Consider the following 55514-nt stretch of genomic DNA (forward strand, 5'->3'; position numbering starts at 1 on the left):
AATCAAAACTATCTACAAATGCTTAATAACACTAGCGGCCGTCATTGCATAATTTGCAATTTGGGTATGTGATATTTTTATTCCATGTATTTCCGCTAACGCGTGAGCGGTTTGCCTAGCTTACGTTCTTTTTTCTCAGCAAGAATGCTATTACAGTAAGGACACCTAATAACTAAAGGCTTTGAAGCGTAGTTATATTCCTTGAAAGTCAAGCCACAAACCTTGCATTTATATTGTCCACGACTACCATTGTTATCGTAGATATATTGATGTGGTGCACCGCATTTAGGGCAAGTAGTCTTTATAGGAATACTCTTACCGGAACGCCTTTGGACGGGTTTAATAAGCTTGTTATATTTATATTTGTAGTACTCAGTAATTAAATAAGTTATAATTGAATCCATAACAATGACAACCTTTCGTAGTTATTTTGTGTTGTGGTGATTCAATTTTAACACGAAATTAGGGGGCATTGTTTTTTTATACAAAAAAACTCTCGAACCCTTGATATATAAATATTTTAAAAAGAAAATGGTGTAAAAAACTTTACACTAACTATAAAAATAAAGGAGGCTAAAGATGAAAATTAGATTAAACAAGAAAAATAGAAAATTTCAAAAGAATACAAAAACTAAAGATATAGTTCATAAAAATACTGCAAAGATTAAAACTACTATGGGTAAAAAAATATTTAAAATAACTGTTGGTGTAACAGTTATTTCTATGTTAATTTTTATAGTCACTAATATCTTTATGTTTAGAAATATTCTAAATTCAATTGAAGTAAATTCTATGACAAAAGGAAAGCATATTAAAGGAAGCATAAGCAGCGGTGATGTTCTTAATATTATTAATAATAGAACGCCTGGAAGTTATGAATATAAAAAGCTTAAGAATGATTTAATTAATGCAAAGGGACATGAAGATATTTCAAGTTCAAAAATACTTGTTAAGTCTGATAATATGGCAGAAATATTAGTGGATACCCAAAGTAATTTACTATCCTATGGCACAAAATTTGAAATTGATAGTGTATTAGATAAGGCCTTTAATGGAGAAGTAGTAGTTAATCAATTAAAAGAAGATAAACTTACATTTATAAAAATATATTATCCTATAATTGATACTTCTAATAATGTTATAGCTGTATTGGAAGTTTCTGATGATATTAGTAGCATAGTTGATGCGAGAGAAAAGATTATTTATCAAACAAGCATTTTAGCTGTTATATTAATAGTTGTATATGGAATTATGTCATTTTTATTATCTAAAGCTATAAATAGGAATGTTAAAAAAATAATAGAAGGCTTATTAGTGATGTCAAAAGGTGATTTAACTGAAGAAATTCATGTAGATGGAAAAGATGAAATTTATTTAATTGCTTCTTGTATAAATGAATTAAGATTAAAAATATCTGGAATGATAAATAAAATACAAGATATGTCCAATGATGAAATTAAAATTGTAGAGGAATTAGCAACTTCAAGTAATAATATGGCTGAAGCTTCTTCTGAAGTATCTGCTAATATACAGGAAATAGATTCGAATTTATATATTCAAAATAATGATATGAAGCAAATTGGTAATTTACTTAATGGCTTTGAAAATTCAATTCAAGATGTTAGTTTGGTTGTAAATGAAGCAGATACCCTGTTAGTGGATATTAATGATAAATTAAAAAATAGTAGTGATGATTTAATTAATCTTCAAGATTCAAAGAAGGAAATAGAGAATTCCTTATATTATTTTAATAATAAACTAGATAATCTATATAATTCTCTTGAAAAAATTAAAAATATAGCAGTTTTAATAGATGGTATTGCAGATCAAACTAATTTACTAGCTTTAAATGCATCAATAGAGGCGGCAAGAGTAGGTGAAGCTGGAAAAGGATTTGCAGTAGTGGCTAATGAGATAAGAGATTTGGCAGAAGAAGTAAAAAAGTCTTCTTTAGATATTGATAAACTTCTTATGACTTTAATTAGTGAGAAAAATGATGTTGCAGAAACATCAAAAGTTATGGAGATAAAGTTTGCAAATCAATTTGAAGTTATTGATAGATCTACCTATTCTTTTAAAGATATAATAAGTAGAATTATTGAAGTTATGCCAAAGATGAAAACAGTAAATAAAAAAATGGATTTAGTAATTGAAGAAAAGAATAATATTACTAGTTCCATAGAAAAATCAAAAAACTTACTTGAACAAATAGCTAATTCTGTTGATGGGATAAGTGCATTTACTGAAGAATTAAATCAAATAGCTAATGAAGTTGCACAAGTTGGAAATAAATTAAACTCAAATGCTAAAGAAATAGGTATGGAAATTAATAAATTTAAAATAAATTAAGAACATTTACGCTTTTTAATAAAATAGGTAAATTATTAAAATAGTATTATTAATAAAATTTTAATAACATTTAAATATATTAAAAAAGCATTTTCATAGTGTTACAATTAGAATTAAGAATTCTAATTAAGGAGTGATATTATGAATATGGAAGGAAAGATACTGAGATTTTCTGCTTATGGAGCATTGTTTTTTGCAGTATTAGGTATTGCTTGGGGATGAGCTATAGATTCTAAAATGATTACTTTTGATGGATTTTATTCTTTTATAAGTTTATTGTTATCTCTATTAGCAATTGAAGCTACTAAATATATTAACAAAAAAGATGCAGAAAATTTTCCATTTGGAAAAGCTGTATTGGAGCCTTTATTAGTAATTTTTAAATCATTAGTATTATTATTTATGTGTACAAGTAGTTTAATATCATCTATAAAGCAAATTTTAAGTGGAGGAAACGAAGTAGAAACTAGTTCTGCTCTTGTTTATTCTTTAATATCCTCTATTGGATGTATTATTGTATATTTATATATGAGAAAATCATCTAAAAATTTAAATTCAGAAATAGTTAAGTCTGAAAGTAATCAATGGTTTATGGATGCCCTTGTAAGTTTAGGTGTACTTATTGGATTTATAATTTCTTTAATTTTAATTAATATTGGCTTAGGAAATTTATCAAAATATATTGATCCAGGAATGGTTATTTTATCATCAATTATATTTTTACCTATTCCAATAAATTCTATAGTAGAATCCTTTAAAGAATTAATTAGTTTTAATGCTGATGAAAGCATTTATGAAGAAATTAATTCACTTGTTAAAGAAATTGAAAAAGATTATAGTATTAGAGACTCAATTGCAAGAGTAGCCAAAATAGGGAGAGAGTTAAAAATAGAAATTGACTTTATTTTATCTAAAAATTCAAAAATAAAATCCGTAGATGATATGGATAAGGTAAGGGAAATAATTGATAACAATACAAATCATTTTAAAATGGAAAAGAGGATGAATATATCATTTACTAATAAAAGGAAATGGTCTGTGTAGTATATTTAACAAAATTTATAACGAGCTGTAAATTAAGAGGGAATTATTACGCTTCTTAATTTACAGCTTTCCTTTTATGGATAAATAATACAAATATTTTTAGAAAATATTAACTTTTATTTATATATAAGGAAGTATATTTTGCTATTAAACATTTACATAATTAAATAATTAACATTATAATCAAAAAGATAACAAAAAATATAGTAAATTAATAAAAGTAATGATAAAATGTTATTAAAAAATGCGTAAAATGCTAAAAATGTTGAAAAATTTTTAATAAATAATGTATAAATAAAATGAATTATTAAGTGGTTTTGGACAAACCTTTAACAAATAATATTGAAATTATTTCTAACTTAAAATAAAATCAGATTGTAAAGATAAAATTTATAAAATTTATTTAGGGGGAAATAAAATGATATCAAAAAAAATATTAGCTGTATGCTTAATAACAACATCTTTATTAGTTGGTTGTGGTGCTAAAGAAGCATCTAACACTAACGAAAGTCCAAATACTTCTGCAGGAGAAACAACTGATAAATTTACAGGTAAAAAGACATATGAAACTCTTTATGATCCAACAGGAGCAAAAGGTGATGTAATTGTTGTTGATCTTGATTTTGAAAATGGAGAACCTGTAAAAGTTGCTATTGATGTTCGTCAAGAAGATGGATCTATGAAGAAACAAGCAGCTGCAGAAGGTAAGTATGTTATGAAAGAAGGAGAAGAACATCACTGGGGAGAACAAATCGAGATGTTAGAAAATTTCTTAAATGAAAATAAAGTTGATGTATCAAAGGTTACATTAACTAATGATGCAGGTAACACTGATGCGGTTTCAGGTGTAACTATTAAAGTTGGTGCTTACCTTGATGCTATTCAAGAAGTTATAGATGCAGTTAAAGAAGGAAAAGAATTAGAAGAAGGTTTTACAGGAGTTAAAACTGGAGAATTAGATTATGATCCAACTGGTAAAAAGAAAGATGTAATTTTAACAAAAGTTGTATTTAACCATGGAAAACCTGTAGCAGTTAAAATCGATGTTAAACAAGAAGACGGTTCAATGAAGAAACAAGCAGCTGCAGAAGGTAAGTATGTTATGAAAGAAGGAGAAGAACACCACTGGGGTGAACAAATTGAATTATTAGAAAAATTCATAGCAGAAAATAACTTTGATTTATCAAAAGTTACATTAACAAACGACGAAGGTAATACTGATGCAGTATCAGGAGTTACAATAAAAGTAGGTCGTTATTTAGAAGCTGTACAAGCTGTATTAGATCAAGTTAAATAATTAATAAGTATTAAAAGCTATAGATTTTATAAAAAATCTATAGCTTTTTGTTTTAAAAAAGTAAAAAAATATAAACTATAATCTTTTTAATCTATTTAATTGCTGAAATAAAGATTAAATAAATAATAAAAATATAATTGGAGAGATTATTAATGATGAAGTTTGGAGGAGGAATGAAAATGAAAAATAAATCATTAATAATTCTTTTACCAATAATAGCAACTTTTACTTTTGCTGGCTGTGAAAGAGTAGAAGAAGATTTAAATAATAAGGAGAATGTGATTGAGGAAAACATGATAGAACAAAATGATGGAACTGATGTAAACGATCTAAATGGAGTGAATAATGGATCGGAAGCAGGAAGATATAATAATGATGATAAAAGTAATAATGAAAATAAAAGGAGTAATGGGATAGAAGAAGATGCCCCTGATACTGGAGCTGGTGTAAATAATGGAGCAGGCAGCGAGGAAATAGGTCCTGAAACAAGTGAATAAGTTTTTGATCTTAAAAGTTTAGAGAAGATATAATTCTTTTAAAATATATCTTCTCTTTTTATATTAATTAATATTTAAAATTAATTACTAATTAAAAGGAGGGGAATAATGTTTGATAGGGATTTGAGAACAGCCTTATTATTAAATCTTCATAGATATGGAAGTAAAGCAATAAATATTATATAATAAATTACAGTGTTGTTTACTTAAATTTTTATTAACATATTAGGGGTTTATATTTGTTTTGAATAAATAATATAATGTATAATAAAAGAAAATTATTTTGGAGGAATTGCCTTGGAAACAAATGCTAATGCAATAGAAAAAACAATAATAAAAAATAAGCTTCCTAAAAATTATAAAGTTATTATGTTTAATGATGATTTTACTACAATGGAATTTGTTGTAGCAATTCTTGAAGATATATTTAATAAAAATTCTACCGAAGCCTATAGGATCATGATGGAAATTCATAAAAATGGAAGTGGAGTAGCGGGGATTTATCCTTATGATATAGCAATTTCAAAAGTAAGGAAGGTAAGGGAGCTCGCTAAACAAGAAGGATTTCCTTTTAAATTGACTGTAGAGGAGGAGTAAAATGGATATAAGCAGAATAGTTAGAGAAGTATTAATTAGAGCTTATAAAATTGCCAATGATAATAATAATGAATATATAACTCCTGAGCATTTAGTTTTAAGTGCTTTAGAGGAAGAGGTTTTTAAAGATGCAATTACTAAGTTAAATGGTAATGTTAAAGAGTTAAAAGAGGATTTAATTAATTATATAGATAATAATATTGATAAAGTTGAAAATAAAGAGCCTGAAGAGAGTTATGGTATAAAGAATGTTCTAATATTTGCAACACAACAAGCAGCCTTTAGTGAAAGAAATATGGTTGCTTTAGAACATATAATGGCTGCAATATATACTTTGAAGGATAGTTATGCAGTTTATTTTCTTCAAAGGCAAGGAATTGAAAAACAGGATTTATTGTATGAGCTATCTCATAATCAAGTTGAAAAGGAAAATATATCGAAAGATGCTATAAAAATAATAAAAATAAATCCACTTGAATACAAAAATATGAATACTAATATAAATACTGATACTAATAAGACTTTAAGTAAATATTGTACAGAGTTAACAAATTCTTTAGATATTGATGAGTATTCATTGATTGGCAGAGAGGATATAATTAATAGAACAATTCAAATATTGTCTCGTAAAACAAAAAATAATCCTGTGCATGTTGGGGAACCAGGAGTGGGTAAAACTGCAATAACAATGGGATTGGTTAAATTAATTAAAGAAGGAAAAGTACCAAATAAATTAAAGAATGCTAAAGTTTTTTCTTTAGATATTGGTTCAATTCTTGCGGGAACAAAATATAGAGGTGATTTTGAGGAGAGAATAAAGCTAATATTAGATGAAATATCTAAATCTGAAAATTCTATAGTCTATATTGATGAAATTCATAATATTGTAGGGGCAGGGGCTTTGAATGGTAGTTCCTTAGATGGAGGAAATCTAATAAAGGGATATTTGTTAGAAGGAAAGATAAAGTTTATAGGGGCAACTACATATGATGATTACAAAAAGTACTTTGAGAAAGATAAAGCCTTAATAAGGAGATTTCAAGTTATAGAAGTAAAAGAAACTTCTATAGATGAAACTATTGAGATACTTAAAGGGATTAAAGAAAGTTTTGAAAAGTACCATAATGTTAAATATAATAATGATGCTTTAGAAGAAGCAGTTAAATTAAGTGCTAGATATATCAATGATAAATTTTTACCAGATAAGGCAATAGACATTATGGATGAAGCTGGTGCTTATGTAGATATCAACAGAGATAGATATAAAGAAGCTGTAGTTAATAAAGAAATTATTGAAGAAATAATTTCTAAAACATGCAATATTCCAAAACAAACAATTGAAAATACAGAGGCAGAAGCTTTAAAATCTTTAGAAGAGGAACTGAAAAAGAAAATTTTCGGACAAGATTCTGCTATAGAGGAAGTGACAAGAGCTATTAAATTATCAAGAGCAGGTCTTACATCTAAAGAAAAGCCTGTTGCTTCATTGCTGTTTGTAGGACCAACAGGAGTAGGTAAAACAGAAATAGCCAAAGTTTTATCTCAGACTTTGGGAGTAGAACTAGTAAGATTTGATATGAGTGAATATGGTGAAAAACATTCTGCATCAAAACTTATAGGTTCTCCTCCAGGATATGTTGGCTATGAAGAAGGAGGTTTATTAACTGATACTATAAGGAAAAAACCAAATTCGGTTTTATTGTTAGATGAAATTGAAAAAGCTCATCCAGATATTTTAAATGTCCTTCTTCAAGTAATGGATTATGGAATCTTGACTGATAACAAAGGCAGAAAAGCAGATTTTAGAAATGTAATAATAATTATGACATCAAATGTTGGTGCGAGAAACTTAAGTAAAAATTCGGTAGGATTTTTAAAAGATGAATCTAAGAAAGATGATATAAAAAATGATGTGTTTAAAGCTTTTTCTCCTGAATTTAGAAACAGATTAGATAAGATAGTAATATTTAATCAAATAAATGAAGAAATGGCGGTGAATATTACTAATAATGAATTAAATAAGTTCAAAGAAACATTGATTTCAAAAAATGTTATTGTTAAATTTACTGATAAATGTATTAAATTTATTAGTGAAAAAGGTTTATCTAAGGAATATGGAGCAAGGGAAATTATTAGGGTAATAAATGCAGATATAAAACCTTTATTGGTAGATGAATTATTGTTTGGTGATTTATCTAATGGGGGAGAATGTGAGATTGATGTTGAGAGGGGTAAATTTATTGTCAATATCCAAAATTAGAAAAATTAAATGAGAGGTGATACCTCTCATTTTTAATGGGAGTGTGTAATTGATGAAAGATATTAATAAACTACAAGAAGAAATAGTAATTAAAGATGCTAAAAAGGCTGATAAAATATGGAAAGAACTTGAGAAAGATAAAAACTTAGAATATTATTTAACTATGATGACTAAAGAGGAATTACTTAAGATTGGATATATAAATAAGGTCAAAGGTTTAAGTTCATTAAAAAAGCAAGATTTAGTAGTTAGGATTAAAGATATTATACTTGAAAAAATAAATCATATGTTAAGTAACTTAGATTTAGAAAGATTAGAATATTTACAGGAAGTTCTAAGGCATAATGGCAAGAAAGAATATAATCCAAAAGAAATAATTAATGCAACTTATTTTAGAAATAGAGGAATTTTATTTACTGCAGTTAACAACAGAAAATTATTTGCGGTTATGCCATTAGAAATATTTAATCTGATCAAAGAAAAATTAGATGATAATTACAAGAAAAAATCAAAATTTAATTCGGAAGTTATAAATCTAATTTCTGGTTTGCTTTACTATTATGGTGTTATTGAATGTTCTACTTTAAAAAAATTATTAGAAGATAATTATGAAATTAAAATTACTGAAGAAGAGTTAATAGATTATATTTTAATGGGTGAAGAAGTAGGATATGATTTTCAAATTGAAGAAAATATAATATATCATTTAGATGTAGATAATCCGAAAGAATTACTAAATAAAATCAATGAATGTAGCTTAGACTATGCTAAATTTGATAGAAAAGCCCTATTAAAAGCTGGAAAACCAGATTATATCGAAGAAAATAAGCAAGTAATTAAATTAGAAAGATATTTAAAAGAATTATTTATAATTGATAAAGAAATATTAAAAGAAGAAATTGAAGGATTTATTATTGCAATAAAAAATGAAGTTTCAATTGAAGAAGCTTGTGATATATTTCTAAAATCTTATGAAATTGAAACTGAAGAAGAAAGAATAATCTTAAAAGGAGAATTAGAGAAAATAGCTTGGAATGTTAGAAAATGGACCTTAAAAGGAAGAAAAATGAATGAGATAGAAGGTAATCGTAAGACAGTTGTTAGCAGCCAAAATATAGGTAGAAATGATAAATGTCCTTGCGGAAGTAATAAAAAGTATAAAAAATGTTGTGGAAGGTAAGATGATAAATTATGTATTTTAATTATGTTTTATTGTTTTCGGGTGCAACAGATTTAGTATTAGGTCTAATAAATTATTTTAGGAAAGCTGAGACTGCTAAAAAATATTTGATCTATAGTTATAAAATTTCCAATGAATATTTAGAAAGTAAATCTTTAGCACAGATAGAAAATCTTTCGAAGACTTTAGGGCAATATACCTGCTTAGAGGGATCTTTATATATTTTTCTTGCATCAACTGCAATATATTCAAATATGAATATAATTTTAGTTATTTTATTAATTATTATTATTGAAATGAGTATCTTTAGTATTAAAAACAATATTATCAGAAAGTTTGTTAAATAACATAAGGGTTTATTTATTTTTAGCCCTTATGTTATTGTATTTTAATGTTGTTTAGGAATAAAAATGTGCATTGATTTTATATAATTGCCATTAAATATTGTTAAAAATAAGGATATATGCTAATATTACTATGGTGGTTTAATTGTACGTATTATATGGTATTGATTACCGTTAATTTTTTAACAGGAGGGATAAATATTGTTATTTAATTTTTTTGGTAACAAAAGGAGTTCTCATAAGCTTTTTGAGATTAAAGAAGATAATATTAAAAAGCTTATCGTGGAAACAGGCTCAGATAAAAATGAATCTAATAAATTCATTGAAAAACTAAATACTTATTACGAAGTAAATAAGAAGAATAAAATTATAGTAAAAGCCTTCAGTTATCAACCTAATATAAATGCTTATGGAATTATATTAAAGTCTAGAAAAGATGATTTTATAAAAGGATTAGAAAAAATAAAAACTATAGGAGAAATTAAATTTGTAGTAGATGGAAAGGATAAGTCCCTTGAAAAGGATTTAAGTGAATTTGGTGAAATTATTAAATTATCAACAAAAATAGATTTATATCAGGATAAAATAGCTTCAAAGGTTTATTCAGATGAAAAAAATATATTAACCTTAGATTTAATAGAAGTAATTCAAATTGGACAAGCGATTGAGAATAAAGAAATAGAAATCATCTTTACTGTTTATGGAAGTTCTATAGATGGAGGAAAAATAATCGCTGTAAATGAAAACACCACTTATAGACAAGTTTTTGAAAATTTAAATGGTAATTTTTCTGAATTAAAGAAAGTTGTTAATGGTGGAAATTTTAATGGAACTGCCATATATAATTTAGATGAAAAAATATCACTAGATACAAAGGGAATATTATTTTTAGGCGAAAAAGATATTATTAAAGAGGATGCTAGCCCATGTATTAGATGTGGAGAATGCTTGAAAGTATGTCCTGAGAATTTAAATCCTGCAAAATTATTAGAATTATATAAGATTAAAGAAGAGGATGAACTAATAAAATTTGGGCTTGAAAAATGTATAGAATGTGGATTATGCAGCTATGTATGTCCGTCAAATATAGAAATAGCTCAAACTATGAAAACTGCAAAATTTTTAATAAACAAAAAATCTAAATAGGAGTGATAGGTTTGGAAAATTTAAAACTTATGGTATCCCCTGCACCCCATGTTAGAAAAGGTTCAGGGCTTAATAAGATAATGATAGATTTTATTATAGCTTTAATTCCTGCAGTTATAGCGGGAGTATACTTTTATAAAATGGATTCCGTTAAAATACTATTAACTACTGTAATATCAAGTATAATTGCTGAAGGAGTTTGGAATAAGTTCGTAAAGAAAACAACTTTTATTACAGACTTAAGTCCAATTGTTCAAGGAATTATATTAGGATTAATTATGCCTACATATGTACCAATATGGATACCAATAATAGGTTCAATATTTAGTATCATTGTTGTAAAGCAATTCTTTGGTGGATTTGGTCAAAACTTTATGAATCCAGCTGCTGCTACTAAAGCCTTTTTAATTGCATCTTGGGCTGGAGTTATGGCTAAACCTGTATCGGATGCAACTAGTGCTGCTTCTGGTGCGGAAGTTGTATCTTCAGCTTCTGGAGCAGCAGTAGAAGCAACAGTATCTCTTTTTGAAAGGATATTAGGTCAAGCTACTGGAAGTATTGGAGAAACTTCAATATTTGCTTTATGTCTAGGAGGACTATATTTAATATTAAGAGGTAGAATTAATTTTAGAGGACCAATAGCGTTTATATTATCTGCTATGCTTATAAATAGTTATTTTGATAAGGAATTATTGCTTTCTGGAGCTTACTTCCTAGTTGCTATTTATATGACCACTGATTATGGTACTACACCTATGACTAAAATTGGACAGTATATTTTTGGAGTTATAGCAGGTGTTATGGCATCAATTATTGTTATTATAGGATATAATACTGAAGGTCCTTATTATGGAATAATATTGGCAAATTTATTTGCTCCGTTACTTGATTATTTTTGTACAAAAAAAATAAAAATGGAAAAGGAGGCTCTATAATAATGAAAGAAAATTTTAAATTAGGAGGAATCCTATTAATAATTTGTGTAATAGCAGCCTCAGTTCTTGGTATTGTAAATAATTTAACCAAGGAAGCAATTTTAGAAAATTCTAAAATTAGTCAATCTGATTTAAATTATTTATTGGCAGAAGCTGATAGTATTAAGGATGCAGCAGTTGAATTAAATGAAGGAAGTAATATAAAGGAAATTTATGAAGCTGTTAAAGGAAATGAAGTTATTGGGCATGTTATTAAATTTACAAGCAAGGGCTTTCATGGGGATATAGATTTTGCTATAGCAATATCTGAAGATGAAATTACTGGATTAAAGGTAATGGCTCATAATGAAACTCCTGGACTTGGTGCAAAAATAACTGAAGTAGAATTTACTGAAAGATTTAGAAATAAACCTATAAAGGAATATTTAAAGCTTGTTAAAGTTGAACCAAGTTCTGATAATGAAGTACAAGCTGTAACTGGAGCAACTGTTTCTAGTACTGCAACTATCAATGGTATTAATGAAGTTATAGAATTTTATTTGAAAGAAATTAAGGGAGAAGAAGTAGCAGCTCCGGATGTTGAGACAAGTGCCAGCACTAATGTAGAAGAAGATACCAATGGAGATAGCGGAGCAAGTTCAGATGCGGAAACAAGTGCTAGTACAGAAGAAACTTCAAATTAATTTGAATTTGGGAGGTAAATATGAATAGAATAGTTGAAAGATTAAAAAATGGACTGCTTACAGAAAACCCAATTTTTGTTCAAGTTTTGGCTATGTGTCCTACTTTGGCAGTTACAACAAGTGTTGAAAATGCGTTAGGCATGGGGATAGCTGCAACTGTAGTATTAATATTTTCTAATGCTATGATTTCTGCATTAAGAAAATTTATACCTGATAAAATTAGAATTCCTGCCTATATTGTGGTAATTGCTTCCTTTGTTACAATGATAGATATGTTGATTCAAGGTTATTTACCGAGTTTATATGCATCTCTTGGTATTTTTATACCACTTATAGTTGTTAACTGTGTTATATTAGGAAGAGCTGAAGCTTATGCATCTAAGAATCCAATAATACCATCTATTTTTGATGGTCTTGGAATGGGACTTGGTTTTACTTTAGGGTTATTTTTAATTGCTTCCTTTAGAGAAATATTAGGTGCAGGAAAATTCTTAGGTATAAGAGTTTTACCAGAGGCATTTAAGCCTGCTTCTATTATGATATTAGCACCTGGAGCTTTCTTCACTTTAGGATCTTTAGTAATAATCTTAAATTATGTTAAAATTAAAAAATCTTCAAAAACTGGAGAAGAATTTAAACCTCTAGAGCATAATTGTGAAAGTTGTTCAGGCTGTGGTACTGGAGCTTGTGAAATTGAAGATAAGCTCCAATTAAAAAAAGAGGACATATAGGGGGAGATATAAATGGAATTACTAATGATTTTTATAAGTGCAATGTTTGTAAATAACTTTGTTTTATCAAAATTCCTAGGTATATGTTCGTTCCTTGGAGTTTCTAAAAAAAAGAGTTCAGCATTAGGAATGGGACTAGCAGTTACTTTTGTTATAACTCTTGCATCAGTTATGTCATGGCTGGTATATAAGTTGTTAAAAAAATTCGAACTTGAATATTTAAGTACCATTGCTTTTGTACTTGTTATTGCTGCTTTAGTTCAATTTGTTGAAATGGCCATAAAAAAATACTCTCCTTCTTTATATAAAGCTTTAGGTATTTATTTACCATTAATCACAACGAATTGTGCAGTTTTAGGTGTGGCAACATTGAATGTTCAAGAAGAATATAATTTCATTCAAGCAGTGGTTAATGGTTTAGGAGCCTCATTAGGATATTTTTTAGCTATAGTTTTATTATCATTTATTAGAGAAAGAATTGATAATAATGAGAATATTCCAGTTGTTTTAAGAGGGCTTCCAACAACCTTATTTACAGCAGCATTAATGTCGATTGCATTCTTGGGATTCCAGGGATTAATACACTAAAAGGAGGAAATCTATATGAACGTTATATATGCAGCCCTTATATTAGGAATACTGGGATTAATTTTTGGAGTTTTACTTGGCTTTGCTTCTAAAAAATTTGAGATTAAAGTTGATCCTAGAATACCAAAATTAAGAGAGTGTCTGCCTGGAGCAAACTGTGGAGGTTGTGGTTATGCAGGTTGTGACGCCTATGCTGAGGCAATGGTTATGTCTGGAGCGAAATTAAATCTATGTACAGTAGGTGGAGCAAAAACTGCAGAAGAAATAGGTAAGGTTTTTGGAGTTGCAGTTGATAATGTTAAAAAGATGACAGCTTATGTAAAATGTAATGGAAATTGTGATGCGGCAAAAAATAGATATGAATTGAAAGGTGTTCATGACTGTATTACAGCTAGTCTAATGGAAGCAGGAGGAAATAAAGCTTGCTCCTATGGATGTTTAGGTTTAGAAAGTTGTGTTAGAGTATGTGAATTTGATGCTATTAAAGTAATAAATGGGGTAGCAAAAGTAGATAAAGAAAAATGTACAAATTGTGGGGCATGTGTAAATATCTGTCCTAAGGGGTTAATAGAATCTGTACCATATGAAAGTAAGGTAAGGGTAGAATGTAATAATACTGAAATAGGCAAACATGTAAGAGAAAACTGTTCTAATGCATGCATAGGATGTAAATTATGCGAAAGAAACTGCCCTCATGATGCAGTTCATGTATTAAATAATCTGGCTTTAGTGGACTATAATAAGTGTGTGAACTGTGAAATTTGTACTAAGAAATGTCCAACTAAATCTATAAAAAATGTTTTTGTAAGTTAAATAAAAGGGGCTGTCGCATTAGCGATTTTTAACCGCTAATGCGACAGCCCCATTTCACTATAAAGAAGAATTAATTGATAATTGGAATGATGTTATAGTAAGGTGTTTTATCATTTGTAACTTTTTTTAGTGTGGTAATGACTTCTAAAGCTAAATCCTTATTACATATAAATTCAAGTTTAACAGAATTATCTTCTTTCTGATTTTTCTCATTCTTTACACGGAGTTTAGTTTCGTATATATGAAAATCCTTATCAAATTCTATTAATAAGGGATACAAGGAATTTTTTAAAATATTTAGCTTATCGTAAGAAGTATATACTTCAAATTTTATTTTAGAATAGTTCATTTATGTAGCCTCCATGAAAAATATTATATATTAATATTTATTAATAAAAAGTGTAATAAATGTATGAATAATAAAAAATAATGGATTTATCAAAACTAGAGAAAGATGTTGAAAAAAATGATTATTTTGTATAAAACTACAAATAATGAATTTATATTAAACTGAAGGAAAAACTGAATAAACTGATATAAAAATGAAACTAAACTTGCAAAAGTATGAAAAATTACAAGAAATATATCTTTTATCTAATTTTATCATATAATATAAGTATAAAGGATAAATAAAAATCTAATTAAACAGGGGGATTTTATATGGGATTATTATTAATTTTTCTTGGCGTATTGCTCACTATATCTACATTAATTAAACTAATGAATAATATTTTAATTAATAAAAATTATATTATTAAAAGAGCAAAAGTTGTTGGTTTTGAAAGTTTTGTTTCAATTGATAGAGATTCAGAAGCAAATATATTATATAATCCTGCATTATACCCAATATTAGAAGTAGAAGATAAAGATGAAAAAATAAAATTGGTTATGCCGATTTATGAAAATAATATAGAATATAAAGAGGGCAAAGAAGTAGAAATAATGTATCCAAAGGGCAGAATAGAAAAATCAAGAATATATGACTATCATGATGAATTGAAATTTTATTATGTAATATTAGCAATAGGACTTATAATTGTAGCTTTATCCTTTAGTATTATTTAAAAATGCAGGAGCCTTAGGGCTCCTTTTTTAAAAACAAAAAAATTTTATGATAAAAGGCTGATTATTAAAGGATTTAATTGAAATTATTATTAGATTGGCTTATTATAATATAAAGGAATTGATGAAAATGATTAACTAATGAAAATATTTAAGAAGGATGGGGATAATATAAATATGCAAAGAAAAGAAGACGTAGCAAATCAATTACTTGTAAAGATTTTTAATAATATACTTGAGATAGAAGAAAAGATGCTAAGAAAAGGTGAATTTTCAGATTTATCTATAAGGGAAATGCATATAATAGAGAGCGTTGGGAAAAAAGAACAAAGTATGATGAGTGAAGTCGCACAAGATTTAGGTATTACTGTTGGAACTTTGACAACGGCAATAAATAAACTTATAAAAAAGGGTTATGTAACAAGAAAAAGGATTGAAGAAGATAGAAGAGTAGTAATGGTACAGTTAACTGAAAAAGGCTATGCTGCTTGTGAAAATCATAAGAAGTTTCATAAAGAAATGATAAGTTCAATGATGGATGAGCATACAGAAGAAGAAAAAGAAATATTGACCCATTCCCTAGAAAAATTAAATAATTATTTTAACGAGAAATATAAGCTGGTAAAAAAATAAGAAAAAGGTGATGAAATGCTAAGCAATAGTCTTGATGTTGCTAAATGTGCTATAAAAATGGCTATTTCTTCAAGGGAAGAAGAAGAAATTTTAAAGATTGAACTAAGGAAGAGAGGGGTTTTAGCGACAGCTGTAAATATTGGTGGAAATATCAATGAATCGACTTTGAAAATTTTAGAAAGTACCTTAGTAGCAGCTAAAAGAAGTGGTGTTATTAGAGATGAACATATTCATGAGGGAGCTGTTGTTGGTGCAGCAAGAGATGCATTGATGGAAGTATGGAATAGGGCGAGTGGGTTAAGCGTTGGTGGAAAAGTTGGTATAGCAAGAAAAGGTCAACATCTTACAGTATGCATTTTTCTAAGTGTTGGATTATTACATTTAAATGAAGTTGTAATAGGACTTGGTCATAGGGCTATACCTGAATAAATGTGTAATAAAAATTAACGATTTTAAAAGAATCGTTAATTTTTTTATTTACAAATCAGAATTGATATGCTAATATAGGGTAAAAATTATTTTAATAAATAATAAATTAATATCAAAATCTCTAAAAGTGTATATAACTAATATTATATTGGTTTACTTATTTTAAGTTTAACAATATAATATATAAATATTTAATAAAATAAAAATGTAGAATAGTAGATTGGAGATTTTGAAAAATAAATAGGAGGACAGTATTATGGTAGGAAGAAAAAAAATAGCTTTATTATTAGCTGGATTAATTACAGCAACAAGTCTAATTGGATGCAAAAAAAATGATGCTGCTTCAGTAGCAGATGATAAGCTAGAAATAGGAATAAGTCAGTTAGTACAGCATCCAGCCCTTGATTCAGCTAGAGAAGGCTTTATAGAGGGCCTTAAAGAAAAAGGATATGAAGAAGGAAAAAATGTAGATATTGATTATCAAAATGCCCAAGGTGATGCAGCTACATCTCAAACTATTGCTCAAAAATTTGTTTCTGAAAAGAAGGATTTAATATTAGCAATAGCTACACCTGCTGCTCAGGCTGTTTATAACGCAACAAAGGAAATACCAACAGTCTTTACAGCTGTAACTGATCCAATATCAGCAGGAATAGCTAAAGATTGGACAAGTTCTGGATCAAATTTAACAGGTGTTTCTGATATGGTTCCGGTTAATGAGCAATTAGAATTATTATTAAAACTAGTACCAGAAGTAAAAACATTAGGTGTAGTTTTTAATACTTCTGAGGCAAATTCGCTTGTACAAGTTGATGAATTAAAGAAAGAAGCTGAAAAATTAAATATAAAAGTAAAAGAAGTAGGTGTTACAAATGTGAATGAGATAAATCAAAACCTTACTTCTGTAATAAGTGAAATAGATGCTTTATATACACCAACAGACAATACAATTGCATCTGCTTATGATCTAGTTACAAAAATTGCTCTAGATAATAATGTTCCGATTTTAGGAGCTGAAGAAGCAGTAATTAGTGTTGGAGGATTATGTTCAATTGGAATAGATTACTTTAAATTAGGAAAAGAAACAGCTTATAAGGCAGTAGAAATAATAAAGGGTAAAAAGCCATCAGAAATAGAAATCTCAACCTTAAGTGAGATGAATATAACAATAAATACTGACGTTGCATCTAAATTAGGAATAACAATACCAGATGATATTAACGAAACTGCAAATAAAGTTACTGGAGGCGTTAAGTAATGGATTTGATTATTAATGTGTTAGAACAAGGGCTTTTATTTGGTATTGTTGCAATGGGAGTTTATATAACTTTTAAAATTCTTAATATAGCAGATATGTCAACGGATGGAACTTATCCATTAGGTGCTTCGATTTGCGCTGCTTTATTAGTTAAGGGAATTAATCCTTGGATATCAGTAGTACTTGCCACTATAGGAGGAGCTTTAGCAGGATTAATATCAGCTTTGTTAAATGTTAAATTGAAAATAAGCAGTTTAATGTCAGGAATTTTAGTTATGACAGGACTTTATTCAATTAATTTAATGATAATGGGAAAATCTAATGTTCCATTATTTAATACAAAAATTATTTTTAATAATAATTATAAAATTTATATTATATTTGTAATAATTGTAGTTTTAAAATTCATCCTTGATTTATTTCTTAAAACAAAGTTAGGTAAATTATTAATAGCTTTAGGAGATAATGAACAAGTTATTACTGCACTAGGAGTAAACAAAGATATAATCAAGATTATAGGTTTAATGATAAGTAATGCTCTTATTGCTATGGCTGGGGCTCTTACAGCTCAATATCAAGGTTTTTCAGATGTTACTATGGGGACTGGTATTTTAGTAATGGCTCTTGCTGGAGTAATAATAGGAACTTCAGCTTTTAAGAAGTTAACTTTATTAAAAACAACGACTTTGGTTGTGCTTGGATCGATAATTTACAAATTAGCAATTGCCTTAGCATTAAAGTTTAATTTAGATCCGAATTATTTAAAATTAATGACAGCAATAATAGTAATTATAGCCTTAAGTTTAAATTCAAATATGTTAAATGTTAAAAAAAATAAAAAATTAACTAAGGCAGATGGTTCTAAAAGTATAAATGGTATTTCTAAAGAAGGTGGTGATTTAAATGCTAAAAATTCAAGCATTGCATAAGGTCTTTAATGAAAATACCATTAATGAGAATAAGGTTTTTTCAGATTTTTCTTTAACAGTTAATAAGGGAGATTTTATTTCAATAATTGGTTCTAATGGAGCTGGGAAATCGACTTTATTAAATATAATTGCAGGAACTATTGAATGTGATGAAGGGCAGATATTATTAGATGGTAAAGATGTTACAAGAGATAGTGAGTATAAAAGAGCAAAGGAAATTGGAAGAGTATTTCAAAATCCTTCCTTAGGAATAGCTCCTAATATGACAATATTAGAAAATTTAGCTCTTGCAGATAATAAAGGAAAAACTTATGGCTTATCCTTTGGTGTAAATAAGAGAAGAATCGATTATTATAAGGAACTATTAAAAGAAGTTGGTTTGGGATTAGAAGATAAACTTTATAATAAAGTTACTTTATTATCAGGAGGTCAGAGACAAGCTTTAACATTATTAATGGCAATGATGTCAAAGCCAAAACTTTTATTACTTGATGAGCATACTGCAGCTTTAGATCCTAAAACATCAATGAAGATAATGGAGATTACAGAAAAAATAGTTAAAGATACAGGAATTACAACATTAATGATAACCCACAATCTAAATCATGCTATAAAGACAGGCAATAGATTACTTATGATGCATGGAGGAAAAGTTTTATTTGATGTAGGAGAAAAAGAGAAAGAAGAACTGACCACAAAGAAGCTTATGGAACTATTTGAAAAAGCAAATGTAAGTGAAGGTTTAAGTGACAGAAGTTTATTTAACTAATTATTAAAAGTTGTTACGCTATTAATTTTGCGTAGCAACTTGCTTTTTATGAAAAATTATTAATGTAATTTTTCATCACAATATAATACAATTAGAATATTATATTGTTATATAATTTATCTTTAGAAGTATTAAACTGAATGTAAATAATGTTAGGTTTTCATAGCATTATTTCAGAATAAATTTATTTAATAGTAGAATGGTAGGATAGAAATTGTAAAATTGGAGGATTGTATTATGGTAGGAAAAATGAAAATTGCTTTGATTCTTGCAGGATTAGTGACTCTTACTATTTTTTTTGGATGCCAAAATAATGATGAAATGACTAAGGATGATGAAAAAATAAAAATAGGAATAAGTCAAATTGTGCAGCATCCGGCTCTTGATCTAGCAAGGGAAGGTTTTATTGATGGCCTTAAAGAAAAAGGTTATGAAGATGGTAAAAACATTATTATTGATTATCAAAACGCCCAAGGGGATGCAGCTACATCTCAGACAATTGCTCAAAAGTTTGTTTCTGAGGATAAAGATATGATTTTGGCTATAGCGACACCATCGGCTCAGGCTGTATATAATGCTACTAAAGAAATACCAAGTGTCTTTACGGCGGTTACAGATCCCGTTTCTGCAGGAATAACAAAGAGTTGGGAAAGTTCTGGAACTAATTTTACTGGTGTGTCAGATATGGTTCCTATTGATAAGCAATTGCAATTATTATTAAAGCTTGTGTCAGAAGTTAAAATATTAGGAGTAATTTATAATACTTCTGAGGTGAATTCAATAGTTCAAGTTGAAAATTTAAAGAAAGAGGCTGCAAGATTTAATTTAGAAATTAAAGAAATTGGTGTTACGAATGTAAATGAAATAAATCAAAATCTTACTGCAGCAATAAAAAGTATAGATGCCTTATATACACCTACAGATAATACTGTTGCATCGGCTTTTGAGTTAATTGGAAAAATTGCTGTTGAAAATGATATACCAATTCTAGGAGCTGAGGAAGCAGTAGTAGATGTGGGAGGATTATGTTCAATAGGTATAGATTATTATAAATTGGGAAAAGAAACAGCTAATAAAGCTGTTAAAATAATAGAGGGAATAAATCCAGCAGAAATTGAAATATCTACTTTAAATGATTTTAGTGTAAAGATAAATAGTGATGTTGCAAAGAGATTAGGAATAACAATTCCTGAAGATATTGATTAATGTTTGAAAAAATAGAAAAAGTTATTATGCTATTAAATTAGTGTAATAACTTTTTTGTATATCATGTATATCTTAAACTATAAATGATTCAAATATGTTAAACAATAGATAGTTAAAAAAATAACTAAAATTTAGCAAGTATAAAGGGTTAGATTTATTAAAATATAACATTAAACTACATTATTATTATTAAATTTTAAAAATATTAAAATAATATGAAAAAGCAACAAATATAGATTGACAAAAATTAAACAATAAGCTAAAATGAATTTACAAGAGATTGATAAATAAATAACAATTAAATGTATAAAATTTTTGTACAATATTTTTAGGAGGATATGAAAATGGCTGTTACAAATTTGCAAGAATTAACTAAGAAATTTGAAGAATTAAGAGAGGCTCAAAGAAAATTTGCTACTTATACTCAAGAGCAAGTAGATGAAATATTCAGACAAGCTGCAATGGCTGCTAATAATAATAGAATTAAATTAGCAAAAATGGCAGTTGAAGAAACTGGAATGGGAATAGCAGAAGACAAAGTAATTAAAAATCATTTTGCTGCTGAATATATTTATAATCAATATAGAGATATGAAAACCTGCGGAGTGATTGAAGAAGATTTAACAAATGGTGTTACAAAGGTTGCAGAACCAAAGGGAGTAATAGCTGCAATAGTACCAACTACTAATCCAACATCAACAGCAATATTTAAAACATTAATTTCACTTAAAACTAGAAATGCAATTATTATTTCACCACACCCAAGAGCTAAGAAATCTACAATAGAAGCCGCTAAAATTGTTTTAGAAGCAGCGGTAAAAGCTGGTGCACCAGAAGGAATAATTGGATGGATAGATGAACCATCAGTTGAATTATCACAAGCTGTTATGGCACAAGCAGACTTAATATTAGCTACAGGAGGACCTGGAATGGTTAAGGCTGCTTATTCATCAGGAAAGCCAGCAATAGGGGTTGGTGCTGGAAATACGCCTGCAATAATAGATGAAACTGCTCATCTAAAAATGGCTGTTAACTCAATAATCTTATCAAAATCTTTTGATAATGGAGTTATATGTGCATCAGAACAAAGTGTTATTGTATTAGATAAGGTATATGATGAAGTAAAAGCAGAATTTGCTGCAAGAGGTGCTTATATATTAAAAGGTGATGAAATTCAAAAGGTTAGAAGCATAATATTAAATGATAAGGGTGCATTAAATGCAAATATTGTTGGTCAAGCACCATGGAAAATAGGAGAATTAGCAGGAGTAACTATTCCAAAGAGTGCAAGAATTATAATAGCAGAAGTTGAATCAACAGATTTATCTGAACCATATGCTCATGAAAAACTTTCTCCAATTTTAGCGATGTATAAGGCTAAGAGCTATGATGAAGCTGTAGAAAAAGCTGCTAAATTAATAGCTCAAGGTGGTATGGGACATACTTCTGTATTATATACAAATGAAATTGCTTCAAAAGATAGAATTGAAAAATTCCAAGATGCTATGAAAACAGCAAGAACTTTAATAAATATGCCAGCATCTCAAGGTGCTATTGGAGACCTATTTAACTTTAGATTAGCACCATCATTAACATTAGGCTGCGGATCTTGGGGAGGAAACTCAGTTTCAGAAAATGTTGGCCCAATGCACTTATTAAATGTAAAAACAGTGGCAAAAAGGAGAGAGAATATGCTTTGGTTTAGAGCTCCAGAAAAAACATACTTTAAATTCGGTTGTTTACCATTTGCTATAAAAGAATTACATGAAATGAACAAGAAAAGAGCATTTATAGTTACAGATAGAATATTAGATAAACTAGGATACACTGATAAGGTAGTTAAAGAATTAGAAAAATACGGAATAGAATTTAGAGTATTTACTGATGTTGAACCAGATCCAACACTAGCATGTGCTAAGAAAGGTGCACAAGAAATGTTATCTTTCAACCCAGACATGATAATTTCATTAGGTGGCGGATCACCAATGGATGCAGCAAAAATCATGTGGGTAATGTATGAACATCCAGAAGTAAGGTTCGAAGACTTAGCTATGAGATTTATGGATATAAGAAAGAGAATTTATAAATTCCCAACAATGGGACAAAAGGCTATGATGGTTGCTATTCCAACTTCAGCAGGTACTGGATCAGAAGTAACACCATTCGCTGTTATTACAGATGAAGAAACTGGAATTAAGTATCCACTTGCTGATTACGAATTAACTCCAGATATGGCAATTGTAGATGCTGAACTTATGATGTCAATGCCAAAAGGTTTAACAGCAGCTTCAGGTATAGATGCATTAGTTCACGCAATAGAAGCTTATGTTTCAATAATGGCATCAGAATATACAAATGGATTAGCTTTAGAAGCAATAAGATTAGTATTTAAATATTTACCACAAGCATATAATGAAGGAACTACAAATGTTAAAGCTAGAGAAAAAATGGCTCATGCATCATCAATGGCTGGTATGGCTTTTGCAAATGCCTTCTTAGGTATCTGCCACTCTATGGCTCATAAGCTTGGTGCTTTCCATCACTTACCACACGGAACTGCAAATGCATTATTAATAAATGAAACAATAAAATTCAATGCTGAAAATGCGCCAACTAAACAAGCTGCTTTTGCACAATATAAATATCCTAATGCAGCTTGGAGATATGCAAGAATTGCAGATTACTTACAATTAGGTGGAAACACTGAAGAAGAAAAAGTTCAATTACTAATTAATGCAATTGATGATTTAAAAGAAAAAGTAGGTATGCCAAAATCAATAAAAGAAGCTGGAGTACCTGAAGATAAATTCTATGCAACATTAGATGAAATGGTAGAACAAGCATTTGATGATCAATGTACTGGAGCAAACCCAAGATATCCATTATTCAGTGAAATTAAGCAAATGTATATAAATGCATATGAAGGAAATAAGAAAGCTAAGAAAGCAGTTAATAAACAAAAATAAGCTAATAATATATAAATACAATTAATTTAAAACTATATGCTAATAATTTAATAAATATTAGCATATAGTTTTTTTATATTAATATGTAATTAAATATGATATTATAAAATGGAAATAAATATATTGGGAGGCTTTATGAAGAAAAGTATATTAAAATTATTAATGATTATTTTTACTATGATTTTATTCATCAGTTGTTCAAATAGTAAGTCTGAAATAAGCAAGGCCGAAAAAGAAAAAATAAAAGAAACTATTGATTTAGTCTTATCTTATGATAAAGGTTATGATGAAAAAGTAAGTAAACATATAAGTGGAAAAAATTTCTATATTTGTAATTATGTTGAGTTTTATAGCCTATATATCGGTGAACTTGAATTAAAGGAGTATAACAGTGAAATGCTAAATATCAGTAAAGATAAAGATGGACTTTATAAGGCTGCTTTAGTTTTAAATATGAGGGCAGAAGCTTTAGAAGTTCATGAAGGTGAAGAGGAAGGCAGTGATGAGGCTATAGGAGAAAATGTTCCAGTTGAAGTTATCTTAAGTTTAGAAAAGGAGAATTATTATATTAAGTCCTTTACTGAATACGAAAATCTTGAAAAGGCTAAAGAATTAAGCGAAATGTTTAGGTAAATAAAAAATTGGAGGGCAAAGGATGAAACCATTAGCAGAGAGAATGAGGCCTAACAGTTTAGAAGACTTTATAGGACAAAAGCATATAATAGGTCCTGGAAAACCATTATATAATTTAATAATTAATAAGAAGATTCCAAATTGTATTTTGTATGGGCCCCCAGGTACAGGAAAGACAACTTTAGCAAATATAATAGCAAATTATGTTGATAAGAAATTTTATAAATTAAATGCTACAACTGCATCTGTTAAAGATATTCAAGATATAGTATCAGAGCTGGATACTTTGTTAGGTTATAATGGAGTTGTAATTTATATTGATGAGTTACAGCATTTTTCTAAAAAACAGCAGCAATCCTTATTGGAGTTTATAGAGAATGGAAAAATAACTTTAATAGGAAGTACAACAGAAAATCCTTATTTTGTATTGCACAAAGCTATAATAAGCAGATGTAACATTTTTCAATTTCAGCCTTTAAAAAGGGAAGAAATAATGGAAGGAATTATAAAGGCTATTAAAAGAGCTAAAGAAAAGGAGCTAAATATAGAATATACAGAAGAAGCTATATCTTATATTGCAGAAATATCTCAGGGAGACTATAGAAAAGCTTATAATATACTAGAGTTAGCTATTAACTCTCAGTTAAGTTCAACAATTAATCTTTCAGTTGAGTATATTGAAAGTTTAGGGCAATCTCATATTAGATCTGATTCCTCTGGAGATGAATATTATAATTTGCTGAGTGCCTTTCAAAAAAGTATAAGAGGAAGTGATCCGGATGCAGCTGTACATTATTTAGCAAGATTAATTAAAGGAGGTAATCTTCAAGCTATTATAAGAAGAATTTCTATTATTGCTGCAGAAGATGTAGGATTAGCTTATCCAAACGCGTTATCGGTGGTAAATTCCGGAATAGAATTGGCCTTAAAAACTGGATTACCAGAAGCACAAATAATTTTATCTGAATTAACCATATTTTTAGCTGCTTTACCTAAATCAAATAGTGCTTATTTAGCTATTAATTCAGCAATGGAAGATTTAGATAAATTCAATATAGGGGATATTCCAAATCATTTAAAGGATACACATTATAATGGAGCAAAGGATTTGGGAGTGTTTGGTTATAAATATCCTCATGATTATAAAAACAATTATGTAAAACAGGAATATATGCCAAAAGAGTTAGTTGGGAAAAAATATTATATTCCACAAAATAATAAATTTGAGGAAAACATTAAAAATTATTGGGCAAATATAAAAAATAAGGTAAATAATTCAAGGTAAAATATTAAATAGTGCTTGATGTATTATGAAAAATAGAGAATATTGACATCAAAAAATCAGTTTGATAATATATAAATACAAGTAAATTAGTCAACATTAAAGAAGGTGAAAAAATAATGAAGCTTTCAACAAAAGGTAGATATGGTGTAAAAGCCATGGTGGATCTTGCTATACATTATGGCAGTGAGCCAGTTTCTATAAAAACTATTTCTAAAAGGCAAGGAATTTCAGAGTATTATTTAGAACAGTTATTTTCATCCTTAAGAAAAGCTAAATTGATAAAGAGCATAAGAGGAGCTCAGGGAGGTTATGTATTAAATAAAGATCCAAAAGATATTACTGTTGCAGATGTAATGGACATACTAGAAGGTCCAGTTGAAATTGCAGAGTGTATAGAAGGAAATGACTGTAATAATTTAGACTTTTGTGCAACAAGATTATTATGGGAAAAAATTAAAAAAAGTATAGATGAAGTAATGCAAGGTATTACTCTTCAAGATATAGTTGATGATTATAATAGAATGAATGAGATAAATCAACAAATTAATTTAGTTAAGAGGAGAGAATAAATATGAGAAAGGTTTATATGGATTATGCTGCAACTACTTATGTAAAAAAAGAGGTACTTGAAGAAATGATGCCTTATTTTACTGAAAAGTTCGGCAATCCATCATCCTTTTATAGTATTTCTAGAGAAACAAAAATAGCCCTTGATGAGGCGAGAAGTAGAGTGGCAAAGGCTTTAAATTGTCTTTCAAGCGAAGTATATTTTACAGGAGGAGGATCTGAAGCTGATAATTGGGCTATTAAAGGAATTGCAAGTGCAAACAAGGAAAAAGGAAATCATATAATCACTACAAAGATAGAACATCATGCGGTATTACATACTTGTGAGTTCTTAGAAAAGCAGGGCTTTGAGGTTACTTATTTAAATGTAGATAAAGAAGGTTTTGTAAATTTAGAGGAATTAAAAAAATCTATTACAGATAAAACAATTTTAGTTTCAGTAATGTTTGCAAATAATGAAATAGGTACAATTCAGCCTATCAAAGAAATAGGATCAATCTGTAGAGAGAAGGGTGTTATCTTTCATACAGATGCAGTTCAAGCTTTAGGAAATGTAAAAATAGATGTACAAGATATGAATATAGATTTACTATCTTTAGCTGGACATAAGATTTATGGGCCTAAAGGAGTAGGAGCTCTTTATATTAGAAAGGGAATAAAAATTGATAATCTAATTCATGGAGGAGGCCAGGAGAGGGCAAGAAGATCTGGAACTGAAAATACAGCTTCTATTGTTGGCCTAGGAAAAGCTGTTGAATTAGCAATAGAAAATTTAGAAGAGCATAATAAATATTTAGTAAAATTAAGAGATAAACTTATAGATGGATTATTAAAAATTCCTAATACAAAATTAAATGGTCCATTAGGGGATAAACGACTTCCTGGAAATGTAAATGTTGTGTTTGAATATGTAAAGGGAGATTCGGTTATATTAAATTTAGACTTTGCTGGTATATGTGCTTCAAGCGGAAGTGCTTGTACTTCAGGTTTCTTGAATCCATCTCATGTTCTTCTTGCAATTGGATTATCTAAAGATTTAGCAGAGGGATCTTTGAGATTAACATTAGGAGATGATTCTACTGAAGAAGATGTAGATTATGTTTTAGAGGTACTACCTCCAATTATAGAAAGAATAAGAAAGACCTCTTCTTTATGGAGGGAAAAATCACAAAAATAATAAAAAATATTTATTATAGAAAGTAGGGAAAAATGAGTAAGAGAGTTGTAGTTGGTATGAGTGGTGGAGTTGATAGCTCTGTTGCAGCATATCTATTAAAAGAACAAGGTTATGAAGTTATTGGGGTAACAATGAAGCATTTTGACGATGATGATGAAGATTTTACACAAAGAGAGGGCGGATGTTGTTCTCTTTCATCTGTTGAAGATGCTAGAAGAGTTGCCGATAAATTAGGAATTCCTTTTTATGTCTTAAATTTTAAGGATTCCTTTAAAGAAAAAGTTATAGACAATTTCGTTGAAGAATACATAGAAGGTAGAACACCTAATCCATGTATTCAATGTAATAAGCATATTAAGTTTGATGAGTTCTTAAAGAGAGCAAAGGAAATAGGTGCTGATTATGTTGCTACAGGACACTATGCAAAAATAAGAAAAAATGAAGATGGAAGATATCTTTTAATTAAGGCTGATGATGATACAAAGGATCAAACTTATGCTTTATATAATTTTACACAAGAACAATTAAGTCAAACTCTAATGCCTTGTGGAGATTATACAAAGGTTAAAATAAGAGAAATAGCAAAGGAGATAGGTTTGGCTGTTCATAATAAGAAAGACAGTGAAGAAATATGCTTTATACCAGATAATAATCACGGTAAATATATATCAAAGGTAAGGCCAAAGGAAGTAAAAGAAGGTAATTTTGTTGACAAGAATGGAAATATATTAGGAAAGCATAAAGGAATAGTATATTACACCATCGGTCAAAGAAAAGGCCTAGGAATAGCTCTTGGAAAACCTGTATATGTAACTGCTATTAACCCTAAAACAAATGAAGTAGTATTAGGTCCAGAAGAAGATGTATTTAAGAAGGAATTAATTTCAAAGGAAAATAATTTTATTCCTTTTGATAAATTAGAAAAAGAAATTACTGTACAGGCAAAGGTTAGATATTCAGCAAGACCAGCAGAAGCAACAATAACTCCATTGCCTGATGGAAGAGTTAAAGTATCTTTCAAGGAAAGGCAAAGAGCTATTACAAAAGGTCAGTCTGTTGTATTTTATGATGGAAACATTGTTGTTGGCGGTGGAATAATAGATGAGATATTATAAAAATTCCCATATAAATTATGGGAATTTTTTTTATGTATATAGGAAATAATATTTATATATCAGGAAGGAGAAAGATATGCTAAAGACGAAGGATTTCTATTTAGTAAAGGTGTATGACATCAGGGGGAAGTACTTAGGGATTGTAGATGATATATATATCAACTTTTATAAGGGCACAATAGAGGGATTATTTATTTCTAATTATATATTTTTTAGTAAAAGAAATTTTGTTAAAGCCTCTGATATTATTTCCTTTGAAGAGGTTATTATTGCTAGAAAGCTAAGCGAAAAATCGGGAGTTTCTTTTAAAAGTATAAAAGATATGGAAATAAAGGATAATAAAAATATAATAAAGGGAGTATTGGAGGATTTAATTATTGAAAAAGAAAAACTAACTATAAAAGGTTTAATAATGAGTTCAGGTTTATTTGATAGAATAATAAAAGGAAGAGAGATATTATTACTTAAAAATTGCCTCTTAGGAGAGGATTTTATATTACATCATGGAAATGGTGAAGTAAGATTAAAAAGTATTCCAAGAAGGAAGTATTATGATGAAGAAGGATAATATTAAGTATTTTATTAAGATTCTTTCAATAATATTGCCTATTATAATAATTATATATTTATATATAAAATTAGAAACAATAAGCAGCATTATTAACTTAATTTTAACAGGAATAGTTCTTGCTTATGCTTTAAAACCGATAACTTTTTTTATAAGTGAAAAATATAAAATAACCCATAGATTATCAGCAATATTATTATTAACTTTAATATTAGTAACACTTATTTTAATTATTTGTACTGTAGTACCTTCAATATTTGAAGAAAGTCATAATGTTGGTAAAATATTAGACAATATGGATGATTATATAAATAAATTAGTCAATAAAATAAAGCTGGGAAATACAAGAACCTTTGAAACTATATATGAGCAAATAAGTGAAAAAATCAACATTTTTATTAGGAGTTTTTCAGTAAGAGCTTTAGATTATTTAATAAATTTTTTTGAAAGTTTAGTTTCCTTTGCAATTATTCCAATTGTAACTTATTATTTTTTAGTAGATGGAGAGTTAATATACAATAAAATACTATTAATCTTACCAACAGAAAAAAGAATAGTAGCTAAAAGGATTATTAGTCATATTGACAAGGTTTTATCAAGATATATAGTCAGCCAATTATTATTGTCATTAATAATTGGAGTTTTAACAACTATAGTTTTAATAATATTAAATGTAAAATTTGCAATAATTCTTGGGATCTTTAATGGAATATTAAATATTATTCCTTATTTTGGCCCTATAATTGGAGCAATACCTCCTATATTTATAGCTCTTATTGAATCTCCAGAAAAAGCTCTATGGACAGTTATAGCAATGGCAGTAATTCAACAAGTAGAAGGGAATATATTATCACCTAAAATTACTGCTGACAGTACTAATATGCATCCCTTAATGATAATAATATTGCTGCTTTTAGGAGAAAAATTAGGTGGATTTATAGGTATGATAATAATTATACCAATTGGAGTAATGATTAAAGTAATTTATGAAGATATTAATGATTATCTATTCTAAATAGTATTTGACATATTTACTTAAATAATCTATAATTTCTATGAAATTATTTAAAATTTTATATAGTATAGCGATGAAGAGAAGGAGTAAATATAGGCGTGCATTCAGAGAGGAAGTGGATGGTGTAAACTTCTTGCATAATATATTGAAGCTGTCTTGGAGCTAGTATAACTAAGTGATGCAGATTTCTGCATAATTAGGGTGGTACCGCGGAACTGTTGCTTTCGTCCCTTTCTTTAGGGATGAAAGCTTTTTTAATACAATAGAATAAAAAAATGGAGGTAATATTGTGAGATACATTGGAACAAATGAATTAAGAGAAATGTATTTAAAATTTTTTGAATCGAAAGAACATTTAAGATTAGAAAGCTTTTCTTTAGTTCCTAAAAATGATAAATCTTTATTATTAATAAATGCAGGAATGGCACCTCTTAAGCCATATTTTACAGGCTTAGAAACTCCGCCTAGAAAAAGAATAACTACTTGTCAAAAGTGTATTAGAACTGGCGATATAGAAAATGTAGGTAAAACATCTAGACATGCAACTTTTTTTGAAATGTTAGGAAACTTTTCTTTTGGAGATTACTTTAAGGAAGAAGTAATTCCATGGGCTTGGGAATTTGTAACAGAAGTATTACAAATTCCAAAAGATAAATTATATGTGACTATTTATCTTGAGGATGATGAAGCTTTTGATATATGGTGTAAAAAGACAGATATTGATCCAAAAAGAATATTTAGATTAGGTAAAGATGATAATTTCTGGGAAATTGGAGTAGGTCCATGTGGTCCATGTACAGAAATACATTTTGATAGAGGAGAAGGCCAAATTACAAGTGTAGAAGAATTTTTAAAGGCAGCTGATGAAGACAGGGTAGTTGAGTTCTGGAACTTAGTATTTACTCAATTTGATAAAGATGAGGATGGAAATTACAATAGATTAGAACATCCTAATATTGATACTGGTATGGGACTTGAGAGAATTGCTACAATTATGCAAGGTGTAGATAATATCTTTGAAATAGATACAGTAAAAAATATATTAGGAAAAGTATCAAAACTAGCAAATGTTGAATATGGTGCAGATAAAGATAAGGATATTTCTTTAAGAATAATAACTGACCATGTGAAGTCAGTTACAATGATGATTTCAGATGGAGTACAACCTAGCAATGAAGGAAGAGGATATGTATTAAGAAGACTTTTAAGAAGAGCAGCTAGACATGGAAGAATACTAGGAATAAAAGATTTATTTTTAACAGAAATAGTAGCAGCTGTAGTTGAAAATTATAAAGGAGCATATACAGTTCTTGAAGAAAAACAAGAATATATAGAAAAAATAGTTTCTTTAGAAGAAGAGAGATTCAATGAAACTATAGATTCAGGAATGAATATTTTAAATGATTATATAGAAGAAATGACAGCATTAAAAGAAAACATTCTTAAAGGTGAAAAGGCATTTAAGCTATATGACACTTATGGTTTCCCAATTGAGTTAACAGAAGAAATTCTTGAAGAAAAGGGAATGAAAGTTGATAAAGAAGCTTTTATGAAGGAAATGGAAGAACAAAGACAAAGAGCAAGAAGTGCAAGGGGCGAAACTTCCTACATGGGTAATGATGAAAAGCCTATAAATAAGATAGAATCTTCAGTAAGTACAAAATTTGATGGTTATGGAAGTATAGAATTAAAGTCTAATATTATATTATTAGCAGATGATAATGATTTTAAAGAGTCAATAGTTGAAGGAGAAAAGGCTTATATAGTTACTGAAAAAACTCCTTTCTACGCTGAAATGGGTGGTCAGGTAGGAGATAAAGGTTATATAACTACATCTACTGGGGAAGCCTTTGTATATGACACTAAAAATAATGTTGGTGGAAAGATTATTCACTATGTTGAAGTTTTAAAAGGTGAAATTAAACTTAATCAAGAAGCTGATTTAAGAGTAGATGGAAGAAGAAGAAAAAATATAGCAAGAAACCATACTGCAACTCATATGCTTCATAAGGCTTTAAAAGAAGTGTTAGGAAGTCATGTAAATCAAGCAGGCTCCTATGTTGATGATGAAAGACTAAGATTTGACTTTTCACACTTCCAAGCATTAACTTTTGAAGAAATTGAAAAAATTGAAAAACTAGTTAACGATAAAATAATGGAAGTTCTTAATGTTGGAACAGAAGTTATGACTTTAGATGAAGCTAAGAATTCAGGAGCTATGGCTTTATTTGATGAAAAATATAAGGATGATGTTAGAGTTGTAAGCGTAGGAGAATTTTCAAAGGAATTATGTGGAGGAACGCATGTAATTAATTCTGGAGAAATAGGATTATTTAAGATAGTTTCAGAATCTGGTGTTGCTGCTGGTGTAAGAAGAATTGAAGCTATAACAGGCGTTAATGCTATGAAGTACATGGAAGAGAAACAAAATTTATTAAAAGAAGCTTGTGCTATGTTAAAATGTTCAGAAAAGAATCTTATAAAGAAAATATCTCAACAAAATTCTGAACTAAAAGAAAAAGATAAAGAAATAGCTGAACTTAAGAGAAAGTTAACTCAAGGATCAGAAAATGATATTTTAGCATCAGCTAAAGAAATTAAGGGAATAAAAGTAATTGCTTATGAAATAGATGGGGTTGATCCTAACTCATTAAGAAATTTAGCAGATAAATTAAGAAACAAAATTGAAACTAGTGTTGTAGTATTGTTTAGTAATGTAGATGGAAAAGTAAATTTAGTTTCAATGGCAACTAAGGATTCAATAGATAAAGGAATTCATTGTGGTAAGATAATAAAAGAAGTTGCAGCAGTTGTTGGAGGGGGCGGCGGTGGAAGACCAGATATGGCTCAAGCCGGTGGAAAAAATCCAGCAGCTATAAAAGATGGAATAAATAAAGTATATGAGCTTGTAGAAGCTTTAATAAAATAAATTGTGTACAAATATGGAAATTTAGTCTATAATTAAATTAATGATAATAGTATTAATATTGTTTATTAAGTAGAATAAATAATATTAAGAGTGGGATAATATTATTATTATATGTTTAACTAAATAAAGTAAGGGGGTGAGCTGCGATTAGCAGCAATTGTATGAATAATAACTTAGATCAAACAATGCAATTTAATTTAAACATTAATAGAGAGGATTTAACAAAATCAATTTTAACCGATGTTTATAATGCGTTAAAAGAAAAAGGTTATAATCCAATAAACCAATTAGTAGGTTATCTTATTTCAGGGGACCCTTCTTACATTACAAGCTACAACGGAGCAAGAGCTTTACTAAGAAAACTTGAAAGAGATGAAATTCTTGAAGAAGTAATAAAATCTTATTTAGAAATAAAATAGAGAGTGCCCGTTAAGGGCACTCTTTAATTATAAAATTATATTTATAAGGAGTAAAAATGAGGATATTAGGTTTAGATTTGGGTTCTAAAACTATAGGAGTTGCTGTTAGTGATCCATTAGGTTGGACAGCACAAGGTGTTACAACTATAAAAAGAACCAAAAAAGAAAAGGATATTGAAGAAATAAGGAAAATTTGTGAAGAATATAAAGTTGATACAATAGTTTTAGGAATGCCTAAAAATATGAATGGAACAATTGGAGAGGCAGGGGAAAAAGCTATTGAATTTTCTGAACTTTTAAAAGAAAAATTAAATATTGAAGTTCAAATGTGGGATGAAAGATTAACAACTGTAGCTGCTCATAAAGCAATGCTGGAAGCTGATTTATCAAGGAAGAAGAGAAAGCAGATTGTAGATAAAATTGCTGCTGTATATATATTACAGGGATATTTAGATAGAATAAGCAAAAAATAATATTGTATTCTTAATTGAAAATTATTATTGACAAGCATTAATTATAAATCTAAAATTAAGAAAAAGGAGAATGATTATGAATAAAGATTTAGAGCAATTGGAATTATATGATGAGGAAGGAAATTTAGTAAAGCTAAATGTAGTAGCTTTTTTTGATATGGTAAATCCTGATACAGAAGAAAAAAGCGAATATGTTATTGTATTTGATGACAATTATACTGAAGAAGATTTATTTGCATTAAAGGTTGAAAAAGATGAAGATGGAGACGATCTTTTAGTACCAATAGATGATGAGGTAGAGTTAGCTGCTGTTCAAGAAGCTTACAATACGATTTTTTTTGAAGAATAAAAAATAAAGGGAGGGGTATTGTTTATGGAACAATCAAATACTATAGATTTTAATGTTTTAAAAGAAGAATTAAAACAAAAAGGATATAAGTTAACTCCTCAAAGAAGGGCTATAGTTGATACAATAATTGAAAATGAAGGAGAACACCTAACTACAGAAGAAATTTATGATGAAGTTAAGAAAAATTGCCCTGAAATAGGTTTAGCAACAGTATATAGGACAATAATATTATTAGAAGAACTAGGCGTAATTTGTAAGCTTGATTTAAACGATGGCTGCAGCAGATATGAGTTAGTTAGAAAAAATGAAGGTCATAGACATCATCATTTAGTTTGCAATGAATGTAAAGGTGTTATAGAAGTTCAAGATGATTTATTAGATGAATTAGAAGAAGAAGTAGAGAGATCCTATGGTTTCCATATAATAGATCATAGTGTAAAATTTTTTGGTATTTGTAGAAAATGTCAGAGCAAAAATATAGATAAAATTGAATAATAAGATAAAGGATGGCCTCTCTTAAGAGAAGAGCACCTTTGTATTACATATATTGAAAAAAGGAGGGGACATATTGAAAAACGAAAAAGCAAAAGTTAAAATTATTCCTTTAGGAGGAATAAATGAAATAGGTAAGAATATAACAGCAATAGAATATAAAAACGATATTGTTGTTATAGATTGTGGGCTTAAATTTCCAGATGACGATATGTATGGTATTGATTTAGTCATACCTGATGTAAGTTATTTAATAAAAAATAAAGAAAAAGTTAGAGGTATTTTTTTAACTCATGGACATGAAGATCATATTGGTGCTCTGCCATATGTTTTGAAGCAGTTAAATGTACCTGTATATGGTACAAAACTTACAATAGGAATTGTTGAAACAAAGCTGAAGGAACATGGCTTGTTAAGCTCAACAGAATTAATAAGAGTTAAACCAAGGGATGTCATTAAATTAAGTTCGGTATCTGTTGAATTTATTAAAACAAATCATTCAATTGCAGACTCAGTAGCAATTGCAATTCATACTCCTTTAGGAGTAGTATTGCATACAGGAGATTTTAAAGTAGATTTTACTCCAATAGATGGTGTGCCTATGGATTTTGCAAGATTTGCTGAAATAGGCAAAAAAGGAGTATTAGCTATGATGGCAGATTCAACAAATGTTGAAAGACCAGGATATACAATGTCAGAAAGAGTTGTTGGTGAAAATCTCTTTAAGCTTTTTGCAAAAGCTAAGGGAAGAATAATAGTAGCAACTTTTGCATCGAATATTCACAGAATACAGCAAATTTTAGATGCTGCTAGAGCATTAAATAAAAAGGTTGCTGTTTCTGGCAGAAGTATGGAGAATATAGTTGCTGTTGCTAAGGAATTAGGTTATTTAGAGTGCGAAGATGATGTTTTAGTAGGTATAGATAATATAAATAAATATAATAATAACCAAGTAGTTATTATTACAACAGGAAGTCAAGGAGAACCGATGTCAGCTTTAGCTAGAATGGCTAATGCAGAACATAGAAAGGTAACAATAGTTGAGGGAGATACAGTAATCTTATCAGCAACTCCTATTCCAGGAAATGAAAAACTTGTTTCTAAGGTTATAAATCAACTATTTCATAAGGGAGCAGAAGTTATATATAAATCTTTAGATGAAGTTCATGTTTCAGGTCATGCATGTCAAGAAGAATTAAAGCTTATGTTATGTTTAGTTAAACCTAGATTCTTCATTCCTGTACATGGAGAATACAGACATTTAAAGCAGCACTGTGAACTTGCAGTATCAGTTGGAGTCTCAGAAAATAATGTTTTAATACCTGAAAATGGTGCAATTATTGAAGTTAATAGAAGCGGAATAAAGAAAAATGGAAGTGTAACTGCAGGTCAAGTTTTTGTTGATGGATTAGGTGTTGGTGATGTTGGAAATATTGTACTAAGAGATAGGAAACATTTATCACAAGATGGAATTCTAACAGTAGTAGTTACAATTTCAAGAGAAGATCAAAAAGTTATAGCTGGTCCAGATATTATTTCTAGAGGTTTTGTTTATGTAAGAGAGTCCGAGGTATTAATGGATGAAGCTAAGGAAATAGTTAAAAGTGCTTTAAAGGAATGTGAAGAAAAGAACATTACTGATTGGGCTAGCTTAAAGAGTAGAGTAAGGGATGAATTAAGAAATTATCTTTACGAAAAAACAAAGAGAAAGCCTATGATCTTACCTATTATTATGGAAATATAATCTTGAATGTTGACATTCTAGCATAAAAAACTTACAATGTATTATAGTATTTAATATGGTTATTAAAAAATTGGATACAGGTGTATCCAATTTTATTTTGAGTAAAATAATCTATAGGTTTACAATAGACTTAATAATGGAGGAATTTAGATGGAATTAATTATAAGAGACGATATAAGAAACATAGCGATAATAGCTCACGTTGACCATGGTAAAACAACTTTAGTTGATGCTCTTTTAAAACAAAGCCATGTATTTAGAAGTAATGAGAAGATTGAAGAAAGAGTAATGGACTCAAATGATCTAGAAAGAGAAAGAGGAATAACTATTTTATCAAAGAATACTGCTATTATGTATAAGGGGATAAAAATAAATATAATAGATACTCCAGGGCATGCCGATTTTGGTGGAGAAGTTGAACGTGTTCTTAAGATGGTAGATTCAGTGTTATTGGTTGTAGATTCTTATGAAGGACCAATGCCTCAAACGAAGTTTGTCTTGAAAAAAGCTTTAGAGCTTGATCTTAAGCCGATTGTGGTTATTAATAAAATAGACAAACCTAATGCTAGACCAGAAGAAGTAATAGATGAAGTTTTTGATTTATTTGTAGAATTAGGTGCAAATGATGAACAATTAGATTTCCCAGTTGTGTATGCTTCTGCAAGGGAAGGTATTGCTAAATATGAAGTTGAAGATGAAAATAGTGATATGACACCTTTATTTGAGACTATTATCGATAAAGTTGAAGCGCCTAAGGGATATATAGATGAACCATTTCAAATGCTTATTACAACTTTAGATAATAATGATTATGTGGGAAGAATAGCAATAGGTAAAATATATAGAGGAACTATTAAGAAAAATCAAACTGTAACCTTAATTAGAAAAGACGGAACAAAATCAAATTATAAAATTTCAGCTATATTTACATATAGCGGATTAAATAAAATTGATGTTCAGGAAGCTTCAATGGGGGATATAGTTGCCTTAAGTGGAATACCAGATTGTAATATTGGAGAAACAATAGCAGATTCATTACAACCTGAAGCTTTACCATTTGTAGATATTGATGAGCCAACATTAAGTATGAATTTTATGGTAAATGATTCACCATTTGCAGGACAAGAAGGAGAATATGTTACATCAAGACATTTAAGAGATAGATTGTTTAAAGAACTAGAAACTAATGTTAGTTTAAGAGTAGAAGAAATAACTCCAGAGTGTTTTGAGGTTTCAGGAAGAGGAGAACTTCATCTTTCTATACTTATAGAAACTATGAGAAGAGAAGGTTATGAGTTCCAAGTTTCAAAGGCTAATGTCATATTTAAAGAAGAAAATGGTAAAAAGTTAGAGCCTATAGAATTCTTAACCATAGATGTGCCAGAAGAATTTATGGGACCAGTTATGGAAAAATTAGGACCAAGAAAGGCAGAGATGGTTAATATGACCTCAGCAGTTAACGGATATACAAGGTTAGAATTTAAAATTCCAGCAAGAGGCCTTATTGGATTTAGAAGTGAGTTTATGACTGACACAAAGGGAAATGGTATTATGAATCATGTTTTCCATGGATATGATGAATATAAGGGAGAAATACCAGGAAGAAGCAGAGGCTCATTAGTTTCTTTTGAAGAAGGAGAGTCTATTACTTATGGTCTATATAATGCACAAGAAAGAGGTACTTTATTTATAGGTGCTGGAGTTCCTGTTTATGAAGGAATGATAGTAGGTGAATGTTCTAGAGCTGAAGATATAGATATAAATGTATGTAAAGGTAAAAAATTAACTAATACAAGAGCATCAGGATCTGATGACGCTTTAAAATTAACTCCTCCAAGAAAAATGACCTTAGAACAATGTTTAGAATTTATTAATGATGATGAACTTGTAGAGATCACTCCTAAAAATATTAGAATGAGAAAAAGAGTATTAAACTCAAGTGAGAGAAAGAAAATAATAAGCAGAAAGAAAAAATAACTAGCTAAAATTCTTTATTACTTTAAGGAAAAGTATTATAATAAGGTAAATAGCCTAATGGCTATTTACTTTATATGTAGGGGGTTTTATGAGAAAGTTAAAACTAAAAATTTATCCCTTAATGATTATTTTTATAGTTATTCTTGGCTTTTTTTTGATGTTTTTCAATGTTATAAATAAGCCAATAAAAAGTAAAGAGGATATAGTTATAGAGATAAAAGAAGGGGATAGTTTTTACAGCATAATAAATTCTTTATCAAAGGAAAAAGTTATAAGAGGAATACCATTTATAAAATTATATGTTTTATTATCAGATGAAACAATAGAGGTTAAGCCCGGGAGTTATCTATTAAGCAGTGAATTAACTTTAAAAGAGCTAATTACTTTGTTAACAACTGAATCTACTTTAGGAATAGTAAAATTTACAGTTCCTGAAGGATATACAATAGATAAAATTAGTGAGAAGCTTGAAAGTGAAGGGATTTGTAGTAAAGAGGATTTTATAGCTTCTATAGAAAATTATGATCTGCCTTCATATGTAAAAAGGGATGATAATAAAAAATATAATTTAGAAGGATATTTATTCCCTGATACATATTCCTTAAAAAAAGGTATGAATCCTAAGGATATAGTTACTATGATGCTTAATAGATTTGAAGAAGCATTAGAACAAGTGACATCTGAGTTGGGAGTAGATGTTGAAGATATAAATGTTGAAGAAATTATTACTATAGCTTCAATGATAGAAAGAGAAGCAATATTAGATGAGGAAAGACCTATTATTTCTTCAGTAATAAGAAATAGGCTAAATCAAGAAATGAAGCTTCAAATAGATGCTACAGTGATATATGCATTAGGAGACCATACTGAAGTTGTTTTACATAGCGATTTAGAAGTTGATTCTCCATATAATACATATAAAAATTATGGTCTTCCAGCAGGCCCAATTTCAAATCCAGGTATACCATCTATTAAAGCTGCCCTTAAACCAGCTGAAACAGATTATATTTTTTATGTTTTAGAAAATGAAAATGGAACTCATTATTTTACTAATAATTATGAGGATTTTTTGAATAAACAAGAAGAATTAGGTTACTAGGGCATGTTTTGAAAGCTAATAGTTATTGGAGGAAAATTATGAGTGGAGTAACTTATGACTATATGCAAGATTATATTAGAAATCTTATACCTGAAAGTAGTGGTAAATATTTAGAGTTAGAAAAGTTTGCTCAGGAGCATATGGTACCAATAGTTCAAAAGGAAACTGCAAAATTCTTAGAATTTATAGTGAGTATGAAAAAACCCTATAAAATTTTAGAACTAGGTACGGCAATTGGCTACTCAGCAATTTTAATGTATGAAGCTTCAAAAACTAATCCTAAAATTACTACTATAGAACGTGATAGAAAAATGATAGAACTTGCAGAAAAGAACTTTGAAAAATATGGACTTACTGATGAAATAAAAATAATTGAGGGAGATTGTTTAGAAGTATTAGAAACTTTAGATGAATCTTATGATTTAATTTTTATGGATGCTGGTAAAGGTCATTATAATCATTTTCTGCCTCATTGTTTAAGGCTTTTGGCTGAAGATGGTATTATAGTTGCAGATAATGTTCTATTTAGGGGAATGGTTGCAACTGATGAATTAGTAAAGAAAAGAAAAATTACAATTGTTAAAAGAATGAGAGAATATTTAGATATAGTATCAAAAGATAAAGATTTGATTACTTCTGTAATACCAATGGGGGATGGAATTGCAGTGACAAAAAGGAGGTAAAAATATGAAAAAACCAGAAATTTTAGCACCCGCAGGAAGTTTGGAAAAATTAAAAATTGCTGTAGATTTTGGTGCTGATGCTGTTTACATAGGTGGTGGAAAGTTAAACTTAAGAGCATTTTCAGATAATTTTACAAATGAAGAAATAGCTGAAGGTGTTAAGTACTGCCATGATAGAGGAAGAAAATTATATGTCACTATGAATGTCTTTCCTAGAAATTTTGATTTAACAGGTGTAGAGGACTACATTGTTGGCTTAAAAAATTTAGGAGTAGATGCTATTATTGTTGCCGATCCTTCTATTATTATGGCAGCAAGAAAAGTAGCACCGGACCTTGAAATTCATATAAGTACACAATCCAATACAACGAACTGGATGGCAACAAAGTTTTGGTATGAAGCAGGAGCTAAAAGAATTGTTTTAGCTAGAGAATTGACATTAAAAGAAATTGCTAAAATTAAAGAAAATATTCCAGAAGATTGTGAAATTGAAGTTTTTGTTCACGGATCAATGTGTATTGCATATTCAGGAAGATGTTTAATATCAAATTATATGCTAGGTAGAGATGCAAACAAAGGTATATGTTCAAATGCATGTAGATATAAATATTATTTAGTTGAAGAAACAAGACCAAATGAATATTATCCAGTCATTGAAGATGACCAAGGAACATATATTATGAATTCAAAAGATCTATGTATGATAAAATACATACCTGAATTAGTTAAAGCAGGAATAGATTCCTTTAAAATTGAAGGAAGAATGAAAAATGAATTTTATGTGGCTTCAACAGTAAAAGCTTATAGGGAAGCAGTAGATTCATATTTTGAAAATCCAGATAAATATGAGTTCAAAGAAGAATGGATGGATATGCTATTAAAAATAAGCCATAGGCAATATCATACTGGTTTCTTCTTTGGAAGAATGGGTGAACAATGCTATGAAGAATCTTCTTATATAAGAGATTATGAAATAGTTGGTATAGTGCAAGATTATAATGAAGAAACAAAAGAAGCTACTATTTTACAAAAAAATAGAGTCTTCGAAGGTGATGAAGTAGAAGTATTAAGAGCACAAACTCCATATTTTAATATAACTTTAAATGATATGTATGATTTGGACAAAAAGACTAAAACAAATGTAGCAAATAGGGCACATATGTTATTTAAAATAAAGGTTGATACACCATTAAAAGCAAAAGACATGTTAATTAAAGGAAGAAAAGTAATTAATCTTTAATCCTATAAAGGGGGAACTATAAATAATGAAAAAGCCAATACTAATTGGAATAGCAGGTGGAACTGGATCAGGAAAAAGTACTATTGCTGATGCAATATATTCAAGTTTTTCAAATGAATGTATAGCAATGATACAACAAGATATGTATTATAAAGATCAAAGCCATTTAACTATGGAAGAAAGGGTGAAAACTAACTACGATCATCCTCAAGCTTTTGATAATGATTTGCTTATAAAACATTTAAATGATTTATGTAATGGAATTCCCATAGAAAAACCTATTTATGATTTTTCTGTACATAATAGGGATAAGGAAACAATAAGGGTTGAGCCCAAAAGTATTATAATTGTTGAAGGTATATTAGTATTAGAAGATCCTAGATTAAGAGAGTTATTAGATATCAAGGTTTATGTTGATACTGATGCTGATATTAGAATTTTAAGAAGATTAATAAGAGACATAAATGAAAGAGGAAGAACATTAGAATCTGTTGTTGATCAATATTTAAATATAGTAAGACCTATGCATATGCAATTTACGGAACCAACTAAAAGATATGCAGATATTATAGTTCCCGAAGGTGGACAAAATAAAGTAGCTATTGATATACTTGTAAGTAAAATTAAGGATATTTTAAAGTAAATATTGTATAGAAAAGGCTTCCCAAGGCTAGAATTAAGCTTAGGGAGGCGTTTTTTATGTTAAATGAAAAAAATAAAGTAAATAAAAAGAGAGTAGTTACTTTAAAAATTTCTTATATAGTCTTATTTTTGACATTAATTATAAGATTAGCATTTCTTCAGCTTAATCCCTCTGAAAAAGTTTCTGGTGAAATGAATAATTATCAATTAGAAAATTTATCTCAAATGAAATATAGAATATTTGATATAAATGGCAAAGATCTTTTAGATTATAATAAAAAGTATGTTGTAGTTTTAGATACAAAACCATTTAGGTTAAATAATTATGAAGAAACTTTAGAAGACTTGATGGCCTTAAATTTCATAATGAAGTCAGAAGTTGGAGATTTTAATTATTCAGATGTAATGAAAAATGAAGGGAAAATATATTATACTGTTAGTGAAGAAACTTTTAATAAGGTAAATAAGTTGAAAAATATTAAAGGAATATATACATATATATATGATGAAATAGATAATAAGGAAGCTTGGAAAACAAGTAATTTTTTAGTTGATATAAATGAAGAAAATCTAGTAGAAGACTCATTAGAATTTGAATTATATCAATATATAAAGGATAACAAATATCCACAAGGAAAATTTTATATGGATGATGGAGCTGTTTATGGAAAAGGATTATTATTAGCATACGATAAGAATAACAATATAAGATTAACTATAGATCAAGCTTGGGAAGAAAAAATTAGGGAAGTATTAAAAAAAGAGGAATATTCTTTTCTTAATAATGTAGGTGTTGTTGTATCAGAAGCAGCTACTGGTAAAATTAAAGCTATGGTACAGAAAGATGAAACTCAGGCTAATGTAAATTTAGGGATAGGTCAGTTAGGATATGAACCAGGATCTATCTTTAAGACTATAGTTGAAACTGTAGCCTTAGATTTAGGTTTAATAAGTCCAGATGATGTTTTTACTTGTACAGGGGAAATATGCCAAAAGAATGGAAAGCCATATAGCCATGGAAGTCTTTCAGTAGAAGATGCTCTTAAGATATCATGTAATGATGTTTTTGCAAAGGTAGGAAATATTATAGGGTATGATAAAATGATAGAATACCTTAAAAATATGGGCTTGTTTAGTCCTGTATTAAATTTAAAAGGAGAAAATAGAAATGAAGCTGCTGGAAGCAAGCCTAAGATTGAAGATAGTATGAATAATATTTCAATAGGCCAAACTGTTTTAGTTACACCTGTACAAATGGCAGGATTATATAATACTATAGTTAATGATGGAATTTATATAAAGCCTACTATAGTTGATGCTATAGTAGATAATAATGATAATGTTATAAAGGAATATAAGGAGAAAGAAAAAAGGATTTTTAGTGAAACTGCTGCAAAATTAGCTCAGAATTCTTTGCAAAAAGTTATTTCGGAAGGATCAGGATATGAAGCCAGGGTAGAAGATGTATTAGTAGGTGGTAAAACCGGAACTTCAACTGGTAATGGAGGCACAAATCATGGATGGTTTGCAGGTTATTTTGAAATTAATAATAAAAAATATACTATTATAGTTATAGCACCTAATATTGGAGAAAAGCATCCGGATGGAAGGGAGCTAGGAGGAGGAAATACTGGAGCTCCGATATTTAAAGATATTGTAAATTCTTTAACTAAAAAGGATTAAGTAAAAAAAGGACTGTGGAAGCAGTCCTTTTTTTATTTATAAATATTTTATTAATCCAATATAAAATTTACTTTTATTTACAAAATCACAAGCAATATTTTTGAATTTCATCATATTATATAATAAGCACTACTAGGAGGAAGTTCTATGTTTTTTTTATCTAATATTATAGAACTATTATGTAATTCTGTATTTTTAACAGGTTATATTACAGGCAATAATACTTTTCCAAAACCATTAGACGAAGGAGAAGAGGAATATTATTTAAATCAATTGAAAAAGGGAGATAGAAATGCAAAGGGAATATTGATTGAAAGAAATTTAAGACTTGTGGCTCATATAGTGAAAAAGTATAATTTCCCTAATAAGGATATTGATGAATTAATATCTATAGGAACAGTAGGATTAATTAAAGCTATAGATTCTTTTGATGCCTCTAAGGGAACTAGACTTGCAACTTATGCTTCTAGGTGTATAGAAAATGAAATTTTAATGCTTTTTAGGAATAATAAAAAGCAAAGAAATGAAGTATATTTACAAGATCCAATAGGGGTCGACAAAGAGGGAAATGAAATTTGCTTAATTGATGTATTAAGCAGCGAAAAAGATTCTGTTTTAGAAAAAGTAGAAAATAATTTACAAATTAAGCAGTTGTATAATAAAATTGGAATTTCATTGACTGAAAGAGAAGGTAAAATTTTAAAGATGAGATATGGATTAATTGATGGAAGATGCCGAACTCAAAGAGAAATAGCTGCATTATTAGGAATATCGAGATCTTATGTATCTCGAATAGAAAAAAAAGCTCTCAAAAAATTAAAAAAAGAATTATATAGTAAGTAGAAAAATAAATAAATTTGAAATATAATTGTATTAAAGAAAAGAAATAAAAATTTTTCATAGAATATTTAATATAGAGAGCAAGTAGTAACATGGAGGACAAAAGTTAATGTATGCATTAAAAGATCTATTAAGTAAAACTATAGAAATGGGCGCATCTGATTTACATTTAACAGTTGGATTAGTTCCAACTGTAAGAAAAAACGGAAGTTTAGAAAAGGTAGGTGATCATAAATTAACTCCTGGAGAATTAAGAGAATTTGCAAAGGAGATCTTAGAAGAAAAATATGCTGAATACAATGAAGTTGGAGAAATTGATACTTCCTATTCTATTTCTGGAATTGGAAGATTTAGAGTAAATATATTTAAACAAAGAAATAGTGATGCAATTGCAATAAGAGTAATTGCTTTAAAAATTCCAACCCTAGATGAATTAAAACACCCAAAAGTTATAAAAGAAATAATTAAAAAGCAAAGAGGTCTAGTATTAGTAACAGGGGCAACGGGCAGCGGAAAAAGTACTACACTAGCAGCTATAATTAATGAAATTAATAATACTAGGGAAGCGCATATAATAACATTAGAGGATCCTATAGAATATCTTCATAAGCATAATAAATCAATAATTAATCAAAGAGAAATAGGAAAGGATAGTAAAACTTATCAAAGTGCCTTAAGAGCTATTTTAAGGGAAGATCCTGATGTTATTCTTGTAGGGGAAATGAGGGACCTGGAGACGATATCTATTGCATTAACTGCTGCGGAAACAGGACATTTAGTTTTCTCTACATTACATACAATAGGGGCAGCAAAGACAATTGATAGAATAATCGATGTCTTTCCACCACATCAGCAGCAACAAATTAGAATTCAGCTTTCAGCAGTTTTACAGGGAGTGATATCACAACAATTAGTACCTACACAAAAAAATAATGGAAGAGTTGCTGCCTTAGAAATTATGGTTTCAACACCTGGCATTCAAAATTTAATAAGAGAAGGTAAAACATATCAAATAGAATCAGCTATTCAAACTGGTGGAAAATATGGTATGAAAACAATGGATATGGCTTTAGCTGAATTATATAAAAAAGGAGAAATAGATTTAGATACTGCCTTAAGTTATTCTGTAGATAAGGAGACTTTGAAAAGGATTATAATGCTTTAAAAAACAGAGTAAACTCTGTTTTTTTTATTAATTTTTTAAATTACCAAGAGGAAATAAAAAAAATTTGTTGAATATATTTTTAAGAATAATTTTAATCAGTGCAAATTTATTATAAAATTAAGTAAACTGTTGAGTTATTTAAGTATAAATGATAAAATATAATTGAATTTCATTAAATATAATTATAAAAATAATGACTTTTTTTATAAAAAAAATATAATTTTACATTTTTTATCATAAAAAAACTAATTTATAAAGGAAATATGTTAAAAAGAAATAAATTATTTGAATATACTAAAGCATCGTTATATAGAGTTTTTATGATGAAAATTAGTGTATTATAAGTAGACTATAACTGAAATTTAGAGAGAATAATCAAAGTATAAAATTACTAGTAGCTATTTTCTAAAGGAGGAATTATTTTGTTAGATTTCGAAGTGGATATGCAAGAATTAACTAATATTAAGGTAATTGGTTGTGGCGGCGGTGGTGGAAATGCCGTAAATAGAATGATTAAAGAAGGTTTAAAGAACGTTGAGTTTATTGCCGTTAATACAGATAAACAAGCATTAATGATGTCTCATGCAAATGTAAAAATACAAATTGGAGAAAAATTAACAAGAGGACTAGGAGCAGGCGCGAACCCTGAAATTGGTAAAAAAGCTGCAGAAGAAAGCAGAGAAGAAATTGCTGAAGCTATTAAAGGGGCAAATATGGTATTTATTACTGCTGGAATGGGTGGTGGTACAGGTACTGGAGCTGCACCTATAGTAGCTGAAATAGCAAAATCAATGAATATATTAACTGTTGGAGTTGTAACAAAACCATTCCCTTTTGAAGGAAAAAGAAGAATGAGACATGCTGAGATGGGTATAGAAAACCTTATGAAAGCTGTTGATACTTTAGTTATAATTCCAAATGAAAGATTATTAACTATGGCAGATAAGAAAACTACTCTATTAGACTCTTTCAAATTAGCAGATGATGTGTTAAGACAAGGTGTACAAGCAATTTCAGACCTTATTACTATACCAGGGGTAGTTAATGCTGACTTTGCAGACATAGAAACTGTTATGTTAAATAAAGGTTTAGCACATATGGGAGTTGGTATAGCTAAGGGAGATAATAAGGCTCAAGAGGCTGTAAAACAAGCAATTTCATCGCCATTATTAGAAACATCTATTGATGGAGCTACTGGTGTAATTATAAACTTTACTGGCGGAGTGGATTTAGGAGCTATTGAAGTTTATGAAGCAGCTGATATTGTTAGAGAAGCAGCTGACCCAGATGCTAGTATAATTTTTGGTGCTGTTATAGATGAAACTTTAACAGATGAAATCAGAATAACTGTTATTGCTACAGGTTTTGAAGGAGCTAATAATAATAATATATTAAAAGAAGAGCCTGTACTCGATAAAAGAGTTCATAGAGAACAAGCTATTAATAGGGAAGAAGAAGTTAATGAAACAAAAAGAAGAGTAGACCCTTTATTAGATTTTGAAACTGATAGTGTAAATATTCCAAGTTTTTTAAGATCAAGAAAATAATTTAGGATTGCCTGTAGGCAGTCCTATTTTTTTGCAGCATATTAATAATTTTATTATTAATATGTTGTTTTTTATTTTTTTTATAAATTACCTGTAATTAAATGTAGCAAATAATAGATTAAAAATTATAATGAAATCCACTTTTATGACAAAATTTTAATGAAACAAAGTTTATAATTAGTTTTAAAGGAGGGGGAGGTTTTGAGAGTTTACATAGATATACTTATTATAGAGAATTTTACTGTTAATTTATTTTTATTAATAATAACTATGAAGCTGCTTAGATATGAATATAATAGAAAAATATATCTCTCTGCTTTAATAGGAGCCTTATATACAGTGGTTATATTTTTAGAAAACAGCTTCTTATCTTCAATGATAGCAAAAGTCCTTATAGTGTTTATAATGGCCATAATATCTCAAAGAAAGATAAGTTTAAAAAATACTATAAAGATGGTTTCAGTATTTTTTATAGTATCTTTTACTCTGAGTGGCATAAGTTTTTCTCTTTCTTTGATGGACAACCAATATAGTATATTTCAAAACTTCCAAATTAGAAATTTTTCTATTAAGTATTTAATTATTTCTATTATGTTGCTTTATATTGTTTTAAATAGAATATTAGATTTAATAAAAGAACGAACTTTAATTAAGAATTTTATTTATGATATAGAAATAAGTGATGATAAAAATGTGATTTATTTAAAAGGTCTTTTAGACACAGGAAATGGATTAAGAGAACCTGTAACAAATTTACCTTGTATAATTATTGAAAATGATTTTATAAAATTATTAGATCTTAATAAGAATCAAAAATATTTTATTAGCTATAATACGATTACTGAAAAGGGGAGTTTACAAGGATTTAAAAGCAAAAAGATTAGAATACGAGGGAAAAATAGTGAATGGATAAATGTTGAAGCTATAATTTGTGCTTCAAAAAATAAGTTAAGTAAGGAAAATGAATTTAATGCATTATTATCAAGAGGGGTTATATAGGTGATATTATGATAAGTATAAAAGTTTTGTTGAATATTATTTTAAAAAAATTAGGAATAATAAAAGGTGAAGTTTATTATGTTGGAGGAAGTGATGCTCTTCCACCACCCTTAAAAAAGGAAGAAGAAGATGAATTAGTAAAAAAACTTAAAGATGGAGATGAAGCAATAAGAGATATATTAATAGAAAGAAATTTGAGACTGGTTGTTTATATTGCCAGAAAATTCGAAAATACTGGAATTGGAGTGGAAGATTTAATCTCTGTTGGTACTATAGGTTTAATAAAGGCAGTAAATACTTTTAATCCTGATAAGAAAATTAAATTAGCAACTTATGCTTCAAGATGCATTGAAAATGAAATACTTATGTATTTAAGAAGAAATAGCAAGATTAAAGCGGAAATATCCTTTTATGAACCATTAAATATAGATTGGGATGGAAATGAACTTTTACTTTCTGATATATTGGGCACAGATAATGATATTGTTTATAATTTGATTGAAGATGAGGTTGATAAGGAATTATTATTTTTAGCCTTAAGAAATTTAAATGATAGAGAAAAGGAAATTGTAAAACTAAGATTTGGCCTTAATGGAACAAGAGAAAAAACTCAAAAGGAAGTTGCAGATATGCTGGGAATAAGTCAATCCTATATTTCAAGATTAGAGAAAAAAATTATTAACAGATTGAAAAAAGAAATCAATAAAATGATTTAGTTTGTCTTTAGTATAAAAGCTTTAACTCTCGGGGATACTTTTTAATGCAGTATGTTATTACTTCCTAAGGAGTTGATAAGCTGATGATTAACAAGGTTGAAATATGTGGAGTAAATACATCTAAGTTACCTATTTTAAAGGAAAAAGAAAAAAAGGAGTTGCTTATAAAAACAAGGAATGGAGATAAAAAGGCAAGGGAGACCTTTATAAAGGGAAATTTAAGACTTGTTTTAAGTGTTATTCAAAGATTCAATAACAGAGGCGAAAATGTAGATGATTTATTTCAAGTAGGATGCATTGGTTTGATGAAAGCAATAGATAATTTTGATTTAGAGCAGAATGTTAAGTTTTCTACCTATGCAGTTCCAATGATAATTGGTGAGATAAGAAGATATTTAAGAGATAACAATTCAATTAGAGTAAGTAGATCCTTAAGGGATATTGCATATAAAGCTTTGCTGGTAAGAGATAGATTAGTAAAGGAAAATAACAAAGAACCTACTATCTCTCAAATAGCTGAAGAATTAAATATTCCGAGAGAAGAGGTTGTTTTTGCTTTAGATGCAATACAAGATACTGTATCTTTATTTGAGCCAATATATCATGATGGTGGTGATGCAATATATGTAATGGATCAAATAAGTGATTCAAAAAATAGTGACGAAAATTGGCTTGAAAATATTTCAATAAAGGAAGCTATGAAAAAGTTAAATGATAGAGAAAAGTTAATATTAACTTTAAGATTCTTTAATGGAAAAACACAAATGGAAGTTGCAGATGAAATTGGAATTTCACAAGCCCAAGTATCAAGATTAGAAAAGACGGCATTAAAGCATATGAGAAAATATGTATAGAGCTCTAAAGGAGCTCTTTTAAGTTAATAATTTAGTAAGGGGAGAGTTTTATGGGGTTTTTTGATAATTTTAAGTTAGAAGAAAACATGTCTAGCGAAGAAAAAGAAAAGGAAAATGAACTACTTTTACATTCATTAAACGCCTTAAGAACTATGGAAGTAATAGATATAAAAACTGGAACAAAGCTAGGATATATAAAGGATATAGTTATTGATATTGAGAACAGCAAGATTGTTTCTATTCTACTTCCTGGACTTCCAAAAGGATGGTTTAGTAAAGAAGAGGATATTGAAATACCATGGGATAAGGTTATTAAGGCTGGTATGGAAATAATATTAATAGATAGTTCAGAGCTGGATAATTTTAATTATAATATCTAGAAAAAATATAGAAAAACTTGTATAATAAGGGCATAAATTATATATTCTTGAAAGGCGTTGGTAAACTTGAGATGTCCCTTTTGTTTACATGAAGAAAGTAAAGTAGTTGATTCTAGATCCACTGATGAAAATAAGACTATAAGAAGACGAAGAGAGTGTTTAGCTTGTGGAAAAAGATATACAACTTATGAAAAGGTAGAAGATATTCCAATTTTAGTGGTAAAAAGAGATTCAACAAGGGAAAATTTTGATAAACAGAAAATTATAAATGGTATTATTATAGCTTGCCAAAAAAGACCTGTATCTAGAAAACAAATAGAGGAAATTGCAGAAGAAATTGAGAAAGAGATATCTAATAAGATGATAACAGAAATAGAATCAAAGCAAATTGGAGAAATGGTAATTGATAAATTAAAAGATATAGATGAAATTTCTTATGTAAGATTTGCCTCTGTTTATAGAGAATTTAAAGATATTAATACATTTTTAGAAGAAATTAAAAATTTAATATCAAAAAATAATAATTAAGAAAAGTACTGTTGTTAAAAGAAGATTAAGCTTAGTCTTCTAATAGACAACAGTACTTTTTTATTAAGTAATTTTTTAATTAATAATAATCAGAGATTTCAGTTAAAATTAGGTTAAAAATGGTTATAAAAATAGAAATTAATTATATAAAATGTTAAGATTATATTAACTATATGAAATTGTGAGGTGATTTTATGAATAAATTAACACCAATAAATTTTGAAAAGAGGGAAGATTTTTTATTATATAATGTTGGTAAAATAAGTATAGTATTTTCTACTGCAGAAAAAGGTAGAAGTTTTAATAGAAGTACAGAAGAAGGAATAAATAATTTAAATAGTATAAAAGAAGAATTTAACTTAAAAAATATTATTTATTTAAGGCAAGTTCATAGCGATAAGGTTTATAAGTATGATAATGATGATAATATAATTAATTATGAAGGGGATGGAATAATAACAAATGAAAAGAATTTGGCAATAGGAGTATTTACAGCAGATTGTGTTCCTATAATAATAATAAATGAAGAAAAAGAAGCTGTTGCAGCTGTACACAGTGGTTGGCGAGGAACTTTTGATTCTATTGTAAAAAAAGCTATAGAAAAAATGAAAGAAAGTTATGACATAGATATAAAGAATACTAGAGTATTTATAGGGCCTCATATTAGACAATGCTGTTATCAAGTTTCTGAAGAATTAAAAGAGAAATTTTTAAATAAAACAAAAATCAAAGAAGAAAAGCTGTTCAAGAATAGAAAGCTTAGTATGGAAGAATGCATATTAAAAGATCTTAAAGAATCAGGAATAGAGGAAGAAAATATATATTCCTTAACATTATGCACTCATTGTGAGAAGGATATAAAATTATTTTCTTACAGAAAGTCTGAAGGAACTTATGGAAGGTTATTTTCCTTTACTTTTATTAAATAGAAGGGAGTTTTTTATGGCCAAAGAAAAGATTTTAGTAGTAGATGATGAAGAACACATTTTGGAGCTAATAAGATATAATTTAGAAAATTCAAATTATCAGGTTTTGACAGCAAAAAATGGAATTGATGCCATTAATATTGCAAATGAAGAAAAACCAAGTTTAATTTTGTTAGACTTAATGATACCTGGAAAAGATGGCTATGATGTATGTAAAGAAATTAGAACTAACAAAGAAACTAAAAATATTTCAATAATAATGCTAACTGCCAAGGGGGAGGAATTAGATAAAATTTTAGGTCTTGAATTAGGAGCAGATGATTATATAACTAAACCCTTTTCTATAAGAGAGCTACTAGCAAGAATTAAGGCTGTTCTTAGAAGAGTTGGAAATACACCAGAAAATGATGATGAAATTTTTAAAACTGAAACCTTATTTATTGATTTTAAGAGCAGGGAAGTTAAAGTACTAGATAAAAATGTAGATTTAACTTTAAAAGAATTTGAACTTTTAGAGATATTAGTAAAAAACAAGGGGAAAATTCTTACAAGGGAAACACTTTTAGATAAGGTCTGGGGTTATGAATATATTGGAGAAACAAGAACTGTGGATGTTCATATAAGATATTTAAGAAAGAAAATTGAAACGGATGATAAAAATCCTAAGTATATAGAAACTATAAGGGGAGTAGGGTATAGGTTTAATCCTAATATATAAGATATGAAGAAAAAAATATTGACATCCACATTAATAACTGTAGTAATAGCCCTTACTATTATAACAAGTTGTTTTTTTGTATTATTAACAATTAGAGATATAAATAATAAAAAAGAAATATTATCTAGTTATAATAATATAATAATAAAATGTGGCGAGTTAAATAAAGAGACTTTAGGAGAAATAAAATTATTTAATAATAAAGTAAGATTTTCTATTATAAATAGTTTAGGAAATTCTATCTTTGATACTGTAAAAATAGAAAATGAAAATTATTTAGAGAATGAAGACGTAATTAACGCCTTTAATAAGGGATTGGGAGAAAGTTTTGATTTTGACAAAAAAGAAGGAATAAGCTATGTTTATTATTCTACTAAAATAGATGATAATACAATTGTAAGAGCATCTATTCCAGTTGGAGGAATACAAGAAATTACAAAAGGATATATAAAATATTATATTTTTATAATTATTTTAGTAATTATCCTTTCCCTTCAAATTTCAAAAAAATTAATAAAGTCAATAATAGATCCTATAAAAGAGATGGAAGATGTGACCAACAAGATTGCTTCAGGGGATTATAGCAAAAGGGTAAAAGTTTATAGCAATGATGAAATAGGATCTTTAGCAAAAACCTTTAATGATATGTCAGCTCAATTACAGGCTGAAATAAAGGATTCTATGGATAAGAATAATAAACTTGAAGCAATTTTAGAAAGTATGGAAAGCGGAGTTATTGCTGTAGATAATAAGTTTAATATAATTTTAGTTAATCAATATGCTAAATGTATTTTTGATTTAAAGGATGATATTATAGGTGAAAATATATTTCAGTATATTTTAGATTATGACATAAATGAGTTTATTAAAAATAAAGATAGTTTAGAGGCAAAAGAAATTAAAATATTACATCCTGTAGAAAAAATTATTAGAGTCAAGAAGGCAAAAATTATAAATTATAAAAATATTCCTATAGGCACTGTAATGACTTTACAAGATATTACAGATTTAAAAAGATTAGAAAATATGAGAAGTGAATTTGTTGCTAATGTATCCCATGAATTAAAAACACCTTTAACATCAATTAAGGGATTTTCTGAAACCTTACGCTTTGTTGAAGATAGGGATACTAAAAATAAATTCCTAGATATTATTGATAAAGAAGCAGAAAGACTTAGTAGTTTAATAAATGATATACTTATACTTTCAAATTTAGAAAATAATAATAAAATGAAAGAGGAAAAATTTAATATATCTGAAGTTATTGAAGATGTGATTAATATGGTTACTCCTCAAGCAATAAAAAAGAATATTATTATTAATTTTGTTGATGAAGGAAGTAAATATCTTTTAGGAGACAGCGATAAGTTTTTTCAAATGATATTAAATTTAGTAGAAAATGCAATAAAATACTCTGAAGCCGAGAAGAGTATAACAATTAGAACTTATGATGAAGAAGAACATATTTTTGTTGAAGTGGAAGATAAGGGAATTGGAATACCAGAAGATGAGATAGCAAGAATCTTTGAAAGATTTTATGTAGTAGATAAATCTAGGGCAAAAAAAGGAACAGGTTTAGGTTTAGCAATAGTAAAACATATTGTTAAGATGTTTAATGGTGAAATATTTGTTGAATCTAAATTAGGGATAGGATCAAAGTTTATAGTGAAAATTAAAAGAAATGTATAATGGATTGTTTGAAGGCTGTTTTGAACAGCCTTTTTTCTATGGCTTAATTGTTAAAGGTCTTTTACATTTATTTAATTTATCTTAACTTAATGATAATATCTGCTTAACATTCATGAAATATCATAAAGATGTAAAGTAAATAAAGTAAGAAATAAAATTAATATATGGAGGATATTTATGAAAAGAAAAAGTTTAAAAATGATATGTAGTGTGTTAGTTTTAGGGCTAATATCAACAAGTCTTGCTGCTTGTGCTAGTAAGAAAGATGGTGAAAATTCAAAAAGTACAGGAAATATTAAAATAGCTATATCAGGATCTACTTCAGTAGGGCCTTTAATGGAAAAATTGGCGGAAAATTATGAAAATAAAAATGAAGGAATTACAATTGAAATAAATCAAACAGGTTCATCTGCAGGAATTAAGGATGCAATAAATGGAGTTTCAGAAATAGGAATGGCTTCAAGAGAACTAAAAGATGAAGAAAAGAAGGAAGTTAAGGGAACAGTAATTGCTTATGATGGAATTGCTATAATACTAAATAAAAATAATAGGGTAAAAGATTTAAATATTGATCAAATAAAAGGAATATATACAGGAGCAATTACCAACTGGAAGCAAATCGAAGGCGGAAAAGATTCGCCGATAGTTGTTGTTTCAAGAGAAGAAGGTTCAGGAACAAGAGATGCCTTTCAAGAAATAATTGGATATGAATCTAAGGATTTAGTGAAGGACGCAATTATTTCAAATGGTAATGGTGGAGTTAAAGAAACTGTTGTAGGAAATGAAAATGCTATAGGATTTGTTTCCTTTGAATATTTAGATGATAGTGTTAATGTCGTTACAGTTGAAGGGGCAGAAGCTAGTGCAGAAGCTGTAAAGGCTGGTAAATATAAGATTTCTAGACCATTTAATATAGTAACTAAAGATGGAAATTTAACTACGGATGGACAAAAATTTATAGATTTTATTTTAAGTACAGAAGGACAACAAATTGTTGAAGATAACAAATTAATAACTATTGAATAAAAATTATATAAGGGTATATGGATTGTTGGAAAAAGTCTTAAAAACATATAACTTACTTTTAAGGGGCTGTTTAGACAGCCCTATTTATGTTAAATTTTTTTTACACAAATATAACTTTATTTTACCTAATAATAATATTTTCTTAACTTTTTGGGCTTAATATTATTAGAGTAAGTTTAATAGGGAATGTTATATGTTTTTAAGGAGCATTCCTGTAATGAAATAATTTAAGAGTGGATAAAAAAAGCACCTCCTGATAGAATACGGGGTATAAGGCTTTGCAAAGCTTATCCCTAATTAAATAAAACTATCATTGGAGG

General features: G+C 28.3%; 54 protein-coding genes and 1 other annotated feature. Of the genes, 53 read left to right on the forward strand and 1 reads right to left on the reverse strand.

Features of this window, described 5'->3' with window-relative positions:
- The first annotated feature begins 579 nt into the window (after positions 1 to 579).
- From KQI16_RS01220 to KQI16_RS01285, 14 genes are all read left to right on the forward strand, one after another.
- Positions 580 to 2349, forward strand: coding sequence for a methyl-accepting chemotaxis protein (locus KQI16_RS01220; protein ID WP_216431610.1), 1770 nt, complete (start codon positions 580 to 582; stop codon positions 2347 to 2349).
- Between the two features lie 237 nt (positions 2350 to 2586).
- Complete coding sequence (locus KQI16_RS01225; RefSeq protein ID WP_216431611.1) at positions 2587 to 3393, forward strand: cation diffusion facilitator family transporter; 807 nt, start codon at positions 2587 to 2589, stop codon at positions 3391 to 3393.
- A gap of 418 nt (positions 3394 to 3811) precedes the next feature.
- A complete protein-coding gene (locus KQI16_RS01230) occupies positions 3812 to 4690 on the forward strand; it encodes a hypothetical protein (protein WP_216431612.1) in 879 nt (292 codons plus the stop codon).
- Positions 4691 to 4842: 152 nt separating this feature from the next.
- Positions 4843 to 5187, forward strand: a complete 345-nt coding sequence (locus tag KQI16_RS01235; RefSeq protein ID WP_216431613.1) for a hypothetical protein — start codon at positions 4843 to 4845, stop codon at positions 5185 to 5187.
- Between the two features lie 297 nt (positions 5188 to 5484).
- Entirely contained in the window at positions 5485 to 5784 is a 300-nt protein-coding gene (locus tag KQI16_RS01240; protein ID WP_216431614.1) for an ATP-dependent Clp protease adaptor ClpS, read from the forward strand.
- Position 5785: 1 nt separating this feature from the next.
- Entirely contained in the window at positions 5786 to 8044 is a 2259-nt protein-coding gene (locus tag KQI16_RS01245; protein ID WP_216431615.1) for an AAA family ATPase, read from the forward strand.
- A gap of 52 nt (positions 8045 to 8096) precedes the next feature.
- Complete coding sequence (locus tag KQI16_RS01250) at positions 8097 to 9224, forward strand: YecA family protein (protein ID WP_216431616.1); 1128 nt, start codon at positions 8097 to 8099, stop codon at positions 9222 to 9224.
- A gap of 11 nt (positions 9225 to 9235) precedes the next feature.
- The gene (locus tag KQI16_RS01255; RefSeq protein ID WP_216431617.1) at positions 9236 to 9571 is read left to right on the forward strand and encodes a hypothetical protein; all 336 of its coding nucleotides are present in this window, start codon (positions 9236 to 9238) and stop codon (positions 9569 to 9571) included.
- Between the two features lie 198 nt (positions 9572 to 9769).
- On the forward strand, positions 9770 to 10714 hold the full coding sequence (locus KQI16_RS01260) for a 4Fe-4S dicluster domain-containing protein (protein ID WP_216431618.1): 945 nt from the start codon (positions 9770 to 9772) through the stop codon (positions 10712 to 10714).
- Between the two features lie 11 nt (positions 10715 to 10725).
- On the forward strand, positions 10726 to 11649 hold the full coding sequence (locus KQI16_RS01265) for an RnfABCDGE type electron transport complex subunit D (RefSeq protein ID WP_286172825.1): 924 nt from the start codon (positions 10726 to 10728) through the stop codon (positions 11647 to 11649).
- 2 nt (positions 11650 to 11651) lie between these two features.
- Positions 11652 to 12332, forward strand: a complete 681-nt coding sequence (locus KQI16_RS01270; protein ID WP_216431619.1) for an RnfABCDGE type electron transport complex subunit G — start codon at positions 11652 to 11654, stop codon at positions 12330 to 12332.
- 20 nt (positions 12333 to 12352) lie between these two features.
- Positions 12353 to 13063 (forward strand): electron transport complex subunit RsxE, encoded by a 711-nt coding sequence (gene rsxE, locus KQI16_RS01275; RefSeq protein ID WP_216431620.1) that lies wholly within the window; start codon positions 12353 to 12355, stop codon positions 13061 to 13063.
- A 12-nt stretch (positions 13064 to 13075) separates the two neighbouring features.
- Entirely contained in the window at positions 13076 to 13651 is a 576-nt protein-coding gene (locus tag KQI16_RS01280) for an electron transport complex protein RnfA (RefSeq protein ID WP_216431621.1), read from the forward strand.
- A gap of 15 nt (positions 13652 to 13666) precedes the next feature.
- Complete coding sequence (locus KQI16_RS01285; RefSeq protein ID WP_216431622.1) at positions 13667 to 14464, forward strand: RnfABCDGE type electron transport complex subunit B; 798 nt, start codon at positions 13667 to 13669, stop codon at positions 14462 to 14464.
- 70 nt (positions 14465 to 14534) lie between these two features.
- On the opposite strand, the gene KQI16_RS01290 is transcribed toward KQI16_RS01285, so the two are convergent.
- On the reverse strand, positions 14535 to 14813 hold the full coding sequence (locus KQI16_RS01290) for a hypothetical protein (RefSeq protein WP_216431623.1): 279 nt from the start codon (positions 14811 to 14813) through the stop codon (positions 14535 to 14537).
- A 311-nt stretch (positions 14814 to 15124) separates the two neighbouring features.
- Here KQI16_RS01290 and KQI16_RS01295 point away from each other — a divergent pair, with 311 nt between their 5' ends.
- The 39 genes from KQI16_RS01295 to KQI16_RS01485 all read left to right on the forward strand — a co-directional run bounded on the left by KQI16_RS01295 (position 15125) and on the right by KQI16_RS01485 (position 55194).
- A complete protein-coding gene (locus tag KQI16_RS01295; protein WP_216431624.1) occupies positions 15125 to 15529 on the forward strand; it encodes a hypothetical protein in 405 nt (134 codons plus the stop codon).
- 174 nt (positions 15530 to 15703) lie between these two features.
- Positions 15704 to 16159 (forward strand): MarR family winged helix-turn-helix transcriptional regulator, encoded by a 456-nt coding sequence (locus tag KQI16_RS01300; protein WP_216431625.1) that lies wholly within the window; start codon positions 15704 to 15706, stop codon positions 16157 to 16159.
- Between the two features lie 15 nt (positions 16160 to 16174).
- Entirely contained in the window at positions 16175 to 16588 is a 414-nt protein-coding gene (locus KQI16_RS01305) for a HutP family protein (RefSeq protein ID WP_216431626.1), read from the forward strand.
- 256 nt (positions 16589 to 16844) lie between these two features.
- Entirely contained in the window at positions 16845 to 17846 is a 1002-nt protein-coding gene (locus KQI16_RS01310) for an ABC transporter substrate-binding protein (protein ID WP_216431627.1), read from the forward strand.
- Positions 17846 to 18775: an ABC transporter permease gene (locus KQI16_RS01315; RefSeq protein ID WP_216431628.1), complete on the forward strand. Its 930-nt coding sequence runs from the start codon at positions 17846 to 17848 to the stop codon at positions 18773 to 18775. Before KQI16_RS01310 ends, KQI16_RS01315 begins: the two co-directional genes overlap by 1 nt.
- Positions 18750 to 19544, forward strand: a complete 795-nt coding sequence (locus KQI16_RS01320; protein ID WP_216431629.1) for an ABC transporter ATP-binding protein — start codon at positions 18750 to 18752, stop codon at positions 19542 to 19544. The genes KQI16_RS01315 and KQI16_RS01320 overlap by 26 nt, the downstream gene beginning before the upstream one ends.
- 237 nt (positions 19545 to 19781) lie before the next feature.
- Positions 19782 to 20750: an ABC transporter substrate-binding protein gene (locus tag KQI16_RS01325; RefSeq protein WP_216431630.1), complete on the forward strand. Its 969-nt coding sequence runs from the start codon at positions 19782 to 19784 to the stop codon at positions 20748 to 20750.
- A gap of 344 nt (positions 20751 to 21094) precedes the next feature.
- Positions 21095 to 23716, forward strand: coding sequence for a bifunctional acetaldehyde-CoA/alcohol dehydrogenase (gene adhE / locus KQI16_RS01330; RefSeq protein ID WP_216431631.1), 2622 nt, complete (start codon positions 21095 to 21097; stop codon positions 23714 to 23716).
- Between the two features lie 135 nt (positions 23717 to 23851).
- The gene (locus KQI16_RS01335) at positions 23852 to 24349 is read left to right on the forward strand and encodes a hypothetical protein (protein ID WP_216431632.1); all 498 of its coding nucleotides are present in this window, start codon (positions 23852 to 23854) and stop codon (positions 24347 to 24349) included.
- A 22-nt stretch (positions 24350 to 24371) separates the two neighbouring features.
- Entirely contained in the window at positions 24372 to 25634 is a 1263-nt protein-coding gene (locus KQI16_RS01340) for a replication-associated recombination protein A (protein ID WP_216431633.1), read from the forward strand.
- 116 nt (positions 25635 to 25750) lie between these two features.
- Positions 25751 to 26203, forward strand: coding sequence for an RrF2 family transcriptional regulator (locus tag KQI16_RS01345; RefSeq protein WP_216431634.1), 453 nt, complete (start codon positions 25751 to 25753; stop codon positions 26201 to 26203).
- Positions 26204 to 26205: 2 nt separating this feature from the next.
- Complete coding sequence (nifS, locus tag KQI16_RS01350) at positions 26206 to 27378, forward strand: cysteine desulfurase NifS (RefSeq protein WP_216431635.1); 1173 nt, start codon at positions 26206 to 26208, stop codon at positions 27376 to 27378.
- Positions 27379 to 27410: 32 nt separating this feature from the next.
- Complete coding sequence (gene mnmA, locus KQI16_RS01355; protein ID WP_216431636.1) at positions 27411 to 28493, forward strand: tRNA 2-thiouridine(34) synthase MnmA; 1083 nt, start codon at positions 27411 to 27413, stop codon at positions 28491 to 28493.
- 76 nt (positions 28494 to 28569) lie between these two features.
- Positions 28570 to 29061, forward strand: a complete 492-nt coding sequence (locus tag KQI16_RS01360) for a PRC-barrel domain-containing protein (protein WP_216431637.1) — start codon at positions 28570 to 28572, stop codon at positions 29059 to 29061.
- Complete coding sequence (locus KQI16_RS01365; protein ID WP_286172826.1) at positions 29045 to 30076, forward strand: AI-2E family transporter; 1032 nt, start codon at positions 29045 to 29047, stop codon at positions 30074 to 30076. Before KQI16_RS01360 ends, KQI16_RS01365 begins: the two co-directional genes overlap by 17 nt.
- 64 nt (positions 30077 to 30140) lie before the next feature.
- Positions 30141 to 30311 (forward strand) — a binding site (T-box leader).
- Positions 30312 to 30365: 54 nt separating this feature from the next.
- Positions 30366 to 33005 (forward strand): alanine--tRNA ligase, encoded by a 2640-nt coding sequence (alaS, locus tag KQI16_RS01370; RefSeq protein WP_216431638.1) that lies wholly within the window; start codon positions 30366 to 30368, stop codon positions 33003 to 33005.
- A 161-nt stretch (positions 33006 to 33166) separates the two neighbouring features.
- A complete protein-coding gene (locus tag KQI16_RS01375) occupies positions 33167 to 33424 on the forward strand; it encodes an IreB family regulatory phosphoprotein (protein WP_119865150.1) in 258 nt (85 codons plus the stop codon).
- Positions 33425 to 33480: 56 nt separating this feature from the next.
- Positions 33481 to 33897 (forward strand): Holliday junction resolvase RuvX, encoded by a 417-nt coding sequence (gene ruvX, locus KQI16_RS01380; protein WP_216431639.1) that lies wholly within the window; start codon positions 33481 to 33483, stop codon positions 33895 to 33897.
- A gap of 76 nt (positions 33898 to 33973) precedes the next feature.
- Entirely contained in the window at positions 33974 to 34246 is a 273-nt protein-coding gene (locus KQI16_RS01385) for a DUF1292 domain-containing protein (protein ID WP_216431640.1), read from the forward strand.
- Between the two features lie 24 nt (positions 34247 to 34270).
- Complete coding sequence (locus tag KQI16_RS01390) at positions 34271 to 34741, forward strand: Fur family transcriptional regulator (RefSeq protein WP_216431641.1); 471 nt, start codon at positions 34271 to 34273, stop codon at positions 34739 to 34741.
- Positions 34742 to 34814: 73 nt separating this feature from the next.
- Entirely contained in the window at positions 34815 to 36482 is a 1668-nt protein-coding gene (locus KQI16_RS01395; protein WP_216431642.1) for a ribonuclease J, read from the forward strand.
- 150 nt (positions 36483 to 36632) lie between these two features.
- Entirely contained in the window at positions 36633 to 38459 is a 1827-nt protein-coding gene (gene typA / locus KQI16_RS01400) for a translational GTPase TypA (RefSeq protein ID WP_216431643.1), read from the forward strand.
- Positions 38460 to 38547: 88 nt separating this feature from the next.
- Positions 38548 to 39558, forward strand: coding sequence for an endolytic transglycosylase MltG (gene mltG, locus KQI16_RS01405; protein ID WP_216431644.1), 1011 nt, complete (start codon positions 38548 to 38550; stop codon positions 39556 to 39558).
- A gap of 38 nt (positions 39559 to 39596) precedes the next feature.
- Complete coding sequence (locus KQI16_RS01410) at positions 39597 to 40241, forward strand: O-methyltransferase (RefSeq protein WP_216431645.1); 645 nt, start codon at positions 39597 to 39599, stop codon at positions 40239 to 40241.
- Positions 40242 to 40245: 4 nt separating this feature from the next.
- Entirely contained in the window at positions 40246 to 41481 is a 1236-nt protein-coding gene (locus KQI16_RS01415; protein WP_216431646.1) for a peptidase U32 family protein, read from the forward strand.
- A gap of 25 nt (positions 41482 to 41506) precedes the next feature.
- On the forward strand, positions 41507 to 42124 hold the full coding sequence (udk, locus tag KQI16_RS01420; RefSeq protein WP_216431647.1) for a uridine kinase: 618 nt from the start codon (positions 41507 to 41509) through the stop codon (positions 42122 to 42124).
- Between the two features lie 56 nt (positions 42125 to 42180).
- Complete coding sequence (locus KQI16_RS01425; RefSeq protein WP_216431648.1) at positions 42181 to 43806, forward strand: penicillin-binding transpeptidase domain-containing protein; 1626 nt, start codon at positions 42181 to 42183, stop codon at positions 43804 to 43806.
- Between the two features lie 147 nt (positions 43807 to 43953).
- Positions 43954 to 44649: an RNA polymerase sporulation sigma factor SigK gene (gene sigK / locus KQI16_RS01430; protein WP_216431649.1), complete on the forward strand. Its 696-nt coding sequence runs from the start codon at positions 43954 to 43956 to the stop codon at positions 44647 to 44649.
- A gap of 106 nt (positions 44650 to 44755) precedes the next feature.
- Positions 44756 to 45811: a type IV pilus twitching motility protein PilT gene (locus KQI16_RS01435; RefSeq protein ID WP_216431650.1), complete on the forward strand. Its 1056-nt coding sequence runs from the start codon at positions 44756 to 44758 to the stop codon at positions 45809 to 45811.
- 422 nt (positions 45812 to 46233) lie between these two features.
- Positions 46234 to 47358 carry a cell division protein FtsZ gene (ftsZ, locus tag KQI16_RS01440; protein WP_216431651.1) on the forward strand — a complete coding sequence of 375 codons (1125 nt, stop codon included), beginning with the start codon at positions 46234 to 46236 and terminating at the stop codon, positions 47356 to 47358.
- Between the two features lie 201 nt (positions 47359 to 47559).
- Positions 47560 to 48357 carry a sigma-E processing peptidase SpoIIGA gene (locus KQI16_RS01445; RefSeq protein WP_216431652.1) on the forward strand — a complete coding sequence of 266 codons (798 nt, stop codon included), beginning with the start codon at positions 47560 to 47562 and terminating at the stop codon, positions 48355 to 48357.
- 8 nt (positions 48358 to 48365) lie between these two features.
- Positions 48366 to 49073 (forward strand): RNA polymerase sporulation sigma factor SigE, encoded by a 708-nt coding sequence (gene sigE, locus KQI16_RS01450; RefSeq protein WP_216431653.1) that lies wholly within the window; start codon positions 48366 to 48368, stop codon positions 49071 to 49073.
- A gap of 80 nt (positions 49074 to 49153) precedes the next feature.
- The gene (sigG, locus tag KQI16_RS01455) at positions 49154 to 49927 is read left to right on the forward strand and encodes an RNA polymerase sporulation sigma factor SigG (protein WP_216431662.1); all 774 of its coding nucleotides are present in this window, start codon (positions 49154 to 49156) and stop codon (positions 49925 to 49927) included.
- A 50-nt stretch (positions 49928 to 49977) separates the two neighbouring features.
- Positions 49978 to 50307, forward strand: a complete 330-nt coding sequence (locus tag KQI16_RS01460; RefSeq protein WP_216431654.1) for a YlmC/YmxH family sporulation protein — start codon at positions 49978 to 49980, stop codon at positions 50305 to 50307.
- A 66-nt stretch (positions 50308 to 50373) separates the two neighbouring features.
- On the forward strand, positions 50374 to 50835 hold the full coding sequence (gene nrdR, locus KQI16_RS01465) for a transcriptional regulator NrdR (protein ID WP_216431655.1): 462 nt from the start codon (positions 50374 to 50376) through the stop codon (positions 50833 to 50835).
- A 194-nt stretch (positions 50836 to 51029) separates the two neighbouring features.
- On the forward strand, positions 51030 to 51764 hold the full coding sequence (gene pgeF, locus KQI16_RS01470) for a peptidoglycan editing factor PgeF (protein WP_216431656.1): 735 nt from the start codon (positions 51030 to 51032) through the stop codon (positions 51762 to 51764).
- A 13-nt stretch (positions 51765 to 51777) separates the two neighbouring features.
- Positions 51778 to 52479, forward strand: coding sequence for a winged helix-turn-helix domain-containing protein (locus KQI16_RS01475; RefSeq protein WP_216431657.1), 702 nt, complete (start codon positions 51778 to 51780; stop codon positions 52477 to 52479).
- 18 nt (positions 52480 to 52497) lie between these two features.
- A complete protein-coding gene (locus KQI16_RS01480) occupies positions 52498 to 54168 on the forward strand; it encodes a HAMP domain-containing sensor histidine kinase (RefSeq protein ID WP_286172827.1) in 1671 nt (556 codons plus the stop codon).
- Positions 54169 to 54345: 177 nt separating this feature from the next.
- Positions 54346 to 55194, forward strand: a complete 849-nt coding sequence (locus KQI16_RS01485; RefSeq protein ID WP_216431659.1) for a phosphate ABC transporter substrate-binding protein — start codon at positions 54346 to 54348, stop codon at positions 55192 to 55194.
- Positions 55195 to 55514 lie beyond the last annotated feature (320 nt).

This window comes from Caproiciproducens sp. MSJ-32 (genome assembly GCF_018918055.1).
Taxonomy (GTDB): domain Bacteria; phylum Bacillota; class Clostridia; order Clostridiales; family Clostridiaceae; genus Clostridium.

What these genes read in the sequence shown, in the direction of transcription:
- KQI16_RS01485 (WP_216431659.1), top strand. Translation starts at nt 54,346, where the DNA reads ATGAAAAGAAAAAGTTTAAAAATGATATGTAGTGTGTTAGTTTTAGGG.
- KQI16_RS01410 (WP_216431645.1), top strand. Translation starts at nt 39,597, where the DNA reads ATGAGTGGAGTAACTTATGACTATATGCAAGATTATATTAGAAATCTT.
- KQI16_RS01235 (WP_216431613.1), top strand. Translation starts at nt 4,843, where the DNA reads ATGATGAAGTTTGGAGGAGGAATGAAAATGAAAAATAAATCATTAATA.
- KQI16_RS01245 (WP_216431615.1), top strand. Translation starts at nt 5,786, where the DNA reads ATGGATATAAGCAGAATAGTTAGAGAAGTATTAATTAGAGCTTATAAA.
- KQI16_RS01375 (WP_119865150.1), top strand. Translation starts at nt 33,167, where the DNA reads ATGAATAATAACTTAGATCAAACAATGCAATTTAATTTAAACATTAAT.
- KQI16_RS01270 (WP_216431619.1), top strand. Translation starts at nt 11,652, where the DNA reads ATGAAAGAAAATTTTAAATTAGGAGGAATCCTATTAATAATTTGTGTA.
- sigK (WP_216431649.1), top strand. Translation starts at nt 43,954, where the DNA reads ATGTTTTTTTTATCTAATATTATAGAACTATTATGTAATTCTGTATTT.
- sigE (WP_216431653.1), top strand. Translation starts at nt 48,366, where the DNA reads ATGATAAGTATAAAAGTTTTGTTGAATATTATTTTAAAAAAATTAGGA.
- KQI16_RS01365 (WP_286172826.1), top strand. Translation starts at nt 29,045, where the DNA reads ATGATGAAGAAGGATAATATTAAGTATTTTATTAAGATTCTTTCAATA.
- KQI16_RS01385 (WP_216431640.1), top strand. Translation starts at nt 33,974, where the DNA reads ATGAATAAAGATTTAGAGCAATTGGAATTATATGATGAGGAAGGAAAT.
- KQI16_RS01290 (WP_216431623.1), bottom strand. Translation starts at nt 14,813, where the DNA reads ATGAACTATTCTAAAATAAAATTTGAAGTATATACTTCTTACGATAAG.
- mltG (WP_216431644.1), top strand. Translation starts at nt 38,548, where the DNA reads ATGAGAAAGTTAAAACTAAAAATTTATCCCTTAATGATTATTTTTATA.
- KQI16_RS01220 (WP_216431610.1), top strand. Translation starts at nt 580, where the DNA reads ATGAAAATTAGATTAAACAAGAAAAATAGAAAATTTCAAAAGAATACA.
- pgeF (WP_216431656.1), top strand. Translation starts at nt 51,030, where the DNA reads ATGAATAAATTAACACCAATAAATTTTGAAAAGAGGGAAGATTTTTTA.
- KQI16_RS01300 (WP_216431625.1), top strand. Translation starts at nt 15,704, where the DNA reads ATGCAAAGAAAAGAAGACGTAGCAAATCAATTACTTGTAAAGATTTTT.
- KQI16_RS01280 (WP_216431621.1), top strand. Translation starts at nt 13,076, where the DNA reads ATGGAATTACTAATGATTTTTATAAGTGCAATGTTTGTAAATAACTTT.
- KQI16_RS01320 (WP_216431629.1), top strand. Translation starts at nt 18,750, where the DNA reads ATGCTAAAAATTCAAGCATTGCATAAGGTCTTTAATGAAAATACCATT.
- KQI16_RS01390 (WP_216431641.1), top strand. Translation starts at nt 34,271, where the DNA reads ATGGAACAATCAAATACTATAGATTTTAATGTTTTAAAAGAAGAATTA.
- KQI16_RS01460 (WP_216431654.1), top strand. Translation starts at nt 49,978, where the DNA reads ATGGGGTTTTTTGATAATTTTAAGTTAGAAGAAAACATGTCTAGCGAA.
- rsxE (WP_216431620.1), top strand. Translation starts at nt 12,353, where the DNA reads ATGAATAGAATAGTTGAAAGATTAAAAAATGGACTGCTTACAGAAAAC.
- KQI16_RS01310 (WP_216431627.1), top strand. Translation starts at nt 16,845, where the DNA reads ATGGTAGGAAGAAAAAAAATAGCTTTATTATTAGCTGGATTAATTACA.
- KQI16_RS01285 (WP_216431622.1), top strand. Translation starts at nt 13,667, where the DNA reads ATGAACGTTATATATGCAGCCCTTATATTAGGAATACTGGGATTAATT.
- ruvX (WP_216431639.1), top strand. Translation starts at nt 33,481, where the DNA reads ATGAGGATATTAGGTTTAGATTTGGGTTCTAAAACTATAGGAGTTGCT.
- KQI16_RS01340 (WP_216431633.1), top strand. Translation starts at nt 24,372, where the DNA reads ATGAAACCATTAGCAGAGAGAATGAGGCCTAACAGTTTAGAAGACTTT.
- adhE (WP_216431631.1), top strand. Translation starts at nt 21,095, where the DNA reads ATGGCTGTTACAAATTTGCAAGAATTAACTAAGAAATTTGAAGAATTA.
- KQI16_RS01415 (WP_216431646.1), top strand. Translation starts at nt 40,246, where the DNA reads ATGAAAAAACCAGAAATTTTAGCACCCGCAGGAAGTTTGGAAAAATTA.
- KQI16_RS01250 (WP_216431616.1), top strand. Translation starts at nt 8,097, where the DNA reads ATGAAAGATATTAATAAACTACAAGAAGAAATAGTAATTAAAGATGCT.
- nifS (WP_216431635.1), top strand. Translation starts at nt 26,206, where the DNA reads ATGAGAAAGGTTTATATGGATTATGCTGCAACTACTTATGTAAAAAAA.
- udk (WP_216431647.1), top strand. Translation starts at nt 41,507, where the DNA reads ATGAAAAAGCCAATACTAATTGGAATAGCAGGTGGAACTGGATCAGGA.
- KQI16_RS01295 (WP_216431624.1), top strand. Translation starts at nt 15,125, where the DNA reads ATGGGATTATTATTAATTTTTCTTGGCGTATTGCTCACTATATCTACA.
- mnmA (WP_216431636.1), top strand. Translation starts at nt 27,411, where the DNA reads ATGAGTAAGAGAGTTGTAGTTGGTATGAGTGGTGGAGTTGATAGCTCT.
- KQI16_RS01425 (WP_216431648.1), top strand. Translation starts at nt 42,181, where the DNA reads ATGTTAAATGAAAAAAATAAAGTAAATAAAAAGAGAGTAGTTACTTTA.
- KQI16_RS01335 (WP_216431632.1), top strand. Translation starts at nt 23,852, where the DNA reads ATGAAGAAAAGTATATTAAAATTATTAATGATTATTTTTACTATGATT.
- KQI16_RS01360 (WP_216431637.1), top strand. Translation starts at nt 28,570, where the DNA reads ATGCTAAAGACGAAGGATTTCTATTTAGTAAAGGTGTATGACATCAGG.
- typA (WP_216431643.1), top strand. Translation starts at nt 36,633, where the DNA reads ATGGAATTAATTATAAGAGACGATATAAGAAACATAGCGATAATAGCT.
- KQI16_RS01315 (WP_216431628.1), top strand. Translation starts at nt 17,846, where the DNA reads ATGGATTTGATTATTAATGTGTTAGAACAAGGGCTTTTATTTGGTATT.
- KQI16_RS01255 (WP_216431617.1), top strand. Translation starts at nt 9,236, where the DNA reads ATGTATTTTAATTATGTTTTATTGTTTTCGGGTGCAACAGATTTAGTA.
- KQI16_RS01475 (WP_216431657.1), top strand. Translation starts at nt 51,778, where the DNA reads ATGGCCAAAGAAAAGATTTTAGTAGTAGATGATGAAGAACACATTTTG.
- KQI16_RS01230 (WP_216431612.1), top strand. Translation starts at nt 3,812, where the DNA reads ATGATATCAAAAAAAATATTAGCTGTATGCTTAATAACAACATCTTTA.
- KQI16_RS01345 (WP_216431634.1), top strand. Translation starts at nt 25,751, where the DNA reads ATGAAGCTTTCAACAAAAGGTAGATATGGTGTAAAAGCCATGGTGGAT.
- KQI16_RS01435 (WP_216431650.1), top strand. Translation starts at nt 44,756, where the DNA reads ATGTATGCATTAAAAGATCTATTAAGTAAAACTATAGAAATGGGCGCA.
- KQI16_RS01225 (WP_216431611.1), top strand. Translation starts at nt 2,587, where the DNA reads ATGATTACTTTTGATGGATTTTATTCTTTTATAAGTTTATTGTTATCT.
- KQI16_RS01325 (WP_216431630.1), top strand. Translation starts at nt 19,782, where the DNA reads ATGGTAGGAAAAATGAAAATTGCTTTGATTCTTGCAGGATTAGTGACT.
- KQI16_RS01305 (WP_216431626.1), top strand. Translation starts at nt 16,175, where the DNA reads ATGCTAAGCAATAGTCTTGATGTTGCTAAATGTGCTATAAAAATGGCT.